Raw genomic sequence first — 57671 nt, 5'->3', positions numbered from 1 at the left:
GATTGAGCGGATTGTAGATGGTGGACACCTGACGCTGTCCGAAGGCGTCGTTGAGCACGTTGTCGACCTGACTCATCGTCAGCCCCAGACGCGACGCCTGGTCCCGGTCGACCACGAGCGTCGTCTGCAGGCCCTTGTCCTGCTGATCGGTGTTGACGTCGGCGAGGTTCGGCAGACGCGAAATGGCGTTGCGCACCTTCGGCTCCCACTCGCGCAATTGCTGGAGATCGTCGGCCTGCAACGTGTACTGATATTGCGCATTGCTCGACCGCCCGCCCACGCGAATGTCCTGCGCCGCTTGCAGATAGAGCATCGCCCCGGGCTCTTTCGCGAGCTTTCCGCGCAGGCGTGCGATTACCTGATCGGCCGAAATCTTTCGCTCGCCCAGCGGCTTGAGCGTGACGAACATCATCCCGCCGTTGCGGTTCGACCCGCCGGTAAAGCCGGTCACCGTCGCGACATCGGGATCGGCCCGCACGATCGTGATGAAGTCGGCCAGCTTCTTTTCCATCGCCTGGAACGAAATAGCCTGGTCGGCCTGGATGAAGCCGATCATGCGCCCCGTGTCCTGCTGCGGGAAGAAACCCTTCGGAACGACGGCATAGAGCCAGACGTTCAGACAGATCGTGGCGAGCAGAATGATCAGCATCAGCGGCCCATGTCGCAGCGCCCATCCGAGCGAGCGCTCGTACTCGCGCAACATCGCCGCGAACATGCGCTCGGTCCAGTCGCCCACGCGCGCCCAGACCGACGCTCGACGCGGCGGCTCGGGTGCGAGCGGCGCCGTCTCCGGGGGAACACCCGGCGCAGCGCGCCCCTTGAGCAGACGTGCGCACATCATCGGCGTGGTCGTGAGCGACACGACCAGCGACACCATGATCGCCGCGGAGAGCGTGACCGCGAACTCGCGGAACAGGCGTCCCACGATGCCGCCCATGAGCAGCAGCGGAATGAAGACCGCCACCAGCGAGATACTCATCGACAACACGGTGAAGCCCACCTCGCGGGTGCCCTTGAGCGCCGCCGCGAACGGACTCAGCCCTTCCTCGATGTGCCGCGCAATGTTCTCCAGCACCACGATGGCATCGTCGACCACGAAGCCCGTCGCGATCGTCAGCGCCATGAGCGACAGGTTATCGAGACTGAACCCGCACAGGTACATGATCCCGAAGGTGCCGATCAGCGACACGGGCACCGCCACGCTCGGAATGAGCGTCGCGCGCCAGTTCCGCAGGAAGAGGAACACCACCATGACCACCAGCGCGATCGAAATCAGCAGCGTGCGTTCCACCTCCCTGAGCGACGCGCGAATCGTCGACGTACGATCCAGCACCACATCGAGATTGATCGCCGCCGGGATCGACGCGCGCAGATTCGGCAAAATCCGCTTGATGCCGTCCACCGTCTGGATGATATTCGCGCCCGGCTGGGTCGTGACGATCAGCAGCACCGACGGCTTGCCGTTTGCCGATCCGGCATTGCGCAGATCCTGCGTCGAATCCACCACGTCGGCCACATCGGAGAGACGCACCGGACGACCGTCCTTGTAACTCACGATGACCGGCATGTATTCGCTGGCCGTCTTCGCCTGGTCGTTGGCGAGAATCTGCCAACGGCGATCGCCGTCTTCGAGCGCTCCCTTGGGACGATTCGCATTCACCGACTGAATCGTGGTGCGCACCGTTTCCAACGGAATCTGATACTTGTTGAGTGCCGTCGGGTTGAGCTCGACGCGCACCGCCGGCAACGAACTGCCGCCCACGGTCACATCGCCCACGCCGTCGAGCTGCGAGATCTTCTGCGCCAGGATGGTCGAGGCGGCGTCGTACATCTGGCCTCGCGTCATGCTCTCCGACGTGAGCGCGATGATCATCACCGGCGCGCTCGCCGGGTTCACCTTGCGATAGGTCGGATTGCTCGGCAGGCCCGTGGGCAGCAGGCTGCGCGCGGCGTTGATGGCGGCCTGCACGTCGCGCGCGGCGCCGTTGATGTCGCGCGAGAGGTCGAACTGCAACGTGACGCGCGTCGAGCCCAGTGTGCTGTTCGACGTCATTTCCGTCACGCCAGCAATGCGCCCCAGCGAGCGTTCGAGCGGCGTGGCCACACTGGCGGCCATGGTCTCCGGGCTTGCGCCGGGCAGCGATGCGGACACCGAGATGGTCGGGAAATCGACCTGCGGCAGTGGCGAGACCGGCAGCAGCCCGAACGCGACGCTGCCCGCCAGCGTCACCCCGATGGTGAGCAGGACCGTCGCGACGGAGCGCCTGATGAAGACAGCCGACAGGTTCATCGCGCAGGACCGTCCGTGGTTGCGGGGCCGCCCTGCCCCCCCTGGCCGCCCGAGTCGTCAGCATCGCCGCGGTCGTCGTGCGATACGTCGTCCGATGGCCCGAAACGTCGCTCGCGCCAGGCGCGCGCCCGGTATGCGAGTCGATCGAACCACAGATAGATCACCGGCGTGGTGAAGAGCGTGAGTACCTGGCTCACCATCAGCCCGCCCACCATCGTGATCCCTAGCGGCTGACGCAGCTCCGAGCCCACGCCCGAGCCGAGCATGAGGGGCAGCGCCCCGAGCACGGCGGCCATGGTCGTCATCAGAATCGGGCGAAAACGCAGCAGGCACGCCTGATAAATCGCCTCGCGCGGCGTCATGCCGTGCTCACGCTCCGCCTCGAGGGCGAAGTCGATCATCATGATGGCGTTCTTCTTCACAATGCCGATCAGCAGGATGATGCCGATGATTGCGATGATGCTGATGTCGTTGCCCGAGACCATGAGCGCGAGCAACGCACCGACGCCGGCCGAGGGCAGCGTCGACAGGATCGTGATCGGATGGATGTAGCTCTCGTAGAGCACGCCCAACACGATGTACATCGTGATCACGGCCGCGAGAATCAGCCACAGCGTATTCGAGAGCGATGCCTGGAACGCCTGCGCGGCCCCCTGGAATGTGGTCTGCGTACTGACCGGCAGGCCGATCGACTGCTCCGCCGCGGTGATCGCCTTGACCGCCCGGCCGAGCGACGCGCCCTTCGCCAGGTTGAACGAGATCGTCGCCGACGGGAACTGCGCCTGATGGTTGATCGCGAGCGGCGTGGGCTTCTCGATGACCTTCGCGAACGACGTGAGCGGCACCTGCACGCCCGAGGTCGAGGCCACGTAGATGCCCTTGAGCGCGTCGGGCCCGCGCCGGAAGTCGTCGGCAACTTCCAGCACCACGCGGTATTGCGACGCCTGCGTGTAGATCGTCGAGATCAGGCGTTGGCCGAACGCGCTGTATAGCGTCTGGTCGACGGCGGCGGGCGTCACGCCCAGTCGGCTCGCGGCATCGCGATCGATCTCGACGTACGCCTGCAGTCCGTTGACCTGAAGGTCGCTCGTCACGTCGGCCAGCTCCGGCACCTCACGGAGCTTGTCGACCAGCCGGGGCACCCACACGCCGAGCGTGTCCAGACTCGGGTCCTGCAGGGTGAACTGGTATTGCGTCCGGCTGATACGGTCTTCGATCGTCAGATCCTGCACCGGCTGCATGTAGAGCGCGATGCCCGGCACCTTCGCCGCCTCGGGTTGAATGCGGCGGATGACCTCGGAGGCGTCGAGCCCACGGGTATGCTTGTCCTTCAGATTGATCAGCAGGCGCCCGCTGTTGAGCGTGGTGTTCACGCCGTCGACGCCGATGAACGACGACACCGATTCGACGGCCGGATCCTTGAGCACCGCGGCCACCAGCGCCTGCTGGCGCTCGCTCATCGCGGCGAACGAAATCGACTGCGGCGCCTCGGAAATGCCCTGGATCACCCCGGTATCCTGCACCGGGAAGAAGCCCTTGGGCACCCAGAGATACAGCAACACCGTGAGCACGAGCGTGCCGAGCGCCACGAGCAGCGTGGCCCGCTGACGGTCAAGCACCCAGGTAAGCCACTCGCCGTATTTCGCGATGATGCGATCGAACATTTCGCCGGTCTTGCGATAGAACTTGCCCTGCTTCTCTTCGGGCACGTGGCGCAGCAGCTTGGCGCACATCATCGGCGTGAGCGTGAGCGACACCACCGCCGAGATCAGGATCGACACGGCCAGCGTGATCGCGAACTCCCGGAACAACCGGCCCACCACGTCGCCCATGAACAACAACGGAATCAGCACGGCGATCAGCGAGAACGTGAGCGAAATGATCGTGAAGCCGATCTGCTCGGCCCCCTTGAGCGCCGCCTGCAGCGGCTTCTCGCCCTGCTCCATGTAGCGCGCGATGTTCTCGATCATGACGATGGCGTCGTCGACCACGAAGCCCGTCGCGATGGTCAGCGCCATGAGCGTCAGGTTGTTGATCGAGAAGCCGGACAGATACATCACGCCGAATGTGCCGACCAGCGACAGCGGCACGGCCACGCTCGGGATCAGGGTCGCCGAGACGTTGCGCAGGAAGACGAAGATCACCATGACCACGAGCGCGACGGCGAGCACGAGCTCGAACTGCACGTCGGAGACCGAGGCGCGAATCGTGGTGGTGCGATCGGTCAGCAGCTTGACGTCGATGCTGCCCGGCAACGAGGCCTGCAGTTGCGGCAGCAGCGCCTTGACCTTGTTGACCGTCTCGATCACGTTCGCCCCCGGCTGACGCTGCACGTTGAGCACGATCGCGGGCGTGGTGTCGGCCCACGCCGCGAGCTTGGTGTTCTCCGCGCCGTCGACCACGTCGGCAATGTCGGACAGCCGGATCGGCCCGCCGTTCTTGTAGGCGATGATGAGATTGCGGTACTCGTCGGCCGAGGCGAGCTGGTCGTTGGCGTCGATGGTCGATGCACGCAGCGGTCCGTCGAAACTGCCCTTCGCGCCGTTGACGTTCGCGGCGGCAATCGACGTGCGCACGTCCTCGATGTTCAATCCGTACGACGTGACGGCGCGCGGATTGACCTGGATGCGCACCGCCGGGCGTTGCCCGCCCGAGAGGCTCACCAGACCGATGCCGGGCAGCTGCGAGATCTTCTGCGCCACGCGAGTGTCGACGAGATCCTCCAGCTTGGGCAGCGGCATGGTCCTGGACATGATCGCCAGCGTGAGAATCGGCGTGTCGGCCGGATTCACCTTGCTGTAGATCGGCGGCATCGGCAGATCGCTCGGCAGCAGATTGCTCGCGCTGTTGATGGCGGCCTGCACTTCCTGTTCGGCAACGTCGAGGCCGAGATTGAGCGAGAACTGCAGGGTGATCACCGATGCGCCGCCAGAACTGGTCGACGACATCTGGTTGAGGCCAGGCATCTGGCCGAACTGGCGCTCGAGCGGCGCGGTCACGGACGAGGTCATCACATCCGGGCTCGCGCCCGGGTAGAGCGTGACCACCTGAATGGTCGGATAGTCGACTTCCGGCAATGCCGAGAGCGGCAGCAGCCGATAGGCGACGAAACCGGCAAGCAGGATCGCCAGCATCAACAAGGATGTGGCGACCGGCCGGAGGATAAACGGGCGTGACGGATTCATTGGCTACGTTCGAAGGCGTCTCTGGGGCCGCCATCCGGCGCCTGGCCGGGCGGCATGCTCGCGCGGGGTCTCGGGCGCGGCGGCGTCCGGCGTCGCCGGGGCAGGCCCGGCCTCACGCGGGATCGCGCGGCGCATTCTCACTGCGCCTGGCGGCGATGACCGCCGTTGGCGGCGCCGCGCTTCTCGCCCGGCGCTCGCGGGGCGACGGCCGCCGCCCGGCTCTCGGGCGTGATTACCTCCACCTTCGCGCCATCGCGCAGCTTGTCCATGCCGTCGATCACGAGCTTCTCGCCCGGCGCGATACCCGATTCGACCGCCACATTGACGCCGTCGGTCGGGCCGAGCTTCACCGTCTTCAACTTGACCGTCTGGTCGGGCTGCACGGTGTAGACGAAGCTGCCCTGCGTGCCCCGCTGCACTGCGGCGCTCGGCACGAGCGTGGCGCCCTTGAGCGTGTCGACGAGCATCTTGACGTTGACGAACTGGTTCGGGAACAGCACGCCGTCGAGATTGGCGAACTCGGCCTTGAGCTTGACGGTACCCGTGGTCGTATCGATCTGGTTGTCGATCGACGCCAGCTTGCCGTCGGCGAGCTTGACCTTGTTCGCGCGGTCGAACGCTTCGACGGGCAGCGCTTCGCCCGCGCGCGATCGCTTGACCACCGACGGCAGATTGTCCTCGGGGATCGTGTAGACGACCGTGATCGGGGTGACCTCGTTGATGATGACGATACCGTTGGTATCCGAGGCGTGGACGATATTGCCCGGATCGACCTGGCGCAGGCCCGCCAGGCCCGCCACCGGCGCCGTGACGCTCGCATAGTTCAGCTGCAGCCGCGCGTTGTCGAGCTGCCCCTGGTCGGACTTCACGGTCCCTTCGTACTGCTTGACGAGCGCGCGCTGGGTGTCGACTGTCTGTTTCGCGATCGAATCCTGCGTGAGCAGCGTTTCATAGCGCGCCAGGTCGAGTTGCGCGTTCTTGAGCAGCGCCTGGTCGCGGGCCAACTGACCTTCCATTTGCGTGACCTGCACCTGGAACGGCCGCGGATCGATCTCGGCAAGCAGCTGTCCCGCCTTGACCATGTCGCCTTCCTTGAAGTGCACCTTCATGAGCTGGCCGTCCACGCGAGAGTGCACGGTGACGCTGCGTGTCGGCGTGACGGTACCCAGTCCGTTGAGGAAGACCGGCAGGTCGCCCGTTTTCGCCTCCACGGCCGTCACCGGCGTGGCCGGCATGCCCGCGCCGGCCATGCCGCCCGGCGGCCCCCCGCGACGCCCAATCGCCTGGCCCGGACCCTGCGCCTTTTGCGCGTGCAAGCGGTAATACACGCCACCGGCAATGAGCAGGACGATCAATCCGATGATGCCGGGCACGAGCCATCGGCGCCGGCGCGATTCGGCAGGTGCGGGCGCGGCGGTGCGTGGCGTCCCGTTGGGGGACGTGGGCCGATCAGAACCGTTCGGTGGTTCCGAACCGTGGGGACCGTGCTCGGTCATAACTTCCTCGTAACAGCGGAGTCGTTGGCGGATTCGTCCCTTGGGGACGACGTTTTTTTCGATCGGCTTGCTGCGCCGCGGCAAATAGGCCCGAAACCCTGCGGGGCCGCGCCTGAAGCCGGATTTGGTCGACCAGCATAGCAGACCGACATGCCCCCGCGCAGCCGAGACCCATGAAGCGGCGCAGCGGTTGCGGCGGGCGCCGCGCCTGTCTGGATTTTTCTCGCACCCGACAAAAAAATTGGCAGTGCTGTGAAAAGACCGAAGGCGCGCGAGATGGTTCGCGTCGGATCCTTGCGCGGCATTTCGGCGATGCATCGTATCGCGGCAATGTTCGCCACGCTCCGTCGATCCAATCGTGTCGATGCGATTCGTCGCGGAACTTCACCCGGTCCGGCCTTGCGATGCCGTGCAATGCCTGATCGCGCCGATTCTCATCACATGAAAACGTGCGAAATGCGCGACTGGGTATGCGGAAATGGTGAGATTGAAGCTTACGTGATGCGTGCGAAGATCGCGCGTTACGTGAGCTCGCTCTATTATTACGCATCGTTACAGGCCGCCAAGACTGTAATGTCCGGAAACAAAATGCCTGTCTGGGCGCGCGCGGAGGCCACTATCATGACCACTCACCCTGTCCGATCGAATATGAAAATTCTTGTTGTCGACGACGATCCCGATCTGCGCGACCTGCTGCGAGAGTATCTGAGCCGCCACGGCTTCTCCGTGGCGGTCATGCACGACGGCGACGGGCTGGCCGCGCGCCTGGAGCGCGAGCGCCCCGCCCTGATCGTGCTCGACCTGATGATGCCGAAGGTCGACGGCCTCACGGCCCTGCGCGACCTGCGCGCGCGCAACGACGACGTGCCGGTGATTCTGCTCACCGCGCGCAGCGATGAGATCGATCGCATCGTCGGACTCGAAATCGGCGCCGACGACTACCTGGGCAAGCCGTTCAGCCCGCGCGAGTTGCTCGCGCGCATCAATGCCGTGCTGCGCCGACGCAAGACGCCCGACGCCGCAGTGCCGGAACAGCGCGAGAACTACACGTTCGGTCCGTTCGTGCTCGACTTCCGTAGTCGCACGCTCACCCGCGATGCGCAATTGCTCACGCTCTCGGATGGCGAGTACGGCTTGCTGCGCCTGTTGGTCAACCACGCCATGCAGGTACTCTCGCGCGAACGCATCATCGAATTGCTCTACGGCGCGGACAGCGACGTCAACGACCGCGGCATCGACGTGCAGATCTGGCGCCTGCGCCGGCTGCTCGACGAGGACGCACAGAGCCCGCGCTTCATTCAGACCGTGCGCGGGCGCGGCTACATCTTCGTTCCCGACGGCCAGCGCGCCGACATGGCCACCGGTTGATGAACCGGAGGGCTCGGCGCGCGACGGCGCGGCGCAATGCCGTCCGGAGCCGATATTTTCGGTCTGACAAGGATTCCGGCATGCAGCCGATTTTGGACATCCCGGCCCACATGCGGAGCATGGCATGAAGGGGCTTCGCTTCGACACGCTGTTCGGCCGGCTCGCGGTGCTCATCATCGCGGCGCTGGTCATCAGCCATTTCTCGTACCTGACGATTCTTCGCAGCGATCACGACGAAACGCGCGTGCAGAACGCCGCCGAGCAGATGGCATTCATCATCAAGGCCGCCGCCGAGGTGCATGACGGCAACTCGGCCCTCACGCTGCCCGACCTCGTACAGGTCGTGCCCGTGTCGTTCGCGCATGGCGACGTGTTCGAGCCCGCGAGTAAAAGCGCTCGCCTGACCACCGAACTGGCGCGCCGGTTGCCCGCCGGCACGCAGTTGCGTGTGGAGCGCACGCCGCCGCCCCGCATCTGGGCACGTCTGCCCAACCGCGACTACTGGATTGCCACGCCGGTGTTGTCCGTGCGGAATCCGCCTGGCACGGCAACCATTCTGCCGGGCCTGGCCGCGGTGCTGGGCATTACCGTCATCTTCGCGCTGTTCGCCGCCTGGCAGTTGCAGCGCCCCGTGCGCGACATGGCCGCGGCGGCCGAGCAACTCGCCACACATCGCGTGCGCACGCAGGTCAAGGAGCGCGGGCCGCTCGAACTGCGGCAATTGACCGAGCGCTTCAACCGCATGAGCCACGACATCGTGCAAACCGACCGGGAGCGCAACACGATGCTCGCGGGCATTGCCCATGACCTGAAAACACCGCTCGCCCGCTTGCGGTTGCGCGCGGAAATGCTGGACGACGTCCAGATGAGCGAAGGCATCACGCGCGACGCCGAGTCGATGACCCGTATCGTCGATCAGTTCCTGCTGTTCGCCCGAGGCGTCGAGACGGAGGGGACGGCGTCGCCGGTGGAAGCGCGCATTCCGGCCTTGATCGCACCGTTCCTCGACCAGGGTTACGCCATCGATCTGGACCTCCAGGCCGGTCCCGGCTTCAAGCTCAAGCAGACCTATCTCGAGCGCATCGTGAACAACCTGCTCGATAACGCCGTGACTTACGGGCGAGCACCGCTCACGATCCGCACATCACAGGACCCAGGCGGCTGGCGTCTCGTCATCGAAGACAGTGGTCCAGGGATTCCCAACGAGGACATCAACCGTATCGTGCGGCCCTTCGTTCGCCTGGACCCCGCGCGCGGCGGTAATGCGCACTGCGGGCTGGGGCTCGCCATCGTCGACAAGCTCACGCAGCAACTCGGCGGGCGCGTGTCGTTCAGCAACCGCCCTGCCGGCGGCTTGCAAGTCACCTTGATGTTCCCGCCGGACGATACGAACGCCGCCTAGCGCGCCGCATGCCGCCCATGAAAAAACCCGCCATCGATCTACGAAGGGCGGGTTTTTTTATGCGTGGCGCTGCATCACATCAAGCCACAGCCAGACGATCCGGGTTGGGGGCAATGCGATAACTGGGCTGCTGCTTTACTGCTCCCAGGGACACGGCGAAGATGGCCCGCCGCTTCGCGCTGGAACCTGTTGGCATGCGCGGCCGCGACGCGCGGCTCCCCGACCTCTCCCTGACATGTGACCGGCAGCGCCGGTCCGGCGTTTGCCGGCGGCTTACTTGATCAGGAACTTCTCTTTGTTCTTCCCGACCCATTTCGGCGCGCGGCCGCGGCCCGACCACGTTTCGCCCGTCGCCGGGTTCATGTATTTCGGCGCGATCTGCGCACGGGCGGCGCGACGACGGCCATCCGTGGCCGCCAGGCCCAGATCTTTCGCCGTCAGTTCGTATTCCTGGATCTTCTGTTTGACTTCTGCAATGACCTGCGCCACTTCACGGGCGCGAGCCTCTTCGATCTGCTTTTCGATCTTTTCGCGCTGGGCGACGAGTTCCTTATAGCTTGCCATCTGGCGTGTCCTTACGTTGTTAAAATGGATCGCCACTTAAAATAACACGAGTTTTAATTATTTGAAAACCGCATTTCCGGCAAATGAGGCTTGAGAAGCGAAAAAGCGTTGAATTATCCGAGCGGCACGTCGGAATATGCACAAAGTCAGGGCATGATTCCGAGAATACCATCGGATTCTTCACATCCCGATCCCGATGCACTTCTCTTCCATGTCTTCGGAATTACCGGTGAATCGGGCGTTCTGTCATCAGGACTCCACAATGCCGATTTAGTTCACCGCGCATCTGACAAGACCCGGAAAGCATTTCCCCGCGACACACGGGAGCGTCACGTTTTCATTTCCCGATGATTCGGCGCGGCAAAATATACGATCGCGAATATTCGAGCGCTATCCGATCATTCTGTTATCCAAAGCAGTGTCGCCACTTGGGAGATTCGCATCGAAGTGACGCAAGCTACGGATACCAAACCACGAATCCCGGCAAATTCGTCCACCTTGCTTTCGGCGAACATTAATGACGCCGCCGGATTTCGACAAGGTTGTCCATCCTAATGAACGTTTCCTCGATATCGGAAGTATCCGCAATCGTATTGTTGGCGATGAGCGTTCGCGAGTCGTTATTATGAAGATCCAGCGGGGAATGGCGCTTATGCCCGATTCAATGACGTATACGTCAAACTCATGCGGCAATGTCATTTCCTCAATCGCACGAGTTTTCGTAAGATAGGCGTAACGCTCGTCGTGGCCTGTCAGGTCTGGATTGGCAAGGCTTATTCCGATTGGGAACATCGAAATTAAGTATTTCCTGATTTGTCGCATTCGGCAAATACTCACGTCGACTCCATGGAGACACTCCACGCGCATGATCCCTTCGTCCGTCACTTCGAGTTCGCCGTTCGACACCGACGCGCCGGTGCTGCGCACCGAGCGCACGATCCTGCGTCAATGGCGAACCGACGACCTGCCGCTGTTCGCCGCGCTCAACGCCGACCGCGAGGTCATGCGTCACTTCCCGACGACGCTCGACCGGGCGCAGAGCGACGCCGTCGCGCATCGGCTGGCGAAACATCTTCACACCCACGGTTATGGCCCGTGGGCACTGGAAATTCCCGATGTGACGCCGTTCGCCGGATTCGTCGGTCTCATGCGCGTTGGTTTCGACGCGCCGTTCGTGCCGGCGGTCGAGATCGGTTGGCGGCTGGCGCAAGCGTGGTGGTCGAAAGGGTACGCGACGGAAGCGGCCATTGCCGCGGCCCGATTCGCCTTCGACACGCTGCGACTGAGCGAGCTCGTGTCGTTCACGGTGCCGACGAACGTGCGCTCGCGCGCCGTGATGGAGCGCATCGGCATGCGCCACTGTCCCGAGGAGGACTTCCTTCACCCGCTGATTCCCCCGGGGCACCGCCTGCGCCGTCATGTGCTGTACCGTCTCGAAGCAGACGCGTTGGCGTGCGGCACGCGGTAGGCGTCGCCTCCGCGATTGAAGCACCCGTTTAATTCGTGGGAGAATTGCGCTCTTTGCGCCAGCAGCCCCCCAACGTGTCGCGCGCCGTCATCATTCCGCTCATCATCGCCTGCGCCCTGTTCATGGAGAACATCGACGCCACGGTGATCACCACCTCGCTGCCTGCCATGGCACGCGACCTCCATCAGGATCCGATCTCGCTCAAGATGGCGCTCACCGCCTACGTGGTCGGGCTCGGGATCTTCATTCCCGTCTGCGGCTGGGTCTCCGATCGGTTTGGCGCACGAAACGTATTCCGCACCGCGATTGGCATCTTCATGGCGGGTTCGATTCTGTGCGCGGTGTCGTTTTCGCTGCCGACCTTCGTGTTCGCCCGCTTTCTGCAGGGCGTGGGGGGCGCGATGATGGTTCCGGTCGGCCGACTCGTGATCTTTCGCACCGTGCCAAAACACGACCTCGTCAAGGCCATCGGGTATCTGACCATGCCGGCGCTGCTCGGCCCCGTCATCGGCCCCCCGCTGGGTGGCGCGATTACCGCCTATCTGCACTGGCGCTGGATTTTCTTCATCAACATTCCCGTCAGCCTGCTCGGCATCTACCTCGCGGGAGAGTTCATCGACAATGAACGGGGCGGCAACGCGGGACGCCTCGACACGCTCGGCTTCATTCTCTCCGCGCTCGGCAGCGGCCTGCTCATGCTGGGTCTGGCGCTGATCGGCGAGCACCAGGTCGACAACGGCGTGGTGATCGCGATGTGTGTCGCGGGCGCGCTGTGCGTCCTTGCCTACTGGCGTCACGCCAATCGGGTGCAGGCGCCGCTGCTCGACTTCCGGCTGCTGCGCATTCCCACGTTTCATGCCAGTGTGGTGGGCGGCTCGCTCTTTCGCATCGGTCTGGGCGCCGTGCCGTTCCTGTTGCCGCTGGCATTGCAGGAGGGACTGCACATGGACCCGTTCGAATCGGGGATGATCACCTGCGCCTCGGCATTCGGCGCGATCTTCATGAAGGCGATCGCCCAGCGCGTGCTGGCGACCTTCGGTTTCCGGCGCGTGCTGATCGTCAATGCCGCGCTCGCGGGCGTGGCACTCTCGTCCTACGGCCTGTTCACACATGACACGCCGGTCGTCGTGATGCTCGCGGTGGTGGCGTTCGGCGGTTTTTTCCCTTCGCTGCAGTTCACGTGCCTGAACTCGATCGTCTACGCCGACATCAAGAGCGCCGACGCCAGCCGTGCGACGAGCCTGGCCAGCGTGGTCCAGCAACTGTCGCTGGGGCTCGGCGTAACGATTTCAGGCATGGTGCTGCAAGCGAGCAGCCGCCTGGCCGGGCACGACCGACTCACCGCCGGCGACTTCCTGCCGGCGTTTCTCGTGATCGGCCTGTTCTCGGTGCTCTCGATCCCGATTACCCGCCAACTGCCCGCCAACGCCGGGACGGAACTGGCACGCAAGCACTGAAGCCACGGCTCGGCACGGCACGGCGTCAGGATTTCGCGCCGGACCGTGTCGCGACCGCGTGAATCGCCATCCCGATCAGCATGGCGACGACGAAGATCAACCCCTTGCCCGAGCCCGCGCCGAGCAATACCAGCGCCGGCCCCGGGCAGATTCCCGCGATCCCCCAGCCCACGCCGAACACCAACGCGCCGACGACCAGCCGCTTGTCCAGCTGGCGCAGCGCAGGCCACGCACGCGGCTCGCCCGACCACGCAAGCGGGTTTGCGCGAGCCAGACGGAATCCGACGAGTCCGACCGCGATGGCGCCGCCCATCACAAAGGCAAGCGACGGGTCCCAGCGACCGGCAAGGTCGAGAAATCCAAGCACTTTCGCGGGGTTCGCCATGCCTGCGAGAATCAGCCCCACGCCGAAAGCGAGGCCGCCGATGAACGCGAATGCGAGCTTTTTCATGCGGCACCTCCCACGTTGAGCACATGGCGCACCACAAACACCGTCAGGAAGCCGGTCGCCATGAAGCAAAGCGTGGCAACCAGCGAACGCCACGACAACCGCGACAAGCCGCACACGCCGTGACCGCTCGTACAACCCGAGCCAAGCCGCGTGCCGAAGCCCACCAGCAGTCCCGCCGTCACGAGCATTGCCGTACTGGCATCGATCTGCGCTTCCGGCACCACGGCGACCAGACGGTACGCCCAAGGTGCGAGCAGCATGCCGACGATGAAGGCGATCCGCCAGCCCACGTCGCCGGCATACGGTCGCAGCAGGCCGCCCACGATGCCGGAGATCCCGGCAATCCGCCCATCGGACAGCATCAGCCAGACGGCCGCGGCGCCGATCAGAACCCCACCGGCGAGCGCCGACCAGGGGGTGAAATGTAGAGTATCGAGTGTCATGGCAGTCAGGCTTTGGGACAGAATTGGTCGTAGAGACAGGCAAGCACGGCGAGCACCGCGCCGTCGGCCACCGAGTAGTAGACGCGCTTGCCCTCGCGACGCGTCGTCACGAGCGCTTCCGCGCGAAGCACGGCGAGCTGCTGCGAGAGCGTGGGCTGACGAATATCGAGCTGGGCTTCGAGCTCCCCGACCGACAGTTCACCCTGCGTCAATTGACACAGGATCAGCAAACGGTCCTCGTTGGCCAGCGCCCGCAGCAAGGCGCTCGCTTCCTGCGCGGCCGCGCGCAGCGGCGTGACATCGAGCGCAACGGCAACACCCTTGTTGTCCTGTTCGTCCGTATCGCGCCGCGGCCCCGACGGGGCGGCGGAGGGCGTCGATTCGACGGGCGGGGCCGACTGAGCCGACTGAGCCGACTGGGCCGACTGGGCCGACTGGGCCGACTGGGCCGACTGAGCCAACTGAGCCGACTGGGCCGACGGAGCGGACAGCAGGGATAGCGTGCTGGTTCTGGGCATGGCAGGATCGAAGCAAATCGGAAAGTCGGGCGCGACGCCATGTCGCACCCTTCGCAAGCCGTTGTCCATCTGGCACTGGCATTGCGGACACTTTACTGATTTATAATATATGAATTCATAAATTATTGCAGGAGCCGGTCATGTCAGCCACCTCAGCACACATCGAAGCCTTCTTCGACAAGGTCACCGCCACTGTGACTTACGTCGTGTTCGATGCCCCGGGGGGCCGGGCGGCGATCATCGATCCCGTGCTCGACTACGATCCGAAGGCGGGTCGCACCCATACGGCGTCGGCCGAGCGGGTGCTCGCCTTCGTTGCGGACAAGCAACTCACCGTCGACTGGATTCTCGAGACGCATGCGCATGCCGATCATTTGTCGTCGGCGCGCTGGCTCAAGGAACACGTGGGCGGACGTATCGCCATCGGCGCGCACATCCGCGACGTGCAACAGGTGTTCAAGAAGCTGTTCCATCTGGGCGCGGACGTGCCACCGGACGGCTCGCAATTCGACCATCTTTTCGAAGACGGCGAGACATTCGCGATCGGTGCGTTGCAGGCCGAGGCGATGTTCGTGCCGGGCCATACGCCGGCCGACATGGCCTACCGCGTGGGCGACGCCGTCTTCGTGGGCGACACGCTCTTCATGCCCGACGTGGGCACCGCACGCTGCGATTTCCCCGGCGGCAATGCCCACACGTTGTTCCGCTCGATTCGCCGTTTGCTGGCGCTGCCAGAAGCAACGCGCCTGTTCATGTGTCACGACTACCCGCCGGCGACGCGCGCGCCCAACTGGCAGACGACGGTCGCGGATCAGCGCCGCGCGAACATTCACGTGCACGACGGCATCGATGAAGACGCCTTCGTGGCCATGCGCGAGGCACGCGATCGCACGCTCGAGATGCCCACGCTGATCCTGCCGGCGGTACAGGTCAACATTCGCGCCGGGGACATGCCCGCGCCCGAAGCCAACGGCACGCGTTACCTGAAGATCCCGCTCAACGTGCTGTGAGTTGCCCGGCCAACGCTTCGCGCGCCTGCGTGACCCACGCCGGTTCGCCGCGACGCGCGGGCAGCAGGTGAAACTCGGCCTCGGGCAGCGCCGGCAGGTGGCGCCCGGGCATCAAAGTCTCGATGCGTGCGAGCCCGGGCCCCGTCGCCGAGGCATTCAGACATGCCACCCCGAGCCCCGCGCTCAACGCCAACTGCAACCCCGCCACCCCCGACGCCACATGCGCGATCGTGTAAGGCACGCTATGCCGGTCAAGCCATTGCGTGGTGAACCGATGCAACGCGCACGTGTCGGGCAACACCAGCAAGGGCAGCGGCTCCCCCGCTTGCAACGTCAGGTCGGCGGCGGCGACCCAATCGAGCGACTCGCGCCCCAGCGCACGGGTACCGGCCACCGAGTCGCGCCCAAGCGATTTGCCGAGGATGCGCATCGACAGCCCGATGTCGAAGTCGCCGGTCTCGTAGCCCGATTCGATCTCGCCGCTTTTGAGAATCGTGACGTGAATGCGCAGTGCCGGGTACGCCACCCCAAGATGCCGCAGCATGCGCGCAACGTCGCCCGGGCGGAAGTAATCGGTGATCGCCAGTCGCAACTCTCCCGCCAGCGAATAGCCGCGCACGTCATGCCAGGCGTGCTCCGACTGGGCGAGCAACTGACGTGCATGGGCAAGCAGGCGCTCGCCGGCTGGCGTGGTGGCAACGCCTTGCTTTCCGCGCGTGAACAACGTCACCCCGATGCGCTCTTCGAGCTTGCGTATCTGCTCGCTCACCGACGACTGCGACAGGAACACGCGAGGTGCCGCAGCGGAAAGGCTGCCCGCCTCGGCCACCGCCACGAAGGTGCGCAGTTGATCGAAATCGAATCCGGGGATCATGATTCCATCCATTAAAGAAACCGATGGATAAAATCGTATATTCCCGCTTTTCCGATGTCAAACCACCTCCTAGACTGAGGGCGTTGTTTCCACAGTCCTTCCGATTCAGGAGTCACACCATGCCGCACATCGTTCTGCAACTCTCGGGCACCCCCAACGACGCGCTCGCCCGCCGCGCCGTGCGTGAAGTCTCGCAACTGACGGTCGACACCTTGCACAAGGCGCCGGACGTCATCGCGATGACCGTCGATTTCATCGCACACGAGCGTTGGTTCATCGCCGGCGCGCCCCTCTCGGAACATGGCAGGAATGCGTTCCACCTCGACATCAGCGTGACAGACGAGACAAACACGAAGGCCGAGAAGGCGAGGTTCATCGCGCAGGTGTTCGAGGCCCTGTCCGGACTACTCGGCAACGTGCATCCCTGTTCGTACATCCACATCATCGATGCACGCGGCGCCGCCTATGGCTACGGTGGACGCACGCAGGAGTATCGGCATCAGCACCCTGCGACCTGAAGCGAAAACGCTCAGGCGCGACCAGGTCGGCTCAGGTCTGCTCAGGCATGCCGATACGTCCTCTGTGACGTGTCATGGCGGTGGCGCGTTCGGCACCGGTGAGGGATTACCATCCGGGGCGCGTCCGCGCCGCTTTCGCCCCACGACAGGCCGGATATCGACCGGGGGACGTGCCCCGGGAAGCCGCGCCAATTCGACGTTTCAGGAAAGGGAAAGAAACAATTCCAACACTTTCTTACGACTATTTGCTTCGTCTCCCGCCCCTTCCCTCGTACGATAAAGGCGTACCAAGACATCGCTTTCAAAGGGGGCGAAAATGAAAAAATTAACGTTGACCATCGCACTCGTGGCCGCCACGCTCGGCGGCATTGCCGTCGCACCGGCGCATGCTCAGGTGGGGGTATCGATCAGCATCGGCGCACCGCCGCCGCCGCGCTACGAGCCGGTGCCGCCGCCGCGCGCCGGTTATGTGTGGGCGCCGGGCTTCTGGGACTGGGACGGCCACCGGCACGAATGGCGCGGCGGGCACTGGGAACGCGTACGTCCGGGCTACGCCTATCGCGCCCCCGCCTGGCATCAGGGACCGCACGGCTGGCAGCTTGACCGCGGCGGCTGGGGGCACGACGATCGGGGCCGCGATGACCGTGGACGCCGCGGCTGGGGCCGGGATCGCCACGACGATCACCAACAGGACCACGACCGTTATCACGGTTGATCACGGTTGATCCGTCGCAGCGAGGTGGCATGCGCCACCTCGCTGACATCGATGTCGCCGCCCATGGCGGCGCAACCCTGCGGTAACCGGAACGCCGATGCGCTTGAGCCTCGGCGTTTTCCATTTTGGGATATCGAAACGCGACCCACACGTGTTGCTTCGCCGCTTGCGCAAGACATCGGCAAGTCGCGTTGCGCGGCTGCGCAAACGACGAAGCCCCGCGGGCCGGGCGGCGCATCGTGTCGATGCGCTCGCCTGTCCCGACGGGGCTCGCGAAGGTCCTCGGCGATCGCGTTCGGCGCAGCATCGGGCGCTTGTCCCGGATGGCGGCGCCGAGCGTACGTCAGTCCCGATTGGCCTGAATGACCGTAAGCGCGGTCATGTTGATGATGCGTCGCACGGTCGAGCTCGACGTGAGCACGTTGACCGGCGCGCCCACGCCCAGCAGGAACGGTCCGACGGCCACGTTGCTGCCGGCGCCCGTCTTGAGCAGGTTGTAGGCGATGTTGCCGGAATCGACGTTCGGGCACACCAGCAGGTTGGCGGCGCCCTTCAGACGCGATTGCGGCAGAATGCGGCTGCGCAGGCCTTCGTCCAGCGCGCAATCGCCGTGCATTTCGCCGTCGATCTCGAGCTCCGGCGCCTGAGCCGTGACCATCTCCAGCACGCGACGCATCTTCGTGCCCGACGCCGCACTGCCCGACCCGAAGTTCGAACGCGAGAGCAGCGCCACCTTCGGGTTGAGGTTCAGCCACGACATCTGCTTTGCCGCCGCCAGCGTGAATTCCGCAATCTGCTCGGCCGTCGGATCGTCGTTGACGTGCGTATCGACCAGCGCCACGGTGCGTTTGTCGAGCAGCAGGATATTCATCGCGGCGTAAGTCTTCGCGCCTGCCTGCTTGCCGATCACTTCATCGACGAAACGCAGGTGGTCGTGATAGGCGCCCACGGTGCCGCAGATCATGCCGTCGGCATCGCCCAGGCGCACCATCATCGCGCCGATCAGCGTGAGGCGGCGGCGCATTTCCACACGCGCCATTTCTTTGGTGATGCCGTCTCGGCAGCGCAGCTCCCAATAGCTCGTCCAGTACTGGTGGAAGCGCTCATCGTAGTACGGGTTCGTGACTTCGACGTCCTCGCCCAGACGCAGGCGCAGGCCGAACTTCTCGATGCGGGCGAGCAGCACTTCGGGGCGGCCCACGAGAATCGGGCGGGCCAGCTTCTCGTCGACGATGACCTGGACCGCGCGCAGCACACGCTCTTCTTCGCCTTCGGCGAACACGATGCGGGCCTTGCCGCCGTCTCGCACCAGTTGCTTCGCGGCCGAGAAGATCGGCTTCATGAACGCGCCCGAGTGGTACACAAACTGCTGGAGCTGATCGGCGTACGCGTCGAAATCGGTGATCGGACGCGTCGCCACGCCATCCTCCATGGCCGCGCGTGCCACGGCCGGCGCGATGCGCACGATCAGTCGCGAATCGAACGGCTTAGGAATCAGGTATTCCGGCCCGAACGACAGGTCATACGCACCATAGGCGGTCGCGACGGAATCGTTCGGCTCTTCCTGCGCGAGCCCGGCGATCGCGTGCACCGCGGCGATTTCCATGTTGCGCGTGATGGTCGTGGCGCCCACGTCGAGCGCGCCGCGGAAGATGTACGGGAAGCACAGCACGTTGTTGACCTGGTTCGGGAAATCCGAACGGCCCGTGGCGAGCACCACGTCCTCGCGCGCGGCGCGGGCCACTTCCGGGAAGATTTCCGGGGTCGGGTTGGCGAGCGCCAGAATCAGCGGGCGCGCGGCCATCGTCGCGAGCATTTCCGGCTTGAGCACGCCACCGGCGGACAAGCCGAGGAAGACATCGGCGCCCTCGATCACTTCGGCAAGCGTGCGCTTGTCTGTCTTTTGCGCGAAGCGGGCCTTGTCCGGGTCCATGCCGACGGTGCGGCCTTCGTACACGACACCGTCGATGTCCGTCGCCCAGACGTTCTCGATGGGCAGGCCGAGGTCAAGCATCAGATCGATACAGGCGAGCGCGGCGGCGCCGGCACCGGAAGTGACGACCTTCACTTCGCGGATGTCTTTGCCCACGACCTTCAGGCCGTTGATGAACGCGGCGCACACGGTGATCGCGGTGCCGTGCTGATCATCGTGGAAGACCGGAATCTTCATCCGTTCGCGCAGCTTGCGCTCGACGGTGAAGCACTCGGGGGCCTTGATGTCTTCGAGGTTGATGCCGCCGAACGTGGCTTCGAGGCTCGCGATGATCTCGACAAGCTTGTCCGGGTCGCTTTCCGTGATTTCGATGTCGAAGACGTCGATGCCCGCGAACTTCTTGAAGAGCACGGCCTTGCCTTCCATGACAGGCTTGGACGCCAGCGCACCGATATTGCCCAGGCCGAGCACGGCCGAGCCGTTGGTGATCACGCCAACCAGGTTGCCGCGCCCGGTGTACTTGAACGATGCAGCCGGGTCCGCCGCGATTTCCTGGCAGGGGATGGCCACGCCCGGGGTGTAGGCGAGCGCCAGATCGCGCTGCGTGACGAGCGGTTTGCTCGCCGTGACGGAAATCTTGCCCGGGGTCGGGAACTGGTGATATTCCAGGGCGGCCTGGTGATCGTTGTTGGTGCTCATGGCAATGTCGTCCTCGGTGAATGTCTCGACTCTGGTTTGCGCTGCACAACCGTTCTTTTGACGGCTCCGGCGATGTCGCATCAGAGGTGAAGCCATTCTAGGCAGCCGCCAGCCGGGGGCGATTCTGAATTACTATGGGGGCATCACGTTTTCTTATAAGCCCGGCATATCGGGGGTTCCAGGGGATTCAGGACAGATGGGGGCGGTGCCATTCGATACCGGGGAAGTGGTCCGGCGCTTGACCACTCGGCTCAAGATGCGACATCTCGTGCTGTTGCTGCAGATCCAGCAGCACGGGTCGCTCACGCGGGTGGCCGAACACATGGCGACGAGCCAGCCCGCGGTAACGAGCGCGCTGGCCGAGCTCGAGAGCATGCTCGGCGGCCCGCTCTTCGACCGCACCCCCCGCGGCATGACGCCCACGCCGCTGGGCGACGTGGTTCTGGCCCGCGCGCAGGCGATGGTGCACGACCTCGACCACCTGACCCGCGACATCGAAGCCGTGATGGCCGGTCACGCGGCCCGGCTGCAGGTCGGCGTGATTCCCTACATCTCGGGCAAGACCCTGGCGGCGGCTATCCAGCAGACACTCGCGCAGATCCCGCAACGGCTGACCGTCACCCTCCACGAGGGCACCAGCGAGGCGCTGATGGCGCAACTGCGCGACCACACGCTCGACGTCGTGATCGGGCGCGCGGCCGCCAGCGTCGATCTCTCGCAGGTGCAGTTCGAGGTGCTGCACCACCAGATGCCGCGCGTGGTCGCCAGCCGCCGTCTGGCCGCACGGCTCGGGCGCAGCGCACCGGTATGGGCGCAGCTCGCCGAACTCGACTGGGTCATGGGCGCCCCACACACGCCGATGCGCGACCAGCTCGCCGACCTTTTCCTGCATGCGGGCGTGGTACCGCCGGTGCCGATCGTCGAGAGCTTCTCGTCGCGCCTGACCGGCGAGCTTCTTGCCAGCAGTGAACGCGCAGTGTCACTGCTGCCGGCCGATATCGCGGAAGAACTCGTGCGCATCGCCGGCGTGGCCATCGTGCCGTGGTCGCTTACCTGGACGCTGCCACCCGTGGCGATGTTCACCCGTCGCGAGAATCCACGCGAGACCCATCGACTGTTCACCCAGGCCCTGCGGGCCCAGTACCAGTCGATGACCGCGGCGCCCTGAGCGGCGATACGCTCTCGGTCGGGCCGGTGGCCGGGAAAGGCGCAAAGGCACGGAAAGGGGAGAAAGGCCGCGGAAGGGTCTTTTGAGGTGAATACCGGCCAATTTCGCGAAAAGCGCCCGTTTCCACTCGTTTGCCGCCCGATTGGCAAGCAAGCGACTGGCGTAAGGTGTCGTCCATGAACGACATCGAGTCTCCCCCCGCCGGCCCCCCCACGCCCTCCCTCGACGGTTCGCCCTCGTCGGCGGCGGATATCGCGCTCCCTCCCGGCGCGGCCAGCGCCCCGATCGCCGCATTCGCGCCGTCGCCCCGACAGATTTTCCTCTCGCCGGCGCTGCTGCCGACGCAAGTCGGTCCGGCCGGCCTGCGGTACGACTTCAACGACGGGGCACGGGTGGTGATTCCCGACTTCGGCCAGCCGCTGCCGTGGCGGGTGCGACTGAGCGATTTGCGCAACGACGCCACACTCGCCGACGTGTCCCTGTCTTCCGGGGTGGTGCGCAGCCCCGCGAAATACTACGTACCGTATGGCATCACGATCTGGCTGAACGACGTCGTGGTCTTCGAGCATCGTTACGACGCCCGGCATCAGGACGTGCTTGTCCAGTTCCCGCTCGCCGCCCTGGGCGACGTGCTCGGCTGGCTGCCATATGCCCTGCGTTTTTCCGATGTCCACGGATGCCGCCTTGCCTGCGTGGTTACGCCGGGGGTTGCCGCGCTGTTCCGCGACGCGTATCCCGACGTCGACTTCGTCGCGCAGGACCAGGTCGAGCGACGCAAGTATTACGCGACCTACAACGTCGGCCTGTTCTTCGACGACAAGGCACTCGTCCAGCAACCGCGCGACTTTCGGGAGACGGGCCTGCATCGCACGGCCGCGCACATTCTCGGCGTGGACGACAGCGAGGTGCGTGCGCGAACCGCACTGCCGGACACGTCGCGCCCAATGGCGGCTGACTACGTGTGCATCGCGGTGCAGAGCACGGCGCAGTGCAAGTACTGGAACCACCCGGATGGCTGGGAGACCGTCGTGGCGGGCTTGCGTGCGCGTGGCCTCGAGGTGGTGTGCATCGACCAGAAGCCGCGGCACGGCAAGGGCGATTTCTGGCAGTGCGTGCCCGAGGGCGCCATCGACGCCACGGGCGATCTGCCGCTGACCGAACGGGCGCGATGGCTCGCCAACGCGCGCGCCTTTGTCGGGCTGTCGAGCGGACTGTCGTGGCTCGCATGGACCATGCGCACGCCAACGGTGCTCGTCTCCGGCTTCACGCTGCCGCACAACGAGTTCGACACGCCGTACCGCGTCTTCGCGCCGCAGGTATGCACCGGGTGCTGGCACGATCCGGCACTGCGCTACGACCACGACGACTTCCACTGGTGCCCGCGCCACCGGGGCACACCCCGCGCGTTCGAATGCACGCGGGCGATCACGCCCGAGAGGGTTCTCGCGGCCGTGGACCGCGCGTTGGGCATAAACTAGTCGCTCCCTCCACGCCAATCGCGAATCTCATGGTCTCCCACGCAGGTCCCCGCGCCCGCGCGGCGCCTTCAGACACCGCACCGGCGCAAGTGCCGGCCCTGCTGCGCCGCCTGCTGCGGGCGAAGGACCGCATGGACGCCGCTTCGCACGAGGCCTGGCCGGTCCGGCGCCTTGCCGCGGTGAGCGGGACCTCCGAGGCGCATTTCGCGCGCTCGTTCAAGCAGGCCTTTGGCCTGCCCCCGCATCGCTACCTGCTCACGCGCCGCATCGAGCAGGCGAATACGCTGCTGCGCGACACCGACATGAGCATCACCGACATTGCGTTGGCCACCGGATGGGAAAGCGTGGGCACGTTCGGCCGCATCTTCCGCGTCATTACCGGGCACACGCCCGGCAGCGCTCGTGTAAGGGCCCGGCAAGCAGGACATGAACTCGATCGCGTGCCGGCCTGCGTGCTGAAAGCAGCGCAACGACCCGACCTCAACATCGCAGTTTTGGAGAAGCGCCGCCGCATGCGCGAAGGTAAAGTCGGCACATCAACCAAGGAGCACTCATGAACTCAGGTATCGGTGTGGTGGGACTTTACGTCGACGATCAGGATACGGCCCTCGCGTTTTACGTCGACAAACTCGGCTTTCACGTCCATACGGACGTGCGCAACGGTCCATATCGGTGGCTGACGGTACAACACCCGGATCAGCCGTCCTTCCAGCTCGGGCTGTTCCGGCCCGGCCCCCCCATTCACGACGAGGCGAGCGCACGGACGCTCGACGCGATGGTGGCCAAGGGCGCAATGCCGCCGCTCGTGCTGTATGTGGACGACTGCCGCGAGAGCTACACCCGGATGCGGGCGAAGGGCGTGGAATTCACGCAAGCGCCAGTCGATCGATACGGCAGCGTCGACGCAGGCTTCCGGGACCCGGCCGGCAATGGCTGGAAGATGATTCAGGCAGCAAAATCCGCCGGGTGATCGCCGTGGCGCCGCGCGCCACGCTCACGCGAAGCTCCACCGGCGCTGGGGCCCCTGCCCGATGCCGAAGGTCTCCCCGAACTCACGCGCGGGCATCGGCACGCCGAACAGGTACCCCTGACCTTCGTCGCATCCGAACCGCCGCAACGTGTCGCGTTGCGCCACGGTCTCCACGCCTTCGGCGATCGTGTGCAGGTCGAAGCTGCGCGTCATGTCCACGAGGGCGCGAACGACTGACGCATCGCGCTCGGCCTCCATCATGGCCTGCACGAACGACCGGTCGATCTTGATTCGGCTGAGCGGATAGCGCCTGAGCTGGCTGATCGAGGCATACCCCGTTCCGAAGTCGTCGAACGCGATGCCCACGCCGTGCCCGCGAAGGCGCTGCAACGCGTCGAGCACCACGTCGTCTTCGAGCACGATGCCCTCGGTGACTTCGAGCTCCAGCGCGTGGGGCGGTAATCCATGCCGGTCGAGCGCCGTCATCACGTCGTGGGCGATGTTCCCAACGCGGAACTGCAAGCCGAACAGGTTCACCCCCATCCGGAACTGCGGCGCGCCCTGACGCCGCCAGAACGCGGCCTGCGAGCATGCCTCGTCGATCACCCACGCACCGACGGTGGCCGCGAGCGGCCCGCGTTCGAGCGCCGGCAGGAACGCCGCGGGCGAGAGCAGACCGCGCTGCGGATGTCGCCAGCGAATCAACGCTTCCGCACCGGTGAGCGAGCCGTCGCGCAAATCCACCTGCGGCTGGTAGAACAACACGAACTCGCCGTCGCTCACCGCGCGATGTAATTCGATGTTGTAGACGCGGCGCTCGACGGCCTCCGCACGCAGGGCATCAACGTAGACGAAGACCTGGCTCGGACCGTGCCGTTTGGCACGCGAGAGCGCCAGATCGGCATTGCTGATCAGGCTCAACGCCTCCTTGGCATGCATCGGCTTGACCGCGATGCCGCAGCATGCCGTGACCCGCACGTCGAAGCCGTCGACGACCATCGGCTCGGCCACGGCGGCGGCCGCCGCGTCCGCAAGATGCCGCGCATCGGCGGCCGTGGTCACCCCCGGCAGCAGCAGCCCGAATTCGTCGGCGCCCACGCGCGCGACCGTATCGATCGGCCGAACGCTGCGACACAGGCGCCGGGAGACTTCACGCAGAATGGCGTCGCCCACCGCATGCCCGAGCGTGTCGTTGACGTCCTTGAAGCCGTCCAGATCGAGGATCACCACGGCGGCGCCGTTGCGGCATACCGATGCCACCTCCGTGTCGCGGTAGAAGCGCGCGCGATTCGCCACGCCGGTAAGCGCATCGGTGCTCGCCAGACTCCGGTCCGCATCCGCCTCGCGCCGCGCCACCCCCAGGTCGTGAACATGGGCATTGAACGTCGGCACGCCGTTCTCTCGCCAGCAAAACAGCGAGACGCTCATCGGAAACTCGCTTCCGTCCTTTCGTAAACCGAACAGATTTTCCGGCATGGCCATGCCGTCGACCGTGCCCGCGAGCACAGCCTGTTCGAAGTGGTCGTACAGCGGCCCGCGCCCCCGATCGGAGACGAGCGACAGGACGGCACGCCCGCGGCCCTCGGCCACGTCGTAGCCATAGAGCGAGGCAGCGGCCTGATTCCAGTCTAGGATCTCGCCGGTGGCACTGAAGCGGATCATGGCCGTCGGCGACCGACGCTCGGGCTCGGCGAACGTGTGCCTGTCGCGCTCGATAAACAATTCGACGCGGCGCAGTTCGAGACGATCGGACGCCATCTTCGCCAGTTCTCGCAGGCGCTCTCGATCCACGTTGGAGAAATGGGGATTCGGCTGTGTGTCCATGATGCAGATCGCCCCGAGCGCGTGGCCACCGACCGACAGCAACGGCACGCCGGCGTAAAACCGCACGCTCGCGGCGCCGGTGACGAGCGGATTGTCATGGAAACGCTCGTCGGCGTGCGTGTCCGGCACGACCATCACGCCGTCCTGAAGAATCGCGTGTGCGCAGAACGAAGCGTCGCGACTCATGTCGACGCCGTCGCAACCAAACCCCGTGGCCGCGGCAAAAAATACATGATCATCGCCAACCATGTTGACCGCGGCCACCGGCACGTCGAACATGCGCGCGGCGATCTGGACAACAGCATCGAGACTCGGCAGCGGACGGTCACTTCCCAGACCGTATTCAGCCAGCGCCGCGAGTCTCTCGGTTTCCATCGGCGATACAGGGGGACACTTCATTGTCGGTCTCCTCGCCTGAAAGCGGTTGAATGGACTCTCTCTGGTCAATCCTCGATTCGAAGAATTATACGAGGAAGACGAATGCTTTCGCTGCCCATTTAGTTCGTCATGCAAATGGAATTTTGAATAATGAGATGGACGTGCGCCGCACGGTTTTGCCATCGCCTCCCCCGCAGCAACGCACCGAGCCCGCGTAAGATGCGCGCAGTCGACTTCAAACCTTGGTTTTGAACGATCGTTTAAAGCACGGCCCACCCGCGACGCCGGAATGTTCGGCGATCGTCACGGAGCGCGTGACATGGCGGCGGCGATGGGGTTCGGGCGGCCGTTGCGCCGCCGCGATCACTCCGGCCGCCGGCGAAACGCCCACCAGCCCGCCGCCGCCGTGCCTGTGGCGACAATCGCCACGAGGACCCAGAAGCCGTGAGGATGATCCGAGAGCGGAATACCGCCCACGTTCATGCCGAAGAAGCCCGCCACGATGTTGATAGGCAACGCCAGCACCGTCACGACGGTGAGCGTGTAGATGGTGCGATCCGTGCGTTCGCTCACCATTGCCGCAATCTCTTCCTGCAGCAGCTTGATGCGCTCGAGCAATGCGCAGAGGTCGTTGAGCACCACCGCGAACTCCTCCGTCGCCTGGCGAAACTCCTGCACGTCTTCCGCGTGGCCCCAGGCCGGCGGGCGGCTGAGCAGGCGAAACAGCGCGGCAGGCTCCGGCGCCAGCAGACGCTGCAGCCGGACGAGCACCCGGCGCAGCGAGCCCAGATCGGCGCGATTGCTCTCGATGCGTTGCTGCAACAGGCGGTCTTCGACCGTATCGACCCGGCGGCTCGTCTCGCGCACGATGCGCTCGAGCACGTCGGCCTGGTCGCGCAGCAGGTGCACCAGCAGCGCAAGCGGCGAGCGGAAGGCGTCGCCGCGCTTGACCGACGCGCGTAGCTTGTCGATCGAGCGCAATGGCTTTACGCGTCCGGTCACCAGCAGTCGTGCGTTGGCCGCCACACGTAGCGTTGAAATTTCGGATTGCGCGATATCGAACGCGAAGATCACGTCGTTGATGACGGCCAGCAGCCAGTCGTCGGAATGTTCGATGCGCGTGGAGCGCGACCCCTCGCTCAGGCTGTCGTAGAACTCGCCGGGGATCGACAGGTGCTGTTGCAGCCACTTCTCGCATGCCGCATGCGCGAAGTTGAAATGCAGCCATAGAAATCCCTGCGCACGCTCGCCCTGCGCCAGCCACGCCAGCGCGTCGTCCGAATCGATCGGCTCCGGCGACGCGCCATCGACGAAGCGGTAGCCATAGATCAGGCCGGCCTGATCGCAGCCGTAAGCGTTGTGAATCAGGTCAGCGAACATGCGCGCGGTGTCTGAACGAGCGAGAGGAATCACGGGTGCCGCACCGCATGGCGGTGGGAGGGGCCATCATGACAATGTCATATTTCGCTTTCGTGACAACGCTTTCACCGGCGCCGCCGCGCAACGAGACTCTGGCACCCCATACGTCGCGCAGTTGCGCAATTGCCGGCTTCGCCGGCGCCACGCGTTCGTCAACGCCATGCGGTTGTCATAAAATCGTCGCATACTCGACGCAGCCTCACGAACGCGCCGAACGCGGCCCTCCGCCCGGCGCCACGGCGCAGGCCGTCTGCCCGTCGCCCCCCCCCCGGACTTTACGGGTGCCCTTCGTCTTTCCGGCTCGCAAGAGATCGCCGCCATGACCAAATTCGATTCCGACGCCGCCCATACGCCCGACGACAGGCTCGCGCGCCGTCTGCAGGACGACCTGATCGACAGCTACGACGAAGAGATCGAGATGGAGATCGATGATCTTCGCCTGCCCGGCCTGAACGACCTGACCGATGCCGCGCGAGACGATCGTCTGCACTATTTCCGCGATCTGTTCCGGCTGCAGGGCGAGCTCGTCAAGCTCCAGGACTGGGTGATCCGCAGCCGTCACCGCCTCGTCGTGATCTTCGAGGGCCGCGACGCGGCCGGCAAGGGCGGTGCGATCAAACGCATCACCCAGCGCCTGAATCCGCGTGTATGCCGCGTGGCCGCCCTGCCTGCGCCCAACGACCGGGAGCGCACGCAGTGGTACTTTCAGCGCTATGTGCAGCATCTGCCCGCAGCGGGCGAGATCGTGCTGTTCGACCGCAGCTGGTACAACCGCGCGGGCGTGGAGCACGTGATGGGATTCTGCACCCAGGACGAATACGAGGAGTTCTTCCGCTCGGTGCCCGAGTTCGAAAAGATGCTGGTGCGCAGCGGCATCCAGATCGTCAAGTACTGGTTCTCGATTTCCGATGAAGAGCAGGAAGCGCGCTTCATGGCGCGGATTCAGGACCCGCTCAAGCAATGGAAGCTCAGCCCGATGGATCTCGAAAGCCGTACGCGCTGGGAGAAATACACCGTGGCCAAGGAAGTCATGCTCGAACGCACCCATATTCCCGAAGCGCCCTGGTGGGTCGTGCAGGCCGACGACAAGAAGCGCGCCCGGCTGAACTGCATTCACCACCTGCTCGCGCAGGTGCCTTATCACGACGTCGAGCGCTCGCCGGTGGTGCTGCCCGAGCGCGCGCGCAGCGACGACTACATGCGTCACCCCGTTCCGCCCGAGATGATCGTGCCGGAAATCTATTGACATCGGGCGGCGACGGGGCGACGCCGCCCCTGCGGCGTCACGCCATCGATCCGGCGGCCCGAGCGCCTGCCGCGTCCTGTCCCCGGCATACCGGGCGTCCGGAGAGCCCCGGCAGGATCGGCAGGCACAGCGTCACCCGCAAGCCACCGCCTGGCGACCTGTCCAGCCGAACACTCCCCCCGAGCCCCTCCACCAGACGGCCGACGAGCGCCAGACCGAGTCCGCAGTGCCCCTCGCCGCCGCGCGACGCGTCGAGCCGTACGAACGGGCGCATCGCCAGCGCCACCTGATCCTCGGCGATCCCCGCGCCGCAATCGCTCACTTCGATGTACCCCGCCGCGCCGTCGCACCACGTTGCGAGCCGCACCGGCGGCTCGCCATGCTCCAGCGCATTGTCCACGAGGTTCGACATCACCCGATCGAGCAGCGTGCGCGGAAGCTGAAACGCTTCGCCCGCGCGCAGGTGACAAACGAACAGCGAACCGTCTTCGTTCGGCGCGTCGGCCGCCGGCGCATTCGAGGCACATGACGCCTCCGATCCCGGCACGGTGACCGGGATGGATGGCACGGGAGCGGCAGGGCAGGCGCCCGGTGTCGACGGGGCTTGCGTGTCTTCATCCGCCGGAAATTGCTCGCGCAGGAACGCGTCGACGCTTACGAGCGGGCTCGTGTCCGCCTCATCGCGGGCGTACGCGAGGAACTGCTGCACGATGTGATCGATGGACTTGATGTCGCGCACGAAGCCTTCGCGCGAGCCTTCGTTGTCGATCAGGTCCGCGCGCAGACGCAGTCGCGTGAGCGGCGACTTGAGGTCGTGCGCAATGCCGGCGAGCATGATCGCCTGATTGTCCTCGGCCTCGGCCAGGCGCTTGGCCATGTCGTTGAACGCGTGCGATAGGTCGCGCAGTTCGTGCGGTCCTTGCTCCGGCAGCAGCGCCGGGCGGCGCCCGCGGGCGATTACACGGGCGGCCTGCGCCACGCGGGCGATGGGCCGCTGCATTTGCCAGGCGACGAGCAGCGCGAGCAGCACGGCACCGATCAGAATGCCGACCGTCTCTCGCACGAACGGCGGCATGGGCGGCAGATCGAGGCCGATGACGATCCATTCCGTGTGTTCGGGCAGCAGCACCCACAGATTGCCGCGCTTGCGCTCGTTGACCAGATGCAACTGCGTGCCCGGCGGCAGACGCGAGAGCAATTCATGCCGCAGCCGCGACGCACGCGCGTCGTCGGCTTCGGCGGCAAACGCCGGCGCGTCGGCCAATGGCACACGGCGCAAGCCGTGCGGCGGCGCGAGACTGCCCGGATCGACGGCGCTTTGATCCACGCTCCGAATGGCCACGAGCAGTCCGCGCGCAAAGCCGTCGACCTGCTGGCGAGGGCGCTGGTAGAACACCAACGCGCTCCACACCAAATGCATCACCAGCAAGACGGCAATGCCCAGCCATGCCATGCGCGCAAACAACGAGTCGCGCAGCAACCGGCGCCAATTCACGCCGTCGACTCCCGCCAGCCGCGCACGGCGCCACGGTTCGCCGCAGCGGGCGCAAGCGGCATGCCGCCGGCATCGGCATCGAGATCGTCGGCGCCGCCGACACCGCCCGTCCCTTCCGCGCCTCCGGAGCGTTCGCCCGTCTCGGACGCGGCGTCCTCGGACAATTCACCGCCCGGTACGAACACGTACCCCTTGCCGCGAATCGTCTGGATGTAGCGCGGCTCGGACGGGTCGGCCTCGATGAGACGCCGCAGGCGCCACACGGGCACGTCCAGGCTCCGGTCGCGAAAGGCAATGCCGTCGCCGTACAGCATGGCATGCAGTTTCACGCGCGGCAGCACCTGCATCGGATGCTGCGTGAACGCCTTGAGCATGGCGAATTCGGTGTCGCGCAGTGGCAGCCGCTCGCCCTCGCGCAGCAACGTGCGTAGCGAGTAATCGAGCTCGAACGGCCCGAAACGATACGGCGCGCGTGCGTCGGGCGCGCTCGCCGCCACGGGCCCGCGGCGGCGCAGCACGGCGTGAATTCGGGCGAGCAATTCGCGCGGATCGAACGGCTTGGCCAGATAGTCGTCGGCCCCCAGCTCGAGCCCGAGCGCCCGGTCGAGCGGCCCGCCGCGCGCGGACAGCATGATGACCGGGATGTCTTCGCCGGCGGCTCTCAGGTCCTGAAGCGCGCGCAGGCCGTCGCGCTCCGGCATCATGATGTCGAGCAGAATCACCGACGGGCGCTCGAGTTCGAGGCGGCGCAGCAACGACGCCCCGTCGTGCAGCACCGAGACCTGCATGCCATTGGCATGCAGCAATTCGCGCAGCAGGTCGCGCACGACGGGATCGTCGTCGACCAGAAGGACATGCAGACTCATGAATCTCTCTCGGTAATTGAAATGGGGCACGGCCGGCATACTGGAGAGCGCCTTCAGCGCACTCGAAAATCGATCCGGCGACGACGAGGCGCGCCGCCTGCGGACGCTCGACGCCGATCCCTGCCCCGGCAAACGCCAGGCCCGATGCGGTGCTACCCCCGGCGCGCCGATCCCAGTGGACATGATTCGTGCTCTCCTCGATGTCGAGAGGCACCGAAGTTTGCACGTCCGCCCGTTCCGGCGTTGGCCGAAGCATCTTATAGAATGACGCTCAATCCTTATGTAAGAAAGGATTGGAAAGGCGCCTCCGGACCGCGACGAAAACGCCGCAGTCGCGAAAAGCCAGAAATTTGGAAAATAAGCCGACGTTGCGCGGCATAGCATGCAATTATAGCTTTCCGGCCGTACCCGCGCCGACACCACGGCGCGGTCCGCACCGCCCGAGACGGGCATCGGAGGCAGCATGTGCCGAGCCATCTTCACGTTGTGCAGCCGCGCCGCCATGTGCGCTGCGCTCGCCAGCCTTGCACTCGCCCACGCGCAGGCCGCGCCGGACGCCTTGCCCGGCGCGTCCGTGGGCCCCGGCGCGCAAGGCGAGCTGCGCAATTTCGGCCACGATCCGTTCCTTCACATTTCATCGGCCATCGCCGACTGCCCAACCCCGCTGGGGCCTGCCATGCGCGAGTCGGACTGGCTTGCCGAGGCGCATCACCGCATCGAGAAAGGCAACCACTGCTGGCTGGAGGGGCGATGCCGCCTGTCAAACAGCTATCGATACGACGCCGAGATCGCCGAGTCAGCCCAGCGCCGACTCTCGAGCCTGGCCGCCGCGTTGCCGTGGGCGTCGAAAACATCGCTCTGGCTCACCTTCCAGCGCCGCATCGTCGTCGTGCAGGGCTGCGTCGCGCCAGGCTTTCCCATGGCCAAGTTCATCAAGGCGCTCGCAGAGACGGCCGACGTCGAAGCGGTCGTCGATCAGACCGTCGTACGCCGCCCCGGCGCGCCGCTCCCGCGCCTGACCTATCCGACGCCGGCGCACCCGGAACTGCCGGAAGGCGCGCGCGCGCTGCCGTAATCGGGCGGTTCAACGCTGATCACAAAGTCTCAACAACTGGAATCGGCTTGCACCGCCCCATTGATTAGGATCGCCAACAGGTCCGCGCCGCGCGCAAGCCATTAACGTGCTCCCGAGCCGTGACGCCTTTCACGACGCCCGGCGAGAGCGACCTGCGCGAGGCCACGACGGGACTCGCACCGTTGCGGCCGATCGTCACCCCCCCGTTCAGGCGCTATCACCGGGTGGCACGGACGGGGCCGGGGACGCCGAGGGGACGGAAAGGGTTGGATGGCGCAGAGGCGCAAGCGTGGCCAGCAGCGCCGCCACGTCCGGATATGCCAGCCGGTAGCCCAACTCGCGTTTGAGGCGCGTATTGTCGAGCCGACGCGATTCCGACATGAACGACAGCAGGGTCGGCTCCAGCACACGTTGGGCTTCGTCGCGCGACACGCGCGGGGCCCGCGGTAGCCCGAGTGCATCGGCCACCCGATCGAAGTACTCGCCCATGCGCCACTCGGTGTCGTCGCTCGCATGAATCACGCGTTGCGTCTTGCCCCGCCACATCGCGCGAATCAGGATCGCGGCGAGATCGTCCGCATGAATGTGATTGGTGAAGACGTCGTCGGCCGGCAGCAATGCCGGCGTGCCGCGTTGCAGACGCCCCACGGGCAGACGGTCGGCCGCGTAGATGCCGGGAATGCGTACGAGCGTCGTGCGCCACGGGGTGCGCGCGTGCACCGGTCCACGCCAGCCCGCGCGCGCGCCGCCGGCAGTCGGGCTCAAGGCGCGCGCGGGTCCGGCTGCCAGGGTGCGCCGCGTGTTCCGGGCGTGCGATGCCGGACGACCCAGCATGCGCACGGTGCGCTCCGCGTCGACGCGCCGCTGCCCGCGCGGCGAGCGCGGCGACGGCGTGCGTGTCTCGTTCACCCGCGCGCCGCCACAGTCGCCGTACACCCCGCTGGTGCTCGCGTAGACCAATATCCGGCGCGGTTGTCGTGGCATGGCCCGATGCCCCTCGTCGGGTACAATGACGGGCTTCGGCGCTCGGGTCAGCGCGGCGCGCAAGCGGCGGGTGCGAAGGTCCAGCCGGCCGCTGCCGGCCACCCCGGCGGGCGGCGCCAGATGCAACACCCGAGGCGCCAGGCGGCCGATGCGATGCAGACTCGCGGCATCGTCCAGATTCGCGACGACGGGCACGGCGCCGGCCGCGCGCAAGGCCGCGTGGCGCGCATCGCTGGAAGTCACCGCGAAGACGCGAAAGCGCTTGACGAGGGCGGGCAGTGCACGCATGCCGACGTCGCCGCAGCCCACCACGAGCAGGCGCGGACGACCGAAGAGTTTCGACGAATTTTTCATTTTTCGGATTGTAGTATGGCTTACAACGTTACCCTCGTGCCGAGCGGGCGCGAGTTCCAGGTCGAAGACGGCGAGGCCGTGCTTTCCGCGGCGCTGCGCCAGGGCATCGGGCTGCCTTATGGCTGCAAGAACGGCGGTTGCGGGTCGTGCAAGGCCAAGCTCGTCGAGGGCGCCGCCGAGCATGGTGCGCACTCGAGTTCCGCATTGTCGAAGGACGAGGAAACGCGCGGCTTCGCGCTGCTGTGCTGCGCGCACGCCAAGAGCGATCTGATCGTGGAATCGCGCGAGGTCAAGGGCATCGGCGACATTCCGGTCAAGCGGCTGCCGTGCCGGGTGAACGCGCTGGAGCGTCGCGCAGACGATGTGATGGTCATGCGCCTGCAACTGCCCGCCAACGAGCGGTTCCAGTACCTTGCCGGCCAGTACATCGAATTCATCCTGAAGGACGGCAGGCGCCGCAGCTACTCGATGGCCACCGCCCCCCATGAGGAAGGCTTCATGGAGCTGCACCTGCGTCACATGCCCGGCGGCGTGTTCACGGACCACGTGTTCGGCCACATGAAGGTGCGCGAGATCCTGCGCTTCGAAGGCCCGCTCGGCACGTTCTTCCTGCGCGAGGACTCGGACAAGCCGATCGTGCTGCTGGCCTCGGGCACCGGCTTCGCGCCGATCAAGGCCATCGTCGAGCACGCCGTTCACAAGGGGCTCACGCGGCCGATGACGCTCTACTGGGGCGCGCGTCAGTTGAAAGACATCTACATGCGTGACCTCGCCGAGCAGTGGGCGCGAGAGATCCCTGGCTTCAAGTTCGTGCCCGTGCTCTCCGAGGCCGCGCCGGAAGACCAGTGGCAAGGCCGCACGGGCTTCGTGCACCGCGCCGTGGCCGAAGACCTGCCCGATATGTCGGGCTACGAGGTATACGCCTGTGGCGCGCCGGTGATGGTCGAGTCCGCACGCCGCGACTTCGTCGCCCACCACCGGCTGCCGGAAGACGCCTTCTTCGCCGACGCCTTCACCACCGAGGCCGACAATCCGGGCGGTGGTCAGTGACACGCGGCGCCACATCGCGCCGGCCCGCAGATGCACGCACGCCACAGTGCGTGCATACCCTTTGACAAGCGCCGCTTGAGCGCTTTATGCTTGCCAACATGAACCTGACCGCCATCGCCTCGATCCGACGTCGCCGTACGCTGCCCCAACCGGGATGCCGCGCGGCACGCTATCGACTGCGATAACACGCAAGTTCTCAAGCACAGCGAAGCCACGGGCAACCCCCGTGGCTTTTTTTATTTCCTCGTCTCTTCCACCTTGCCCTTCGGAGACCGTCATGTCGCTTGCCCAAACGTCCGCCACCCCCGCACCCGCCGCATCAAAATCGGCGCGCAGCGCGAAGTTCTCCGAATTCGCCACCGGTGCGCTGCTCCCCATCACGACGCGTCCCGATCTCGTGTTCACGCACGGCAAGGGCGGCTGGCTTTACGATCACGAAGGCAAGCGATACCTGGATTTCATCCAGGGCTGGGCCGTGAACAGCCTCGGCCACTGTCATCCGGTGATGCGCGATGCGCTCGCCACGCAAGGCTCGCTGCTGCTCAACCCAAGCCCGGCGTACTACAACGTGCCGATGATCGAACTGGCCGATCTGCTCGCACGGCTCTCCGGACTCGGCAAGGTCTTCTTCGCCAACAGCGGCGCCGAGGCAAACGAGAGCGCCATCAAGCTCGCGCGCAAGTGGGGGCAGTTGCACCCGAACGCGGCAGGCGGTGCGCGCTACGAGATCATCACGTTCAAGAACGCATTTCATGGCCGCACGCTGGCCACCATGTCGGCCAGCGGCAAGCCCGGCTGGGACACGATCTTCGCGCCCCAGGTGCCGGGCTTCCCGAAGGCGGAGCTCAACGATATCGCCTCGGTCGAAGCCCTCATCGGCCCCGACACCGTTGCCGTGATGCTCGAACCCATTCAGGGTGAAGCAGGCGTGGTGCCGGCGACCGACACGTTCATGAAGGCGCTGCGCGAACTCACCAAGGCGCGCGGCCTGTTGTTGATCGTGGACGAAGTCCAGACCGGATGCGGACGCACGGGCACGATGTTCGCGCATCAGCAGGCCGGCGTGGTGCCCGACATCATGACGCTCGGCAAGGGCATCGGCGGCGGCGTGCCGCTCGCCGCCATGCTGTGCGGCGACGCGTTCGCGGTGTTCCAGCCCGGCGACCAGGGCGGGACTTACAACGGCAACCCGCTCATGTGCGCCGTCGGCCTCGCGGTCATGCGCACCCTCGCCGCACCGGGCTTTCTCGAATTCGTGCGGGCGCAGGCGGACTATCTGAGCGCCGGCCTGCAACATCTGTCCTCGCGCTACGGCGGCCAGGGCGAGCGCGGCGCGGGTTTGCTGCGCGCGCTGATGCTCGGTCGCGACATCGGTCCGCAGTTGGTCGAGGCCGCGCGCGACATGGCCCCGGATGGCCTGCTGCTGAACTCGCCGCGTCCCGGGCTGCTGCGTTTCATGCCCGCGCTGAACGTAAGTCGGGACGAGATCGATCAGATGCTCTCGATGCTCGATTCGCTGCTCGCGAGGCACGGCTGACCCCAGGCCGTCGGCGCCGGCGCCCCGGGAATGCCCCGGGGCAATGCCGCACACGGCGCCCCAAAGACATCCACGGAGACCCCTTCCATGAACGACCTCAGCCACGGGCACCCGACCCCACCGGCCGACGCCATCGTCGAGATCTCGTCCGATCCGGCACGGCTCGACATCGCCTACATTCATTACGCGCTCTCGACACAAACGCACTGGGCCAGGGACATTCCCAGGGACACGCTCATGCGCGCTGTCGCGAATTCGCTGTGTTTCGGCGCGTACGCCACACACGTCGAAGGCGGGCCGTCGCGTCAGGTCGGCTTCGCGCGCGTGATTACCGACCGTGCCACCTTTGCCTACCTTGCCGATGTGTTCGTCGATCCGTCGATGCGCGGCCTGGGCATCGGCAAGCGCCTTTGCGAAAATGTGCTGGCGCATCCCGCGCTGCAGCGCCTGCGTCGGTTTCTGCTTGCCACGACCGATGCCGCGGGTCTCTATGCCCGTTATGGCTTCGAACCGCTCGGTCCGGTCAACAAGATGATGCAGATCCACCGCCCCGATATCTACACCGGCCCACAGGAAGCGCCATGATCGCCACGCCCGCCGAGATTCATATCCGCGCGTTCGACAACGCCGACACCGACGCGGTGCTGGCGCTGTGGCGCGACGCGTTCCCGGAATACAACGCCCCGGACAAGCCGCATCGCGAACCGCGTCGCTCGATCGCCAACAAGGTGGCGATGCGCGACGGTCTGTTCTTCGTTGCCGTGCGCGATCGCAAGATCGCCGGCACGGTGATGGCCGGCTACGACGGGCATCGCGGCTGGGTGTATTCGCTGGCCGTCGCGCGCGCGCTGCGCCGCCGCGGCGTGGCAAGCGCCCTGCTGCGCCACGCGGAAGCCGCGCTGGCCGAGCGTGGTTGCCTCAAGCTCAATCTGCAAGTGCTCACCCAATCGCGCGAAGCCCTGGCGTTCTACACGGCACATGGCTACGCGGCCGACGACGTGGTGAGCCTCGGCAAGCGCCTGCCGCTCATGTCGCCCGCGAACGTTTGGCTATCGCACTGACACAGCGGAACGGCGCGCACACGCAAAAAAACAAGGGCGCCGAAGTTGCCTTCGGCGCCCTTGTCTCGTCGCGATGCGATCACGTCGGCGCTTGCCGACGGATCGCCGCCGACTCACTCGCCCAGGTAGGCGGCACGCACCTTCGGATCGTCGAGCATGTCCTTCGCGTCGCCGGTCATGGTGACGAGCCCGCTGTCCATCACGTAGCCGCGGTGGGCGGCCTGCAGCGCCAGACGCGCGTTCTGCTCCACGAGCAGCACCGTCACGCCCTCCGCCGACACCGTGCGCACCACCTCGAAGATCTTCTCGACCATGATCGGCGAGAGCCCCATCGACGGCTCGTCGAGCAGTAACAGCTTGGGCTGGCTCATGAGTGCACGCGCCATGGCGAGCATCTGCTGCTCACCGCCCGAGAGCGTGCCGGCGAGCTGGTCCTTGCGCTCCTTCAGACGCGGGAAGATGCCGAACATCTTGTCGACGTCCTGCTTGATGCCCGCGTTGTCGTTGCGCAGATAGGCGCCCATCTGCATGTTCTCGAGAATGGTCATGCGCGTGAAGATGCCGCGACCTTCCGGCACCATCGCCAAGCCTTGCTTGAGCAGATCGAACGCCTTCACGCCGCGAATCGACTTGCCCAGGTACTCGATGTCGCCATCGGCCCACGGCAGCAGCCCCGTGATCGCCTTCATCGTGGTCGTCTTGCCGGCGCCGTTCGCGCCGATGAGCGTCACCAGTTCACCGGGCTGGATGCTCAGGTCGATGCCCTTGACCGCCTTGATCCCGCCGTACGCGACTTTCAGGCCCTTGATCGTCAACATTGCGCTCATCAATGGCCTCCCGAACCCAGATACGCTTCAATCACCGCCGGATTTTTCTGCACATCCTGCGGCAAACCTTCGGCAATCACCTTGCCGTAATCGAGCACCGTCATGCGATTGCACAACCCCATCACCAGCTTCACGTCGTGCTCGATGAGCAGAATCGTCTTGCCGTCGCTGCGGATCTTGTCGAGCAGGCCGCGCAACTCGACCTTCTCGGTCGCGTTCATGCCCGCGGCCGGCTCGTCGAGCGCGAGCAGCTTCGGATCGGTCGCCAGCGCACGCGCGATCTCCAGACGGCGCTGGTGGCCATACGAGAGGTTCGCCGCCGTGTAGTTGGCATACTTCGCCACGCCCACGTATTCGAGCAGCTCCATCGCACGATCGCGAATGGCGCGCTCTTCGGCCTTCGCCCCCGGATGGCGAAGAATGGCGCCGATCACGCCCATCTTCGTGCGCACGTGGCGACCGACCATGACGTTCTCGATCACGGTCATGCCACCGAACAGGCGAATGTTCTGAAACGTGCGGGCAATGCCCGCGCGCGCCACTTCGTGCACGGCAGTCGGTTTGTAGGACGTGCCGTCGAGACGGAATTCGCCCGAGTCGGGGGTGTAGAGACCGGTGATCACGTTGAAGAACGTGGTCTTGCCGGCGCCGTTCGGGCCGATCAGCCCGTAAATCTGCCCCGGCCGGATCTCCAGGCCCACATCGGTGAGGGCCTGCAGACCGCCGAAGCGCTTGTTCACGCCCTTGACGGACAGAAGAATTTGTTCGCTCATAGTCAGATCGTCTCCCTCGACTTACAGTGTCCGCTCTTCCGGACGCGGCGACGGCCACAGGCCGGCCGGACGGTACAGCATGATCAGAATCATGGCCAGACCGTACAGCAACTGCCGGATCACTTCGGGATCGACGATGACGCTACCGAACAACTGCGTCTGCAACGGGCCCATGGTCGAGCGCAGCACCTCGGGGAACGCCGAGAGCAGCACACCGCCCAGGATCACGCCCGGAATGTGGCCCATGCCGCCGAGCACCACCATCGAGAGCACGATGATCGACTCCCAGAAAGTGAACGACTCGGGCGAGACGAAGCCCTGGAACGCCGAGAACATGCCGCCGGCAACACCGCCGAACGACGCGCCCATGGCGAATGCGAGCAACTTGATGTTGCGCGTGTTGATGCCCATCGCCTTGGCGGCGATTTCGTCTTCACGAATCGCGACCCAGGCGCGTCCGATGCGCGAATGCTGCAAGCGCACGCAGACGAACGCGATGAGCAGCGCAAGGAACACGAACAGGTAGTAGTACATGTACACCGAGCTGACCTGGAACCCGAAGACGCTATGCGCCTTCGAGAAATCGAAGCCGAACAGCGATGCGGGCTGGATGCCGGTGATCCCCTTCGGGCCATTGGTGATGTTCACCGGCCGGTCGAGGTTGTTCATGAAGATGCGGATGATCTCGCCGAAGCCCAGCGTCACGATGGCCAGATAGTCGCCGCGCAGGCGCAGCGTCGGCGCACCGAGCAGGATGCCGAATATCGCCGCGACCGCCGCCCCGATCGGAATCGTGAACCACACCGGCACATGCAGTCCGTTCGGGAACAGATGCGCGATCCATTCGAACTGCGTGGTGAGGTGCGGCGAACTGAGGAATGCCGTGACGTACGCGCCCACCGCATAGAACGCGATGTAACCCAGATCGAGCAGGCCGGCGAAGCCCACCACGATATTCAGGCCCAGCGCGAGCATGATGTAGAGCAGCGCGAAATCGAGCACGCGCACCCAGTAGTTGCCGCCGGCATAGCCGACGAGCACAGGCGCGAAGATCGCGGCGATCAGGAAGAACGCCAGGCCACGATAGGCCTTGCGCGTGGCGGCCGCCGCAGAAATCTGCGTGGTGCCGCCGTTGGAGGTTTGCACGGGTTGATTCATGGTATCGATCCTCCCCGCTCAAGCACGATCGGCCACGCGTTCGCCGAGCAGACCGCTCGGACGGAACACCAGCACCACGATCAGCACGACGAAAGCGAACACGTCCTGGTAGTTGCTGCCGAAGACGCCACCGGTCAGATCGCCGATGTAGCCGGCGCCCAACGCTTCGATGAGGCCGAGCAGCACGCCGCCGACCATGGCGCCCTGCAGGTTGCCGATGCCGCCGAGCACTGCCGCCGTGAACGCCTTCATGCCGGGAATGAAGCCCATGTAGAAGTGGACGTTGCCGTAGTTCGACGCCATCATCACGCCCGCGAGCGCCGCGAGGCCGCCACCGAGCGCGAAGGTCGCCGAGATCACGAAGTTGGGGTTCACGCCCATCAGGCCCGCGACGTTGCGGTTTTCCGCCGTCGCACGCATGGCGCGGCCGAGCTTGGTGCGGTTCACGAGTTGCGTGAGACCGAACATGACGAGGAAGGCGACCACGACGATCACGATGCCCGTGCCATTGGTCACGGCACCCGCATGCTCGCCGCGTTGCGGGATCACGGTCATGGCGTCGGTGGGCAGCAACTGCGGGAACGAGAGGGGGTTGCGCGACCAGATCAGCATGGCGATCGTCTGCAGGAGCAGCGACACGCCGATGGCCGTGATCAGCGGCGCGAGACGCGGCGCGTTGCGCAACGGCCGGTAGGCCACGCGCTCGATCACGAAGTTGGTCAAGGCACAGACCGGCATGCACACGAGTGTGGCAATGGCCAGCATGAGCGCCGGGTTCATGTCCGGCGCGATCTTCAGCAACAGGTTGATGGTGGACAGCGCGACCATCGCGCCGATCATCATCACGTCGGCGTGGGCAAAGTTGATGATGCCCAGAATGCCATAGACCATCGTATAGCCCAGTGCAATGATCGCGTAGACGCTGCCAAGCACGAGGCCGTTCAAGATTTGTTGGATAAAGATATCCATGAAGCTAACTCCTTGTCCCGAAAACGGGCTCTCGACACGCTTGCCCGATAGGGCGCGCGAGGGGGTCGAGAGAACTGCGGGTAATGAGGCGTAATCCTGTGTCAGGAAAGGGGCCGTGCCCGTCATGCAGGCACGGCATCGTTCCGCAGATGAAGAAACGGCACCGAACGGGTAGGCAACGGTGCCGTCTCATGGCGCAAGCGCCCGGGAGTTACATCTTCACCACGTCGAGCACGCTCTTCTTCTTGTCCTTGTAGTTGTAGAGCGTGATCACCGGCTCCTTCATGTCGCCCTTGCTGTCGAAGGCGATGTGGCCAATGACACCCTTGTAGTCCGTGGCCGGCATGGCGGCCAGGATCTTCGCCGGGTCGGCCGAGTTGGCGCGCTTCATGGCGTCGATGATCACGTTGACGGCGTCGTACGTGAACGGGGCGTAGATCTGGATCGGCTGGTTGAAGCGGGCTTCATAGCGCTTGGAGAAGTCCGCGCCGTTTTCCATCTTCGACAGCGCCATGCCCGCTTCCGAGCAGACGATGTTGTCGATGGCGTCGCCGGCCAGCTCGGCCACCTTGTCGGTACACACGCCGTCGCCGGCGAGCACCTTGGCGCCGATGCCCAGTTCCTTCGACTGCTTGGCGAACGGGCCGCCGGTCGCGTCCATGCCGCCGTACATGATGATGTCCGGACGCTCACCCTTGATCTTCGTCAGAATCGCGCGGAAGTCCGTGGCCTTGTCGTTGGTCGCGTCGTGCGAGAGGACCTTCATGCCGTTGGCCTTGGCGGTCTTCTCGAACTCGTCGGCCAGCCCCTTGCCGTAGGCCGTCGCGTCGTCGACGATGGCGACCGACTTGGCGTTGAGCGACTTGGTGGCGTAGTTGGCCAGCGCCGGACCTTGCTGGGCATCGGTGGCGACCACACGGTAGGTCGTCTTGAAGCCCTGCTGCGTGTAGGCCGGGTTGGTGGCCGACGGGGAGATCTGCACGATGCCCGCATCGCTGTAAATCTTCGAAGCCGGAATCGTCGTGCCGGAGTTCAGGTGGCCCACCACGGCGACGACCTTCTCGTCGACGAGCTTCTGGGCAACCTGCGTGGCGGTCTTCGGATCGGCGGCGTCGTCTTCAGCCACCAGTTCCAGCTTGACCGGCTTGCCGTCGATCGTCAGGCCGGCCTTGTTGGCCTCTTCGATGGCCAGGCGTGCACCATTTTCGTTATCTTTGCCCAGGTGAGCAATCTGGCCCGTCAGCGGTGCAACGTGGCCAATTTTGACTACAACCGCATCGCCGCCCCCGCTGGCGGCAGTCGTCGCGGCGGGTGCAGAAGCGGCACCCGAATCGGCCTGCTTTTCTTCCTTCTGGCCGCAGGCCGCCAACAGCGTCACTGCGGCGACTACGGGCAGTACCTTCGCGAACTTGAGGTGCATGTGATTATCTCCTGATTGTCGGCGTATATTGATTAACGCCAATGACGCCAATTCGACGTTTCGTATGCGAAACGCGCGCATTGTAACTCCATTCTTTGCGGCTGCGATGCTCGCCGCCACAGGGTTTTCCATAATCGGTGACTAAGGTTTTATACCAACTTGTACAACCCTATTTTTTCAAAAGTGCAACCCCGGAATTGTGAAAGGTTTTACATACCCGGTCGCACTGCCCCGGGTGGCTTCGTGGTGCAACCAATGCACCATATATGGGCTTGAGCAGCCCGCCAATTTAATAAGCAATTAGCGTGCCCAACCGGGTTAGAGCATTCATTCTAATTAAGGGAATATATAAATAATTAGATTCCGGAAAACCGGAATTCATCAATGCGCCGCAATTCTTTATGTGTTGAATTAAAACTGACGCCATTCGGTTTTGGCTGATGATACGTCAGAAGCCAATAAATACGTCGTGCGGATTATTTGCAAATGGAGCGCCGGGAACGCGAAGATTCCGCAAGGGGATTCATCCCGGGAAGGAGGGATTCGCCGAATGCGAGTCGGGTAAGGCATGACCCACTGCAACGCTTTGCTGCGGGCGCAAAAAAACCGGGGCACGCAACGTGTCACCCGGTTCGGGGAGCTCCGGCGGCTGGCGCCCTGAGCGGTTCTGCGGATCGGGCGCGCGGCCCGCGTGTCGCGGGACCTCGTCGGCGTGCAAAGCCCGCTTGCTGTACGCCTCCTGCCCGGCGTCAGCCGGTCGTTACCGGCGTAAGCCCCTTGGGCAGCGGGAACGCGATGTTCTCCTCCACACCCTCGAGCACCTTGACCTGATTGACACCCAACTCGCGCAAGCGCGACACGATCGACTGCGCCAGCACTTCCGGCGCCGACGCGCCGGCGGTCACGCCGATACGACGCTTGCCGTCGAACCACGCGGCCTGCAACTGGTCGGGCGAATCCACCATATACGCCGGCACGCCCATTTTCTCGGCCACTTCACGCAACCGATTCGAGTTCGAGCTGTTCGGGCTGCCCACGACCACCACTACGTCGCACTGTGGCGCCATGAACTTCACCGCGTCCTGGCGGTTCTGCGTGGCGTAGCAGATGTCCTGCTTCTTCGGCTCGGTGATCGACGGAAAGCGTTGCTTGAGCGCGTTGATGACCTCGGCGGCATCGTCGACGGACAGCGTCGTCTGCGTCACATACGCCAGCTTGCTTTCGTCCGCGACCTCGAGCGACATCACGTCGTCGATCGTCTCGACGAGGAACATGCCCTCGCCCGACTGGCCCATTGTCCCCTCGACTTCCGGATGACCCTTGTGGCCGATCATGATGATCTCGAGCCCCTGGCTGCGCATCTTGGCGACTTCGACGTGCACCTTCGTGACAAGCGGGCACGTCGCATCGAAAATCCGCAGTCCGCGTGCTTCCGCTTCGGCCCGCACCGCCTGCGATACGCCATGGGCGCTGAAGATCAGCGTGTTGCCCGGCGGAACGTCCGTGAGTTCTTCCACGAAGATCGCGCCCTTCTTGCGCAGATTCTCGACGACGTACGCGTTGTGCACGATTTCGTGACGCACGTAAATCGGCGCGCCATACATGGCGAGGGCGCGCTCGACGATCTCGATCGCGCGGTCGACGCCGGCGCAAAAGCCACGCGGCTGAGCCAACAGGATTTCCGCATCCGACAGCGTCGGTGCAACGACTTGGGTGGCGCTCATTTCGATTCCTACAGAATGCCGATAATCTGGACTTCGAACACGATCGGCTGGCCGGCCAGCGGATGGTTGAAGTCGAACAAGGCCCAGCCGTCGCCCAGTTCGCGGAGGATGCCCGCATAGCGGCCACCGCTCGGCGCGTTGAACTCGACCAGATCGCCCACGCTGTACTCCTCGCCGAAATTGCTGTTTTCCTGCAACGTCTTCATCGAGACGCGTTGCAGCAGTTCCGGGTTGCGCGGACCGAAGGCCTGCTCGGGCGCCAGCTCGATGCTGCGCCGCTCCCCCACCTTCAATCCCAGCAACGCTTGCTCCAGTGTCGGCGCCATCTGACCGCCGCCGAGCTGCAGCGTGGCCGGTGTGCCGTCGAAAGTGTTGACAATGTCAGCGCCGTCCGGCGCGGCAATCCGATAGTGGAGCGTCAGATAGGAATCGTCTTGAACCACGGGGGGTGCGACAGAACTCATGGGGGTCTCAAAGCAAGGTCAAGCTATTATTGTAAATGACGACGCGTTGCGCGTCCGGCTCCCCATCAAAAGCTGCTCCGATTTTCGTCCGACGGTGCAGCGTCCCCATAACCGGCCGCCGCCCTGGTGACCGATGCGGCACCCGCGATCATGCGCGCGGCGTGACCGCCTGTGGAGTCGTCGTCATGTCCATTGCCCAATGGCCGCTCGCCGAGCGTCCCCGTGAAAAAATGCTGGCCCGAGGGCCTGGCGCCCTGTCCGACGCCGAGTTGCTTGCCATCCTGCTGCGCACCGGTTCGCAGGGACGCAATGCCGTCGACCTCGGACGCGAATTGCTCGCACGCAGCGGGTCCCTGGCGCGGCTGCTCGTCACGCCGTTCGAGACCCTGCGGCAGATTCCGGGCCTCGGTCAGGCGAAATCCCTGCAGTTCCAGGCGGCCGTCGAAGTGGCGCGACGCATGCTGGGCGAAGGCATGGCCTCAGGGAGTCTGCTCGAGTCTCCTGCAGCGGTCCGCGACTACCTGCGCCTCACGCTGCAAGACCCCTCCCGCGAACGTTTCGCCTGCCTGTTTCTCGACGCATCTCACCGGCTCGTGAGCACACGGGTCATGTTCGAAGGCACCCTCACGCAAACATGCGCCTACCCGCGCGAAATCGTGCGGGCCGCGCTGGAGGTGCATGCCGCTTCGGTCATCGTCGCCCACAACCACCCGTCGGGCGTGGCCATGCCGAGCGCGGCCGATCTCACGCTCACGCGGCAACTGGGCGAGGCCCTGGCCTTGCTGGAAATCCGGTTGCTCGACCATTTCATCGTGGCCGGCGACACCGTCTGCTCGCTCGCGGAGCATGGTGGATGGTGACGCGCTACAACACTTGCACGGAAATTTGGCAGTCGAGTCGCGTTCGGGCTGCGCTTGCGCTATAATCCGTCCCTTCCCCGAATCTCCGACAGACGTTTCCCGCCAGGGACTCGCATCCTACATCGACTAAAGCGATTGATTTGTCTGGGATTTTTGTGGTATCATCGCGGTCTGTCTTTTCGACTCACCATTTTTTTACACAGAATTCTGGGTTAGGAGTGCTTCATGGCACGCGTATGTCAAGTGACCGGGAAAGCGCCGATGGTCGGCAACAACGTTTCCCACGCCAACAACAAAACCAAGCGCCGTTTTCTCCCGAACTTGCAAAATCGCCGGTTCTGGGTTGAGAGCGAAAACCGTTGGGTGCGCCTTCGCATTTCGAATGCGGGCCTGCGCCTGATCGACAAGAACGGCATCGACTCCGTTCTGGCCGACCTGCGTTCGCGCAACGCCATCTAAGTTTTAGGAGCTCATCATGGCAAAAGGCGCTCGCGACAAGATCAAGCTGGAATCGACCGCAGGCACGGGTCATTTCTACACGACCACCAAGAACAAGCGTACCCATCCGGAAAAGATGGAAATCAGCAAGTTCGATCCGGTGGCTCGTAAGCACGTGCCCTACAAGGAAACCAAGATCAAATAAGATCAACAGGTTTTCTCGCAGCAGTTCGCTGCTGCGTTCGATACCCCGCCTCTGGCGGGGTTTTTCATTTGGACGTCCCGAAATTCGCAACGCTACGCTATGCGTAGTGGCACCGCGCACAATTTCCACGATGTGCGCATAGGGCGATGTGTCAAGCGCGTATTGACTCGCTATACTGGCTCATCTTTCACCCCGGGATCGCGCCACATGTGTCGCGCAGATCCCAGACACCGCGCGAATCATGAATTTCGATGTCGTCATCGTCGGCAGTGGACTTGCCGGCCAGTCCGTCGCCCTGCATCTGGCCGATACCTGCCGTGTGGCGCTGGTCGCCAAACGCCCCATGCCCGAGGGTGCAAGCGACTGGGCACAGGGCGGCATCGCCGCCGTCCTCGACTCGACCGACAGTGTCGACGAGCATGTGGCCGACACGCTGATCGCTGGCGCCGGCCTTTGCGACGAGGCCGCCACGCGCTGCATCGTCGAGCACAGCCGCGAAGCCATCGAATGGCTGATCGCGCAGGGCGTGCCGTTCACCCGCGACGACGCCGCCGAGTTGGGCTTTCATCTGACGCGTGAAGGCGGTCACAGCCACCGGCGCATCATTCACGCCGCCGATGCCACTGGCCACGCCGTGATCGCCACGCTCACCGAACGCGTGCGCCAGCACCCCAACATCACCCTCTTCGAGAATCACTTCGCCGTCGACCTGATCACGTCGGACCGCGCGCATAGCGCGCCGACTGCCGGTCGTCACTGCCAGGGCCTCTACGTTCAGGATCTCGCGACGGGCGAAGTCCACGCGATGACGGCTCGCCACACGGTGCTCGCCACGGGCGGCGCCGGCAAGGTCTACCTGTACACGACCAACCCCGACACGGCCACCGGCGACGGCATTGCGATGGCCTGGCGGGCCGGGTGCCGGATCGCGAACATGGAATTCATCCAATTCCATCCGACGTGCCTCTATCACCCGTACGCGAAGTCGTTCCTGATCACCGAGGCCGTGCGCGGCGAAGGCGGTCGTCTCGTCTTGCCGGACGGTACCCGCTTCATGCCGCAACATGATCCGCGCGCCGAACTGGCACCGCGCGACATCGTCGCCCGGGCCATCGACTTCGAGATGAAAAAGCACGGGCTGGACTGCGTGTATCTCGACATCAGTCACCAGAGCCCGGAATTCCTGCAGGAGCACTTCCCCACGATTCTGGCGCGCTGCGCCGAATTGGGCATCGACATCACGAAGCAACCCATTCCGGTCGTGCCGGCCGCGCATTACACGTGCGGCGGCATCGTCACCGACATGCACGGTCGCACCGACTTGCCGGGCCTCTACGCCGTGGGCGAAGCGACTTACACCGGCCTGCATGGCGCCAACCGTCTGGCGAGCAATTCGCTGCTGGAGTGTCTCGTGCTCGGCAAGGCGGCGGCGCAGGACATCGAGCGCTGCGGGACAACGGCGCCCGTGACCACCGATGTCCCCGCCTGGGACGAAAGCCGCGTCTCGGATGCGGACGAAGAAGTCGTGGTGGCGCACAACTGGGACGAGCTGCGGCGCATGATGTGGAACTACGTCGGCATCGTGCGAACGACGAAGCGCCTGGAACGCGCCCAACATCGTATTGCCCTGCTTCGCGAGGAAATCGCCGAGTATTACGCGAACTTCCGAGTCACGCGCGATCTGCTGGAGCTGCGCAATCTGGTCGACGTGGCGTCGCTCATCGTCGACAGCGCGCTATCGCGTCACGAGAGCCGCGGCCTGCATTTCTCGCGAGACTTCCCCGACACCCTGCCGAAGGCACTACCGACCGTGCTCTCCCCCGCGCTACCCCGTCGCGTGCGCTGACGCCACACTCGCCAAGGCCTGCAAATCCTCGCGTGCCGCGCGTCGCCCGCATTCGAGCGGGCAACAAAACGGCCACAGGTATACCTGTGGCCGCTTTTCACATGGGAACGGGAGGGCCGTCGGCACCGCCCCGGACGCGTTATCCGACCGTCTCAACGATGCGCATGGAGTAATCGGTCGCGCGAATGTCCTTGGTCAGACTGCCGACCGAGATACGATCGACGCCCGTCTCCGCAATCGCGCGCAGCGTTTCGAGATTGATGCCACCCGAGGCTTCGAGCACCGCACGCCCGTCGGACACTCTCGCCGCTTCCCGCATCATCTCCAACGTGAAATTGTCGAGCAGAATCGACTTCGCGCCGCACTCCAGCGCCGTCTCGAGTTCTTCGAGCGACTCAACCTCGATCTGCACGGGCGCGCCGTCCGCCAGACGATCGGCGTTGGCCAGCACCTGACGAATGCCGCCTGCGGCGGCAATGTGGTTTTCCTTGATGAGAATGCCGTCGTACAACGCCAGCCGCTGGTTCGCCCCGCCGCCCACAAGCACGGCAAACTTTTGCGCGAGGCGCAGCCCCGGCAACGTCTTGCGCGTATCGAGCACCCGCGCCTTCGTGCCTTCCACGATGTCCGCGTATCGGCGGACTGCCGTGGCCACCCCGGAGAGCATCTGAAGGAAGTTCATCGACGTGCGCTCGCCCGTGAGCAACGCGCGCGCCGGTCCGTGGATGTCGCACACCACCGAGTCCGGCGTCATGCGCTCGCCCTCGCGGTAATGCCATTGCACACGCACGGAGGCGTCGACGCCACGCATGCATTGCTCGAACCAGCGCACGCCGCACAGCACCGCCGACTCACGTACCACGATGCGCGCGTGCGCCATTTCTTCCGACGGCACGAGCAGGCCTGTCAGATCGCCCGCCCCGATGTCCTCGGCAAGCGCGTCGCGCACATTACGCGCGAGCGCCGTCTCGAGCGGTTCGCCGAAAGTCGCGAAATGCGGGGACAGCGCGGCTTCGGTATTTAGCGCTTTCGATGGTGTCATCATGCAGGGCCCACGCCGGAAAACAGCGCGCCGTCGCGCGCGAAATCGCCGCTTGCGCGCACGTTCTGCTTGCGCGCCTCGGCGAACTTCAACATACGGTCGATACAGGTGTGCGCGCGGCGGCCGATCTCCGGATCGACGTGAATCTCGTTTCGACCCGACGCCAGCACATCGGCCAGGTTCTGCAGGCTATTCATGGCCATCCACGGGCAGTGCGCGCAACTCTTGCACGTCGCGCTGTTGCCCGCCGTCGGCGCCTCGATAAAGTGCTTGCCCGGTGCCGCGGCACGCATCTTGTGCAAAATGCCGTTATCGGTGGCCACGATGAACTCGGTGGCCTCCATCGTCTGCGCGGCGGCGATCATCTGCGAGGTCGAGCCGACCACATCGGCCTGCGCCACCACCGCTGCGGGCGACTCCGGATGCACCAGCACCTTCGCATTCGGATATTCACGACGCAGCAATTCCAGCTCGGTGCCCTTGAACTCGTCGTGAACGAGACACGCCCCCTGCCACAACAGCATGTCGGCTCCCGTCTGCTTCTGGACATAGCTGCCCAGATGCCGATCCGGCGCCCACAGGATCTTCTTGCCCTGCGCGTGCAGGTGCGCCACGATTTCCAGCCCGATGGACGACGTGACCATCCAGTCGGCCCGCGCCTTTACCGCCGCACTCGTGTTCGCGTAGACAACGACCGTGCGATCGGGATGCGCGTCACAAAAAGCCGCGAACTCGTCGGCGGGGCACCCCAGATCCAGCGAGCAGGTCGCGTCGAGGTCCGGCATCAGAATGCGCTTTTCGGGGCTGAGAATCTTCGACGTCTCGCCCATGAACCGCACACCCGCCACGACCAGCGTGCTGGCCGAATGATGACGGCCGAAACGGGCCATCTCCAGCGAGTCGGCCACGCAGCCGCCGGTCTCTTCGGCGAGGTCCTGCAAATCGGCGTCGACATAGTAATGCGCCACCAGCACGGCGTTCTGCTCGACGAGCAAACGCTTGATTCTGGCCTTGAGCGCCGCGCGTTCCTCCTGCGACGGCGCCTCCGGGACACGCGCCCACGCATGGGCGACGCAAGTGGCGCCGCTCGGTGCGGGGCGCTCGAATTCTACGGATTTCAGTGAGGCGTTCATGTTCACTTGTCCCGTGGGGGGACCGGGAATGACAAAACCCCGCCGTGGCGGGGTTTCGATTATGCGTCAAAAACGAATTTCAGGCGCAAGTCCGTTCAGGCGTAGCGACGCAGGCGCGAAGCGAATTCCTGCAACGCATGAATTCCGCTTTGTTCGGCGCGGTGGCACCAGTTCTGCAATTGGCTCAGCAATTGCTCGCGCGACGCATTGGAACGCTCCCAGATGCCGGCCAGTTCACGGCGCAGTTCGTAGTACGTCTTCACCGCGTTGCTGTGCGCGAAGATCTCGCCGAGTTGCTGCTTCTGCGGCTCCTGCAGCGAGGCTTCGTCGTGATGCAGCCACTTGCGCGCGCCGCGGAACAACTGGTACTCGCCGTGCTGGCGCTTCTCCTTGAAGCGTGCCAGCTCTTCTCCGTAGGCCCGCTTGAAGGTCTTGGCATAGCGCGCCATCACTTCGTAGCGGTTCGAGAGCACGGCCTGCAGCGTGTCGTCGTCGCACGCTGCCTTGTTCTTTGCGAACTTCGGCGTCGGCGCGATCTTCTTCACCTTGGCCAGCCCCACCGCCTGCATCATGCGGATATACATCCAGCCGATGTCGAATTCATACCACTTGTTCGACAGCTTTGCCGACGTGGCGTACGTATGGTGGTTGTTGTGCAACTCCTCACCGCCGATGATGATGCCCCACGGCAGCAGGTTCGTCGACGCGTCGGCGCAGTTGAAGTTGCGGTAGCCCCAGTAGTGGCCCAGCCCATTGACGACACCGGCGGCCCAGAACGGAATCCATACCATCTGCACGGCCCACACGGTCAGGCCGATCGCCCCGAACAGTGCAATGTCGATGATCATCATGAAGCTGACGCCCAGGATCGGATAGCGCTTGTAGACGTGGTTCTCGATCCAGTCGTTCGGCGTGCCGTGGCTGAACTTGCGCAGCGTTTCCTCGTTCTTCGCTTCGGCGCGATAAAGCTCGGCACCTTCGGCGAGAACCTTCCACAGGCCGCGCGTTTGCGGGCTGTGCGGATCTTCCGGCGTCTCGCACTTGGCGTGGTGCTTGCGGTGAATCGCCGCCCACTCGCTGGTGACCATCCCGGTGGTCATCCACAGCCAGAAGCGGAAGAAATGGGCGACGATCGGATGCACGTCGAGCGCGCGGTGCGCCTGGCAACGGTGCAGGTAGATCGTCACGGCGGCAATCGTCACATGGGTAACGGCCAGCGTGAACAACGTGATCTCCCAGCCGCTCCAGTCGAGCAGGCCGGTCGAAAGAAATCCAAGAAGACTGTCCAGCAAAATATCACTCCAAACTGATCAATACGGTAGCCATCACGGCAAGTTCTCCATGCCGTGTCGTGTCTTGTCGGGCCGAATCGGCATCGATGGCCGTCGCGTCAAGGTCTCGTTCTTTCGCTCGCTTGACGCTTGGATTCGCTGGAGGTCGGCAAGTTGCGGCTTGCCGGGGCGATATGGGCGGAAAACGTGCCAGTGAACGTCTGTTGTTATTGTTTGGCCCACATTTTACCTGACGGACTGTCGCCCGTGTGTCGCCTGCCCGCCACGCATTTTGTCGCAGGTCAATCCCCTCGCCCGGACGAAACCCTCTACGAGGACGTCTTCACGCCGTCATCTCCCGGTGGCAAAGCCCGCCGGGCCGGTTCCGACGAAGGATCCGGCTGGTTGACATGGTGGGAAGGAACACCGTACGGCCAATCATTCAGGATGCGTATTTCGCGCTGTGCATACGGAATTTCAATGCCGTGCTCGCGAAATGTGCGCCAAATCCGCAAATTGATCTCCGATCGGATGGCACCGCTGCCTTGCGCTGGGTCTTGTACCCAGAACCCCATTTCCAGATCCATCCCGTCGGCGCCGAAATTCAGCAGCAGCGCCGACGGCGGCGGATCGGCCAGCACGCGGGGAATGTCCTGTGCCGCCTTGAGCATCAGCGACATCGCCAGTTCCACGTCGGCACTGTAGGCAACCTGCACGTTGACCTTGGCGCGGCCTCGCGTCTCGGTAAACGAATGGTTCTGCACGACGTTCGTGACCAGTTGCTCGTTCGGCACGAGCGCCTCCACGCCATCGAGGCCGCGCACGACGGTGTAGCGGGTGTTGATCTGCGACACCGTGCCGTGATACGGGCTGACGGTGATCAGATCGCCGATACGTACCGACCGGTCGAGCAGGATGATGAAGCCCGACACGAGGTTCGACGCGATCTTCTGCAGGCCAAAGCCAAGCCCCACGCCGAGCGCACCGCCGAACACCCCGAGCACCGTAATGTCGATGCCGACGAACGAGAGCGTGACAAGCACCGCAACAAGCGTGAGCAGCCCCTTGACGGTGCGCGAAAGCACCACCTTCAGGTTGCCATCGAGCGTGGTCGTGCGCATGATCCGGTCTTCGATCAGCGAGCCGACCCACATCGCAAGCATCAGCGTGACCCCCACCCAGAGCAGCCCGGAGAGAATCGAGAGCAACGTGAGATGGCTTGCGCCGACCGCGAAGCGCACGCTGCCCATCCACTTGAGGATGTCGTCGTGCACGCCGAGCACGTAGGCGATCATCGACAGCCAGGCGAGCGTGGTGAACACGCGCTCGAAGACTTTGAGCAGGCCCGATGCGTGCGGCGACGATGCAAACAGTCGACGGGCGAAGTAGAACGCCAGATAAATCAGCGCCGTGCCGAACAACGGTACTTCGGCGAGCATCAGCAGCGAGACGCGAGTGTGCTCCTGGAGCACCACGCGCGTGAGCGCGACGCACATCCACCCGAACATCGGGAAGAACGCGCGCCGCAGACTCGACGACCCGGCCCGGCGCGCCGGCGCCACCCGGTCGAAATGGCGCTCGAGACGCCCGATCATCCAGCGCCGCAGAACGAACGCGGCGGCGAGCGCGACCACCAGCGCCACGATCTGCCAGATGATCTGCGTGTCGCCGAAGTCGCGAACGACGTCGCGCACCAATCTCGCGAAAGCCGGACTTTCCTGCATCGCCATCTCTTTTATCTCTTGTTGTCCGCCGACATCATGGGGCTGCACCGGCCAGCGACATCACCCCAGGCCGGGCGAGGCGAAAACCGGCGCCGTTCATCGCCCCCATCCCTGTCCCTCACCCTCAAGCCTGTGCCGTCCGGCGCTCGAACACCGCCGCAAAGAAACCGTCGGTGGCGTGGCGGTTCGGCAGCAGCTCAAGGTACTTGCCGGTATCGAGCCCGATTTTCTGCGATGCGAGCAATGTGTCCGCCGGCAGCAGCACGAAGTCGGGATGCGCCGCCGCGAACGCCTCGGCGATGGCCGCATTCTCCTCGTTGAGCAGACTGCATGTGGCATAAACGAGACGGCCGCCCGGCTTGACCAGGCGCGCGGCACTCGCGAGGATCGACGCCTGCTTCTGCGTGAGTTCCTCGACCGACTGCGGCGTCTGCCGCCACTTCAGGTCGGGATTACGGCGCAGCGTGCCCAGCCCGCTGCACGGCGCGTCCACCAGCACCCGGTCGATCTTGCCCGCCAGACGCTTGATCTTGCTGTCGTTCTCGCTGTCGATCATCACAGGATAGACGTTCGACAGCCCACTGCGCGCCAGACGCGGCTTGAGCTTGGCGAGACGCTTCTCCGAGACGTCGAACGCATACAAACGCCCCGTCGAGCGCATTTGCGCGCCGATCGCGAGCGTCTTGCCCCCGGCACCGGCGCAAAAGTCGACGATCATTTCACCGCGGCGCGGCGCCACCAGCTGACAGAGCAACTGGCTGCCCTCGTCCTGCACCTCGATCGCGCCGGACACGAACAGCGGGTGCTTTTGCAGCGCCGGCTTGCCGGCCAGGCGAATGCCATTGGGCGCATAAGGCGTGGGCTCGGCCGAAAACCCGTCTTCGCGAAGCGTCGCGAGCACATCGTCGCGGCTGGCCTTGACGACGTTTACGCGACAGTCGAGCGGCGCCGGCTGATTGAGCGCGGCGGCCAGGGCTTCGAGTTCCGCGGCGTCGAAACGCGCGGCCAAACGCTCGTAAAGCCACTCCGGCAAGTTAGTACGCACTCTCGGCTTGAGCGTCGCCGGATCGATCTGTCCGACGTGCTCCAGCCAGTCGACTTCCTCGGGGGACGCCACGAGCTTGACCGACGCGATACCGCGCGTGAACGCCAGCCCGAGCAGTGCGAGACGGCGCTCCAGCGGGCCGGAACCGCTCTCGGCGTGCTGCCCGAATTCGAGTTTGCGGCGCAGGATGGCGAATACCGTTTCGGCCAGCACACCGCGCTCGCGATGCCCCAGTCGGTCGTGAGCCCGGAAGTAGGTACTCACGAGCGTATCGGCCGGCCCGGTGAACTTCAGCACGGTGCCGAGCAATTCCTGCGTCCGCTCGAAAAGCGCCGGCGACAGGTGTTCGCCGCGCATGCTGGCACTGTCCACCGGCGCGGCGTCGTGCCGACGGTCGCCGTCGCGGGCGCTTCTGCCGCCCTTACTGCCATATGACGAACGGGAATCGAACGATTTACCGCCGGTGCGACCACCGGCGTGATTTGCGCCATTGCGGCGCTGGGTCGGGCGTGTGCTCATGCGTCCTCACCAAAGAGCCATTGCGGGTCGGGCGTGCCATCGGCGGCGGGCAGGACCGTCACGCGGCCATCGGCCACGACCAGACGATCTTCCACGAACCAGCGCACGGCGCGCGGATAAATGATGTGTTCGAGCGGCAGGATGCGCTCGGCCAGCGCTTGCGGGGTATCGCCCGGGCGCACCGGCACGGCGGCCTGCAGCACGTATGGGCCATGGTCGAGCTCGGACGTCACGAAATGCACCGTGGCGCCCACGATCTTGCATCCGGCTTCGAGCGCACGCGCATGCGTTTGCAGCCCCGGAAAGGCCGGAAGCAGCGACGGATGGATGTTGATGAGACGGCCGGCGTAGCGCTCGGTGAATGCCGGCGTAAGAATGCGCATGAATCCGGCGAGTACGACCAGATCGGGCTGATGGCGATCGATTTCGGCGGCGAGTTCGGCGTCGAACGCCTCGCGGGTCTTGCCGAGGCTCGGCACCACGGCTGCCGGGATGCCGTTTTCCGTGGCGAACGCCAGGCCTTCGGCCTCGGCACGATTGGCGATGACAGCGGCCACGCGGGCCGGCCAGCCTTCTGCGGTACAGGCCCGGACGATGGCCTGCATGTTGCTGCCTCGTCCGGAAATCAGGATGACAATGTTCTTCATCGCCGGATTTTATCATTGGCGCGGCGCACCAGACAGCGCGATGCACGCCGCGATGGCCCCGAAGCGTTTATAATTCAACGTTCTGCGGCGCCGCAATGTCGGTCTGGCCGTTCTGCGGGAAACGGGTCGGGTACGGCCCGCGCAGGCCGCCGGGCTCATGCAGCCGTGCCGCGCAGTCCATCCACCAACGCTCAATCAACGTCTTGTACTGACGCTTCCTTATCGTGCGAGTCTTCCGGGGTTTACCCAACGCGCAAAGCAAAGCGCCCTGCGTGCTGACGATCGGCAATTTCGACGGCGTGCACCTGGGCCATCAGGCACTGCTCGCACGTGTGCGCGCTGCCGCGGCCGCGCGCGGCCTGCCGGTGTGCGTGATGACGTTCGAGCCGCATCCCCGCGAATACTTCATGCCCGACCGGGCGCCGGCGCGCATCTCCAACCTGCGCGACAAGTTCGAAGCGCTGCGCGCGCAGGGGGTCGACCGGCTGGTGGTGGAACACTTCAACGCGCATTTTGCCGGACAGTCGCCCGAGGACTTCGTGCGCAACATCATCGTCGACGGCCTGCACACCCGCTGGCTGCTCGTGGGCGATGACTTCCGCTTCGGCGCCAGGCGCGCCGGCGACATCGAATATCTGCGCGACGCCGGGCGCCGCTTCGATTTCGTCGTGGAGCAGATGCCGACGATCGCGCATGACGGCGTGCGCATCTCCAGCTCGGAAGTGCGCGCAGCGCTCGCCGACGGCAATTTCGAGCGCGCCCACGCGCTGCTCGGCCGTCCGTACGCCATCACCGGCCACGTGGTGCACGGCATGAAGCTCGGCCGCAAGCTGGGCTACCCGACGCTCAATCTGCGTATCGCCCACAAACACCCTGCCCTGTCGGGCATCTTCGTCGTGCAGGTGCACGGACTGGCCGAGCGGCCGCTGCCCGCCGTGGCGAGCCTGGGACTGCGTCCGACCGTCGACGACTCGGGCCGCGTACTGCTCGAAGTGCATCTGCTCGACTTCGCGGGCGACTGCTACGGAAAGCTAGTGCGCGTGGAATTCCTGCAGAAGCTGCGCGACGAGGCGAAATTCGACGGACTGACCGAACTCGAAGCCGCCATCGCGCAGGACACACGCGAGGCCCGCGCCTATTTCGCCCATGCGCTTGACGCCAACGGCCCGAGCGCACGACGCGATTTCGCCACCTCGGCGACCGACCGAATTAGTTGATCTTCGCCCGCGTGCGCCGGCGCCCCGCGCCGCGCGCGCGGCCCGCCGCCGCCACTGGCACCTGCCCGGGCGTTGCATCTCCCGGCCCGCTGGGGCCGAACGCAACGTCATCGGCGCGAGCGCCGCACACCCGACATCCAAAATTCGTAGCGAAGCACCATGAGCGATAAGAAAGCCCCGAGCAAGTACCCCGTCAATCTGCTGGACACGCCGTTCCCGATGCGAGGCGACCTGCCCAAGCGCGAGCCGCTGTGGGTCAAGCAGTGGCAGGAAAAGAAGATCTACGACAAGATCCGCCGCGCCAGCAAAGGCCGTCCGAAATTCATCCTGCACGACGGCCCGCCGTATGCCAATGGCGACATCCACATCGGCCATGCGGTCAACAAGATCCTCAAGGACATGATCGTCAAGGCGCGCAGCCTCGCAGGCTTCGACGCGGCCTACGTGCCGGGCTGGGACTGCCACGGCATGCCCATCGAGATCCAGATCGAAAAGCAGTTCGGCAAGCACCTGCCGGTGCGCGAGGTGCAGGAAAAGGCGCGTGCCTACGCCGCGGTGCAGATCGAGCGCCAGAAGGCGGACTTCGAGCGCCTGGGCGTGCTCGGCGACTGGGACAATCCGTACAAGACCATGAACTTCTTGAACGAGGCCAACGAACTTCGGGCCCTCGCGAAGATCATGGAAAACGGCTACGTCTACCGTGGCCTCAAGCCGGTGAACTGGTGCTTCGACTGCGGCTCTGCGCTGGCCGAGGCCGAAGTGGAATACAAGGACAAGACCGACCTGTCGATCGACGTGGGCTTCCCGTTCGCCGAACCCGAAAAGGTCGCCAGGGCCTTCGGTCTGCCCAAGCTGCCGCGCGACGACGGCTTCATCGTCATCTGGACGACCACCCCGTGGACGATCCCGTCGAACCAGGCCCTGAACGTCAATCCGGAAATCGAGTACGCGCTCGTGTCGACCGAACGCGGCCTGCTGATCCTGGCCACGGAGCGCGTCGAGGAGAGCCTCAAGACCTATGGCCTGCACGGCGAGATCCTCGCCCGCGCGAAGGGTGAAGCGCTCTCGCTGATCCGTTTCCGTCACCCGCTCG

Annotated in this window: 49 protein-coding genes and 1 pseudogene (2 of these 50 only partly in view); 23 read left to right on the top strand and 27 right to left on the bottom strand. The window is 64.9% G+C overall.

Features of this window, described 5'->3' with window-relative positions; all coding sequences use genetic code 11:
* From PMO31116_RS16065 to PMO31116_RS16055, 3 genes are all read right to left on the bottom strand, one after another.
* Positions 1 to 2290, bottom strand: the 5' portion of a protein-coding gene (locus tag PMO31116_RS16065) for a multidrug efflux RND transporter permease subunit (protein ID WP_150567604.1). The gene continues 875 nt to the left of window position 1, outside the view; only the first 2290 of its 3165 coding nucleotides appear in the window; its start codon is at positions 2288 to 2290; the stop codon falls past the left edge of the window.
* Complete coding sequence (locus PMO31116_RS16060; protein WP_150567603.1) at positions 2287 to 5475, bottom strand: MdtB/MuxB family multidrug efflux RND transporter permease subunit; 3189 nt, start codon at positions 5473 to 5475, stop codon at positions 2287 to 2289. The genes PMO31116_RS16065 and PMO31116_RS16060 overlap by 4 nt, the downstream gene beginning before the upstream one ends.
* 137 nt (positions 5476 to 5612) lie before the next feature.
* Positions 5613 to 6848, bottom strand: coding sequence for an MdtA/MuxA family multidrug efflux RND transporter periplasmic adaptor subunit (locus PMO31116_RS16055; RefSeq protein WP_150567602.1), 1236 nt, complete (start codon positions 6846 to 6848; stop codon positions 5613 to 5615).
* A 771-nt stretch (positions 6849 to 7619) separates the two neighbouring features.
* Between PMO31116_RS16055 and PMO31116_RS16050 the strand changes: the two genes are divergently transcribed.
* Positions 7620 to 8339 (top strand): response regulator, encoded by a 720-nt coding sequence (locus tag PMO31116_RS16050; protein WP_036663232.1) that lies wholly within the window; start codon positions 7620 to 7622, stop codon positions 8337 to 8339.
* A gap of 124 nt (positions 8340 to 8463) precedes the next feature.
* Entirely contained in the window at positions 8464 to 9741 is a 1278-nt protein-coding gene (locus tag PMO31116_RS16045) for an ATP-binding protein (RefSeq protein WP_150567601.1), read from the top strand.
* 273 nt (positions 9742 to 10014) lie between these two features.
* On the opposite strand, the gene PMO31116_RS16040 is transcribed toward PMO31116_RS16045, so the two are convergent.
* The gene (locus tag PMO31116_RS16040; RefSeq protein ID WP_150567600.1) at positions 10015 to 10305 is read right to left on the bottom strand and encodes an H-NS histone family protein; all 291 of its coding nucleotides are present in this window, start codon (positions 10303 to 10305) and stop codon (positions 10015 to 10017) included.
* 865 nt (positions 10306 to 11170) lie between these two features.
* On the opposite strand from PMO31116_RS16040, the gene PMO31116_RS16035 reads away from it, so the two are divergent.
* Together PMO31116_RS16035 and PMO31116_RS16030 are read left to right on the top strand one after the other, a co-directional pair.
* Positions 11171 to 11773, top strand: coding sequence for a GNAT family N-acetyltransferase (locus tag PMO31116_RS16035; protein WP_150567599.1), 603 nt, complete (start codon positions 11171 to 11173; stop codon positions 11771 to 11773).
* A 53-nt stretch (positions 11774 to 11826) separates the two neighbouring features.
* Positions 11827 to 13230, top strand: a complete 1404-nt coding sequence (locus tag PMO31116_RS16030; RefSeq protein ID WP_281350158.1) for an MFS transporter — start codon at positions 11827 to 11829, stop codon at positions 13228 to 13230.
* 25 nt (positions 13231 to 13255) lie between these two features.
* On the opposite strand, the gene PMO31116_RS16025 is transcribed toward PMO31116_RS16030, so the two are convergent.
* Genes PMO31116_RS16025 through PMO31116_RS16015 form a run of 3 tightly spaced genes read right to left on the bottom strand, consistent with a single transcriptional unit; the run spans position 13256 to position 14414 of the window.
* Positions 13256 to 13681, bottom strand: coding sequence for a DUF6691 family protein (locus PMO31116_RS16025; protein WP_150567598.1), 426 nt, complete (start codon positions 13679 to 13681; stop codon positions 13256 to 13258).
* A complete protein-coding gene (locus tag PMO31116_RS16020; RefSeq protein ID WP_150567597.1) occupies positions 13678 to 14124 on the bottom strand; it encodes a YeeE/YedE family protein in 447 nt (148 codons plus the stop codon). Before PMO31116_RS16020 ends, PMO31116_RS16025 begins: the two co-directional genes overlap by 4 nt.
* 5 nt (positions 14125 to 14129) lie before the next feature.
* Positions 14130 to 14414: an ArsR/SmtB family transcription factor gene (locus tag PMO31116_RS16015; RefSeq protein ID WP_150567675.1), complete on the bottom strand. Its 285-nt coding sequence runs from the start codon at positions 14412 to 14414 to the stop codon at positions 14130 to 14132.
* Between the two features lie 368 nt (positions 14415 to 14782).
* Between PMO31116_RS16015 and PMO31116_RS16005 the strand changes: the two genes are divergently transcribed.
* Positions 14783 to 15652, top strand: coding sequence for an MBL fold metallo-hydrolase (locus PMO31116_RS16005; protein WP_150567596.1), 870 nt, complete (start codon positions 14783 to 14785; stop codon positions 15650 to 15652).
* Here PMO31116_RS16005 and PMO31116_RS16000 read toward each other — a convergent pair.
* Complete coding sequence (locus PMO31116_RS16000) at positions 15639 to 16523, bottom strand: LysR family transcriptional regulator (protein WP_150567674.1); 885 nt, start codon at positions 16521 to 16523, stop codon at positions 15639 to 15641. The genes PMO31116_RS16005 and PMO31116_RS16000 overlap by 14 nt on opposite strands.
* A 122-nt stretch (positions 16524 to 16645) precedes the next feature.
* Here PMO31116_RS16000 and PMO31116_RS15995 point away from each other — a divergent pair, with 122 nt between their 5' ends.
* Positions 16646 to 17044, top strand: a complete 399-nt coding sequence (locus PMO31116_RS15995; RefSeq protein ID WP_150567595.1) for a tautomerase family protein — start codon at positions 16646 to 16648, stop codon at positions 17042 to 17044.
* A 316-nt stretch (positions 17045 to 17360) separates the two neighbouring features.
* Complete coding sequence (locus tag PMO31116_RS15990; RefSeq protein WP_150567594.1) at positions 17361 to 17759, top strand: YXWGXW repeat-containing protein; 399 nt, start codon at positions 17361 to 17363, stop codon at positions 17757 to 17759.
* A 343-nt stretch (positions 17760 to 18102) separates the two neighbouring features.
* Here the strand turns inward: PMO31116_RS15990 and PMO31116_RS15985 are convergent, their stop codons facing one another.
* The gene (locus PMO31116_RS15985; protein ID WP_150567593.1) at positions 18103 to 20391 is read right to left on the bottom strand and encodes an NADP-dependent malic enzyme; all 2289 of its coding nucleotides are present in this window, start codon (positions 20389 to 20391) and stop codon (positions 18103 to 18105) included.
* 205 nt (positions 20392 to 20596) lie between these two features.
* Here PMO31116_RS15985 and PMO31116_RS15980 point away from each other — a divergent pair, with 205 nt between their 5' ends.
* The 4 genes from PMO31116_RS15980 (at position 20597) to PMO31116_RS15965 (ending at position 24007) form a co-directional block, all read left to right on the top strand.
* The gene (locus tag PMO31116_RS15980) at positions 20597 to 21559 is read left to right on the top strand and encodes a LysR family transcriptional regulator (RefSeq protein WP_150567592.1); all 963 of its coding nucleotides are present in this window, start codon (positions 20597 to 20599) and stop codon (positions 21557 to 21559) included.
* 176 nt (positions 21560 to 21735) lie between these two features.
* Positions 21736 to 23037, top strand: a complete 1302-nt coding sequence (locus PMO31116_RS15975; RefSeq protein ID WP_150567591.1) for an autotransporter strand-loop-strand O-heptosyltransferase — start codon at positions 21736 to 21738, stop codon at positions 23035 to 23037.
* 29 nt (positions 23038 to 23066) lie between these two features.
* The gene (locus tag PMO31116_RS15970; RefSeq protein WP_150567590.1) at positions 23067 to 23594 is read left to right on the top strand and encodes a helix-turn-helix domain-containing protein; all 528 of its coding nucleotides are present in this window, start codon (positions 23067 to 23069) and stop codon (positions 23592 to 23594) included.
* Positions 23591 to 24007, top strand: coding sequence for a VOC family protein (locus PMO31116_RS15965; protein ID WP_150567589.1), 417 nt, complete (start codon positions 23591 to 23593; stop codon positions 24005 to 24007). The genes PMO31116_RS15970 and PMO31116_RS15965 overlap by 4 nt, the downstream gene beginning before the upstream one ends.
* 24 nt (positions 24008 to 24031) lie before the next feature.
* Here the strand turns inward: PMO31116_RS15965 and PMO31116_RS15960 are convergent, their stop codons facing one another.
* Positions 24032 to 26230 carry a putative bifunctional diguanylate cyclase/phosphodiesterase gene (locus tag PMO31116_RS15960; RefSeq protein ID WP_150567588.1) on the bottom strand — a complete coding sequence of 733 codons (2199 nt, stop codon included), beginning with the start codon at positions 26228 to 26230 and terminating at the stop codon, positions 24032 to 24034.
* 342 nt (positions 26231 to 26572) lie between these two features.
* Positions 26573 to 27589 (bottom strand): transporter, encoded by a 1017-nt coding sequence (locus tag PMO31116_RS15955; RefSeq protein WP_150567587.1) that lies wholly within the window; start codon positions 27587 to 27589, stop codon positions 26573 to 26575.
* Between the two features lie 358 nt (positions 27590 to 27947).
* On the opposite strand from PMO31116_RS15955, the gene ppk2 reads away from it, so the two are divergent.
* A complete protein-coding gene (ppk2, locus tag PMO31116_RS15950) occupies positions 27948 to 28874 on the top strand; it encodes a polyphosphate kinase 2 (protein WP_150567586.1) in 927 nt (308 codons plus the stop codon).
* A 37-nt stretch (positions 28875 to 28911) separates the two neighbouring features.
* Here ppk2 and PMO31116_RS15945 read toward each other — a convergent pair whose 3' ends face one another.
* Entirely contained in the window at positions 28912 to 30369 is a 1458-nt protein-coding gene (locus PMO31116_RS15945; protein WP_150567585.1) for an ATP-binding protein, read from the bottom strand.
* A gap of 164 nt (positions 30370 to 30533) precedes the next feature.
* Positions 30534 to 31235, bottom strand: a pseudogene (locus tag PMO31116_RS15940) (response regulator); the annotation flags it as partial.
* A 463-nt stretch (positions 31236 to 31698) separates the two neighbouring features.
* Here PMO31116_RS15940 and PMO31116_RS15935 point away from each other — a divergent pair.
* Positions 31699 to 32310, top strand: a complete 612-nt coding sequence (locus PMO31116_RS15935) for a hypothetical protein (protein WP_150567583.1) — start codon at positions 31699 to 31701, stop codon at positions 32308 to 32310.
* A gap of 207 nt (positions 32311 to 32517) precedes the next feature.
* Here the strand turns inward: PMO31116_RS15935 and PMO31116_RS15930 are convergent, their stop codons facing one another.
* Positions 32518 to 33648 (bottom strand): Rossmann-fold NAD(P)-binding domain-containing protein, encoded by a 1131-nt coding sequence (locus PMO31116_RS15930; protein WP_246185326.1) that lies wholly within the window; start codon positions 33646 to 33648, stop codon positions 32518 to 32520.
* A gap of 15 nt (positions 33649 to 33663) precedes the next feature.
* Between PMO31116_RS15930 and PMO31116_RS15925 the strand changes: the two genes are divergently transcribed.
* From PMO31116_RS15925 to PMO31116_RS15910, 4 genes are all read left to right on the top strand, one after another.
* The gene (locus PMO31116_RS15925) at positions 33664 to 34698 is read left to right on the top strand and encodes a CDP-6-deoxy-delta-3,4-glucoseen reductase (RefSeq protein WP_150567582.1); all 1035 of its coding nucleotides are present in this window, start codon (positions 33664 to 33666) and stop codon (positions 34696 to 34698) included.
* Between the two features lie 277 nt (positions 34699 to 34975).
* A complete protein-coding gene (locus PMO31116_RS15920) occupies positions 34976 to 36235 on the top strand; it encodes an acetylornithine transaminase (protein WP_150567581.1) in 1260 nt (419 codons plus the stop codon).
* A gap of 87 nt (positions 36236 to 36322) precedes the next feature.
* On the top strand, positions 36323 to 36820 hold the full coding sequence (locus PMO31116_RS15915) for a GNAT family N-acetyltransferase (RefSeq protein WP_150567580.1): 498 nt from the start codon (positions 36323 to 36325) through the stop codon (positions 36818 to 36820).
* Positions 36817 to 37296, top strand: coding sequence for a GNAT family acetyltransferase (locus tag PMO31116_RS15910; RefSeq protein ID WP_150567579.1), 480 nt, complete (start codon positions 36817 to 36819; stop codon positions 37294 to 37296). Before PMO31116_RS15915 ends, PMO31116_RS15910 begins: the two co-directional genes overlap by 4 nt.
* Before the next feature lie 113 nt (positions 37297 to 37409).
* Here PMO31116_RS15910 and PMO31116_RS15905 read toward each other — a convergent pair whose 3' ends face one another.
* From PMO31116_RS15905 to PMO31116_RS15875, 7 genes are all read right to left on the bottom strand, one after another.
* Positions 37410 to 38123 carry an ABC transporter ATP-binding protein gene (locus PMO31116_RS15905; protein ID WP_150567578.1) on the bottom strand — a complete coding sequence of 238 codons (714 nt, stop codon included), beginning with the start codon at positions 38121 to 38123 and terminating at the stop codon, positions 37410 to 37412.
* The gene (locus PMO31116_RS15900; RefSeq protein WP_150567577.1) at positions 38123 to 38896 is read right to left on the bottom strand and encodes an ABC transporter ATP-binding protein; all 774 of its coding nucleotides are present in this window, start codon (positions 38894 to 38896) and stop codon (positions 38123 to 38125) included. The genes PMO31116_RS15905 and PMO31116_RS15900 overlap by 1 nt, the downstream gene beginning before the upstream one ends.
* A gap of 21 nt (positions 38897 to 38917) precedes the next feature.
* Positions 38918 to 40054, bottom strand: coding sequence for an ABC transporter permease subunit (locus tag PMO31116_RS15895; protein WP_246185325.1), 1137 nt, complete (start codon positions 40052 to 40054; stop codon positions 38918 to 38920).
* Between the two features lie 18 nt (positions 40055 to 40072).
* Complete coding sequence (locus PMO31116_RS15890) at positions 40073 to 41023, bottom strand: branched-chain amino acid ABC transporter permease (RefSeq protein WP_023594597.1); 951 nt, start codon at positions 41021 to 41023, stop codon at positions 40073 to 40075.
* 211 nt (positions 41024 to 41234) lie between these two features.
* Entirely contained in the window at positions 41235 to 42443 is a 1209-nt protein-coding gene (locus tag PMO31116_RS15885) for a branched-chain amino acid ABC transporter substrate-binding protein (RefSeq protein WP_150567576.1), read from the bottom strand.
* Positions 42444 to 43192: 749 nt separating this feature from the next.
* Positions 43193 to 44167, bottom strand: coding sequence for a 4-hydroxy-3-methylbut-2-enyl diphosphate reductase (ispH, locus tag PMO31116_RS15880; protein WP_150567575.1), 975 nt, complete (start codon positions 44165 to 44167; stop codon positions 43193 to 43195).
* Positions 44168 to 44175: 8 nt separating this feature from the next.
* Entirely contained in the window at positions 44176 to 44631 is a 456-nt protein-coding gene (locus PMO31116_RS15875) for an FKBP-type peptidyl-prolyl cis-trans isomerase (RefSeq protein ID WP_150567574.1), read from the bottom strand.
* 185 nt (positions 44632 to 44816) lie between these two features.
* Between PMO31116_RS15875 and radC the strand changes: the two genes are divergently transcribed.
* From radC to nadB, 4 genes are all read left to right on the top strand, one after another.
* Positions 44817 to 45491, top strand: coding sequence for a RadC family protein (gene radC / locus PMO31116_RS15870; RefSeq protein ID WP_150567573.1), 675 nt, complete (start codon positions 44817 to 44819; stop codon positions 45489 to 45491).
* Between the two features lie 225 nt (positions 45492 to 45716).
* Positions 45717 to 45950, top strand: a complete 234-nt coding sequence (gene rpmB / locus PMO31116_RS15865; protein ID WP_023594592.1) for a 50S ribosomal protein L28 — start codon at positions 45717 to 45719, stop codon at positions 45948 to 45950.
* Between the two features lie 16 nt (positions 45951 to 45966).
* Positions 45967 to 46134 carry a 50S ribosomal protein L33 gene (rpmG, locus tag PMO31116_RS15860; RefSeq protein WP_010807102.1) on the top strand — a complete coding sequence of 56 codons (168 nt, stop codon included), beginning with the start codon at positions 45967 to 45969 and terminating at the stop codon, positions 46132 to 46134.
* A gap of 241 nt (positions 46135 to 46375) precedes the next feature.
* Positions 46376 to 47980: an L-aspartate oxidase gene (gene nadB, locus PMO31116_RS15855; protein ID WP_150567572.1), complete on the top strand. Its 1605-nt coding sequence runs from the start codon at positions 46376 to 46378 to the stop codon at positions 47978 to 47980.
* Positions 47981 to 48119: 139 nt separating this feature from the next.
* On the opposite strand, the gene nadC is transcribed toward nadB, so the two are convergent.
* The 6 genes from nadC to purN all read right to left on the bottom strand — a co-directional run bounded on the left by nadC (position 48120) and on the right by purN (position 55361).
* A complete protein-coding gene (gene nadC, locus PMO31116_RS15850; protein WP_150567571.1) occupies positions 48120 to 49025 on the bottom strand; it encodes a carboxylating nicotinate-nucleotide diphosphorylase in 906 nt (301 codons plus the stop codon).
* Positions 49022 to 50155, bottom strand: a complete 1134-nt coding sequence (gene nadA, locus PMO31116_RS15845) for a quinolinate synthase NadA (RefSeq protein ID WP_150567570.1) — start codon at positions 50153 to 50155, stop codon at positions 49022 to 49024. Before nadA ends, nadC begins: the two co-directional genes overlap by 4 nt.
* A gap of 95 nt (positions 50156 to 50250) precedes the next feature.
* The gene (locus PMO31116_RS15840) at positions 50251 to 51447 is read right to left on the bottom strand and encodes a DesA family fatty acid desaturase (protein ID WP_150567569.1); all 1197 of its coding nucleotides are present in this window, start codon (positions 51445 to 51447) and stop codon (positions 50251 to 50253) included.
* 308 nt (positions 51448 to 51755) lie between these two features.
* Positions 51756 to 53156, bottom strand: a complete 1401-nt coding sequence (locus PMO31116_RS15835) for a mechanosensitive ion channel family protein (RefSeq protein WP_150567568.1) — start codon at positions 53154 to 53156, stop codon at positions 51756 to 51758.
* 118 nt (positions 53157 to 53274) lie between these two features.
* Complete coding sequence (locus tag PMO31116_RS15830) at positions 53275 to 54552, bottom strand: RsmB/NOP family class I SAM-dependent RNA methyltransferase (protein WP_150567672.1); 1278 nt, start codon at positions 54550 to 54552, stop codon at positions 53275 to 53277.
* A gap of 158 nt (positions 54553 to 54710) precedes the next feature.
* Positions 54711 to 55361, bottom strand: a complete 651-nt coding sequence (gene purN, locus PMO31116_RS15825) for a phosphoribosylglycinamide formyltransferase (protein WP_150567567.1) — start codon at positions 55359 to 55361, stop codon at positions 54711 to 54713.
* A 224-nt stretch (positions 55362 to 55585) separates the two neighbouring features.
* Between purN and PMO31116_RS15820 the strand changes: the two genes are divergently transcribed.
* A complete protein-coding gene (locus PMO31116_RS15820) occupies positions 55586 to 56578 on the top strand; it encodes a bifunctional riboflavin kinase/FAD synthetase (protein WP_150567566.1) in 993 nt (330 codons plus the stop codon).
* A gap of 159 nt (positions 56579 to 56737) precedes the next feature.
* Positions 56738 to 57671 carry the 5' portion of an isoleucine--tRNA ligase gene (gene ileS / locus PMO31116_RS15815; protein ID WP_150567565.1) on the top strand. 1904 nt of this gene lie beyond the right edge of the window, so 934 of the gene's 2838 nt are visible here — the first part of the coding sequence; its start codon is at positions 56738 to 56740; its stop codon lies off the right edge, out of view.

This window comes from Pandoraea morbifera (assembly GCF_902459575.1).
Taxonomy (GTDB): domain Bacteria; phylum Pseudomonadota; class Gammaproteobacteria; order Burkholderiales; family Burkholderiaceae; genus Pandoraea; species Pandoraea morbifera.
This window is presented reverse-complemented; position numbering and strand designations above follow the sequence as displayed.

Coding starts and splice junctions, on each gene's coding strand:
- PMO31116_RS15835 (WP_150567568.1), bottom strand. CDS start 53,156: ATGGCGATGCAGGAAAGTCCGGCTTTCGCGAGATTGGTGCGCGACGTC.
- PMO31116_RS15925 (WP_150567582.1), top strand. CDS start 33,664: ATGGCTTACAACGTTACCCTCGTGCCGAGCGGGCGCGAGTTCCAGGTC.
- PMO31116_RS15900 (WP_150567577.1), bottom strand. CDS start 38,896: ATGAGCGAACAAATTCTTCTGTCCGTCAAGGGCGTGAACAAGCGCTTC.
- PMO31116_RS15965 (WP_150567589.1), top strand. CDS start 23,591: ATGAACTCAGGTATCGGTGTGGTGGGACTTTACGTCGACGATCAGGAT.
- PMO31116_RS16060 (WP_150567603.1), bottom strand. CDS start 5,475: ATGAATCCGTCACGCCCGTTTATCCTCCGGCCGGTCGCCACATCCTTG.
- PMO31116_RS16045 (WP_150567601.1), top strand. CDS start 8,464: ATGAAGGGGCTTCGCTTCGACACGCTGTTCGGCCGGCTCGCGGTGCTC.
- PMO31116_RS15935 (WP_150567583.1), top strand. CDS start 31,699: ATGTGCCGAGCCATCTTCACGTTGTGCAGCCGCGCCGCCATGTGCGCT.
- PMO31116_RS15885 (WP_150567576.1), bottom strand. CDS start 42,443: ATGCACCTCAAGTTCGCGAAGGTACTGCCCGTAGTCGCCGCAGTGACG.
- PMO31116_RS15975 (WP_150567591.1), top strand. CDS start 21,736: ATGAACGACATCGAGTCTCCCCCCGCCGGCCCCCCCACGCCCTCCCTC.
- PMO31116_RS16035 (WP_150567599.1), top strand. CDS start 11,171: ATGATCCCTTCGTCCGTCACTTCGAGTTCGCCGTTCGACACCGACGCG.
- PMO31116_RS16005 (WP_150567596.1), top strand. CDS start 14,783: ATGTCAGCCACCTCAGCACACATCGAAGCCTTCTTCGACAAGGTCACC.
- rpmB (WP_023594592.1), top strand. CDS start 45,717: ATGGCACGCGTATGTCAAGTGACCGGGAAAGCGCCGATGGTCGGCAAC.
- PMO31116_RS15985 (WP_150567593.1), bottom strand. CDS start 20,391: ATGAGCACCAACAACGATCACCAGGCCGCCCTGGAATATCACCAGTTC.
- PMO31116_RS15990 (WP_150567594.1), top strand. CDS start 17,361: ATGAAAAAATTAACGTTGACCATCGCACTCGTGGCCGCCACGCTCGGC.
- nadB (WP_150567572.1), top strand. CDS start 46,376: ATGAATTTCGATGTCGTCATCGTCGGCAGTGGACTTGCCGGCCAGTCC.
- PMO31116_RS16040 (WP_150567600.1), bottom strand. CDS start 10,305: ATGGCAAGCTATAAGGAACTCGTCGCCCAGCGCGAAAAGATCGAAAAG.
- PMO31116_RS15970 (WP_150567590.1), top strand. CDS start 23,067: ATGGTCTCCCACGCAGGTCCCCGCGCCCGCGCGGCGCCTTCAGACACC.
- PMO31116_RS15895 (WP_246185325.1), bottom strand. CDS start 40,054: ATGAATCAACCCGTGCAAACCTCCAACGGCGGCACCACGCAGATTTCT.
- rpmG (WP_010807102.1), top strand. CDS start 45,967: ATGGCAAAAGGCGCTCGCGACAAGATCAAGCTGGAATCGACCGCAGGC.
- radC (WP_150567573.1), top strand. CDS start 44,817: ATGTCCATTGCCCAATGGCCGCTCGCCGAGCGTCCCCGTGAAAAAATG.
- PMO31116_RS15995 (WP_150567595.1), top strand. CDS start 16,646: ATGCCGCACATCGTTCTGCAACTCTCGGGCACCCCCAACGACGCGCTC.
- PMO31116_RS15905 (WP_150567578.1), bottom strand. CDS start 38,123: ATGAGCGCAATGTTGACGATCAAGGGCCTGAAAGTCGCGTACGGCGGG.
- PMO31116_RS15830 (WP_150567672.1), bottom strand. CDS start 54,552: ATGCGCGGCGAACACCTGTCGCCGGCGCTTTTCGAGCGGACGCAGGAA.
- PMO31116_RS15955 (WP_150567587.1), bottom strand. CDS start 27,589: ATGTTCGCTGACCTGATTCACAACGCTTACGGCTGCGATCAGGCCGGC.
- PMO31116_RS15875 (WP_150567574.1), bottom strand. CDS start 44,631: ATGAGTTCTGTCGCACCCCCCGTGGTTCAAGACGATTCCTATCTGACG.
- ppk2 (WP_150567586.1), top strand. CDS start 27,948: ATGACCAAATTCGATTCCGACGCCGCCCATACGCCCGACGACAGGCTC.
- nadA (WP_150567570.1), bottom strand. CDS start 50,155: ATGAACGCCTCACTGAAATCCGTAGAATTCGAGCGCCCCGCACCGAGC.
- PMO31116_RS16025 (WP_150567598.1), bottom strand. CDS start 13,681: ATGAAAAAGCTCGCATTCGCGTTCATCGGCGGCCTCGCTTTCGGCGTG.
- PMO31116_RS15930 (WP_246185326.1), bottom strand. CDS start 33,648: ATGAAAAATTCGTCGAAACTCTTCGGTCGTCCGCGCCTGCTCGTGGTG.
- PMO31116_RS15910 (WP_150567579.1), top strand. CDS start 36,817: ATGATCGCCACGCCCGCCGAGATTCATATCCGCGCGTTCGACAACGCC.
- purN (WP_150567567.1), bottom strand. CDS start 55,361: ATGAAGAACATTGTCATCCTGATTTCCGGACGAGGCAGCAACATGCAG.
- PMO31116_RS15915 (WP_150567580.1), top strand. CDS start 36,323: ATGAACGACCTCAGCCACGGGCACCCGACCCCACCGGCCGACGCCATC.
- PMO31116_RS15920 (WP_150567581.1), top strand. CDS start 34,976: ATGTCGCTTGCCCAAACGTCCGCCACCCCCGCACCCGCCGCATCAAAA.
- nadC (WP_150567571.1), bottom strand. CDS start 49,025: ATGATGACACCATCGAAAGCGCTAAATACCGAAGCCGCGCTGTCCCCG.
- PMO31116_RS15960 (WP_150567588.1), bottom strand. CDS start 26,230: ATGAAGTGTCCCCCTGTATCGCCGATGGAAACCGAGAGACTCGCGGCG.
- PMO31116_RS15890 (WP_023594597.1), bottom strand. CDS start 41,023: ATGGATATCTTTATCCAACAAATCTTGAACGGCCTCGTGCTTGGCAGC.
- PMO31116_RS16020 (WP_150567597.1), bottom strand. CDS start 14,124: ATGACACTCGATACTCTACATTTCACCCCCTGGTCGGCGCTCGCCGGT.
- ispH (WP_150567575.1), bottom strand. CDS start 44,167: ATGAGCGCCACCCAAGTCGTTGCACCGACGCTGTCGGATGCGGAAATC.
- PMO31116_RS16050 (WP_036663232.1), top strand. CDS start 7,620: ATGAAAATTCTTGTTGTCGACGACGATCCCGATCTGCGCGACCTGCTG.